At 37.5% G+C, this 57,671-nt stretch carries 44 protein-coding genes and 3 tRNA genes (1 of these 47 running past the window's edge); 43 read left to right on the top strand and 4 right to left on the bottom strand.

Annotated features, from left to right (window positions below; genetic code table 11):
* The 32 genes from gyrA to B5D25_RS07015 all read left to right on the top strand — a co-directional run.
* On the top strand, positions 1 to 325 hold the end of the coding sequence (gene gyrA, locus B5D25_RS07170) for a DNA gyrase subunit A (RefSeq protein WP_078787278.1). It extends 2,270 nt beyond the left edge of the window; only the last 325 of its 2,595 coding nucleotides appear in the window; its start codon lies off the left edge, out of view; it ends in the stop codon at positions 323 to 325.
* 20 nt (positions 326 to 345) lie between these two features.
* Entirely contained in the window at positions 346 to 543 is a 198-nt protein-coding gene (locus tag B5D25_RS07165; RefSeq protein ID WP_078787277.1) for a hypothetical protein, read from the top strand.
* 4 nt (positions 544 to 547) lie between these two features.
* Positions 548 to 1,387 (top strand): fumarate hydratase, encoded by an 840-nt coding sequence (locus B5D25_RS07160; RefSeq protein WP_078787276.1) that lies wholly within the window; start codon positions 548 to 550, stop codon positions 1,385 to 1,387.
* 96 nt (positions 1,388 to 1,483) lie between these two features.
* Positions 1,484 to 2,041: a Fe-S-containing hydro-lyase gene (locus B5D25_RS07155; RefSeq protein WP_078787275.1), complete on the top strand. Its 558-nt coding sequence runs from the start codon at positions 1,484 to 1,486 to the stop codon at positions 2,039 to 2,041.
* A 282-nt stretch (positions 2,042 to 2,323) separates the two neighbouring features.
* Entirely contained in the window at positions 2,324 to 4,441 is a 2,118-nt protein-coding gene (locus tag B5D25_RS07150; RefSeq protein WP_078787274.1) for a putative bifunctional diguanylate cyclase/phosphodiesterase, read from the top strand.
* Between the two features lie 32 nt (positions 4,442 to 4,473).
* Positions 4,474 to 5,166, top strand: coding sequence for a hypothetical protein (locus B5D25_RS07145; protein WP_078787273.1), 693 nt, complete (start codon positions 4,474 to 4,476; stop codon positions 5,164 to 5,166).
* 281 nt (positions 5,167 to 5,447) lie between these two features.
* Entirely contained in the window at positions 5,448 to 14,900 is a 9,453-nt protein-coding gene (locus tag B5D25_RS07140; RefSeq protein ID WP_078787272.1) for a Spy0128 family protein, read from the top strand.
* A 287-nt stretch (positions 14,901 to 15,187) separates the two neighbouring features.
* The gene (locus B5D25_RS07135; protein ID WP_078787271.1) at positions 15,188 to 16,057 is read left to right on the top strand and encodes a TrmH family RNA methyltransferase; all 870 of its coding nucleotides are present in this window, start codon (positions 15,188 to 15,190) and stop codon (positions 16,055 to 16,057) included.
* Positions 16,058 to 16,181: 124 nt separating this feature from the next.
* Positions 16,182 to 16,269: transfer RNA gene (locus B5D25_RS07130), tRNA-Ser, on the top strand.
* A gap of 13 nt (positions 16,270 to 16,282) precedes the next feature.
* Positions 16,283 to 16,354: transfer RNA gene (locus tag B5D25_RS07125), tRNA-Asn, on the top strand.
* Between the two features lie 139 nt (positions 16,355 to 16,493).
* Positions 16,494 to 16,564 (top strand) — tRNA-Cys (locus B5D25_RS07120).
* Positions 16,565 to 16,616: 52 nt separating this feature from the next.
* Positions 16,617 to 17,546 carry a cysteine synthase A gene (cysK, locus tag B5D25_RS07115; protein ID WP_078787270.1) on the top strand — a complete coding sequence of 310 codons (930 nt, stop codon included), beginning with the start codon at positions 16,617 to 16,619 and terminating at the stop codon, positions 17,544 to 17,546.
* Positions 17,547 to 17,573: 27 nt separating this feature from the next.
* Positions 17,574 to 18,992, top strand: a complete 1,419-nt coding sequence (locus B5D25_RS07110) for an MATE family efflux transporter (RefSeq protein WP_242870205.1) — start codon at positions 17,574 to 17,576, stop codon at positions 18,990 to 18,992.
* A gap of 295 nt (positions 18,993 to 19,287) precedes the next feature.
* The gene (locus B5D25_RS07105; RefSeq protein WP_078787269.1) at positions 19,288 to 20,121 is read left to right on the top strand and encodes a transglutaminase domain-containing protein; all 834 of its coding nucleotides are present in this window, start codon (positions 19,288 to 19,290) and stop codon (positions 20,119 to 20,121) included.
* A 219-nt stretch (positions 20,122 to 20,340) separates the two neighbouring features.
* Positions 20,341 to 22,146, top strand: a complete 1,806-nt coding sequence (locus B5D25_RS07100) for an alpha-galactosidase (protein ID WP_078787268.1) — start codon at positions 20,341 to 20,343, stop codon at positions 22,144 to 22,146.
* Positions 22,147 to 22,242: 96 nt separating this feature from the next.
* The gene (locus B5D25_RS07095) at positions 22,243 to 22,632 is read left to right on the top strand and encodes a hypothetical protein (RefSeq protein ID WP_078787267.1); all 390 of its coding nucleotides are present in this window, start codon (positions 22,243 to 22,245) and stop codon (positions 22,630 to 22,632) included.
* A gap of 126 nt (positions 22,633 to 22,758) precedes the next feature.
* Positions 22,759 to 25,080 (top strand): HAD-IC family P-type ATPase, encoded by a 2,322-nt coding sequence (locus B5D25_RS07090; RefSeq protein ID WP_078787266.1) that lies wholly within the window; start codon positions 22,759 to 22,761, stop codon positions 25,078 to 25,080.
* Between the two features lie 48 nt (positions 25,081 to 25,128).
* Positions 25,129 to 25,632 carry a COG2426 family protein gene (locus B5D25_RS07085; protein WP_078787265.1) on the top strand — a complete coding sequence of 168 codons (504 nt, stop codon included), beginning with the start codon at positions 25,129 to 25,131 and terminating at the stop codon, positions 25,630 to 25,632.
* Positions 25,633 to 25,781: 149 nt separating this feature from the next.
* Positions 25,782 to 27,224, top strand: a complete 1,443-nt coding sequence (locus B5D25_RS07080; protein ID WP_078787264.1) for a C39 family peptidase — start codon at positions 25,782 to 25,784, stop codon at positions 27,222 to 27,224.
* 104 nt (positions 27,225 to 27,328) lie between these two features.
* The gene (locus B5D25_RS07075; RefSeq protein ID WP_078787263.1) at positions 27,329 to 28,015 is read left to right on the top strand and encodes a hypothetical protein; all 687 of its coding nucleotides are present in this window, start codon (positions 27,329 to 27,331) and stop codon (positions 28,013 to 28,015) included.
* Positions 28,005 to 28,985, top strand: coding sequence for an asparaginase (locus B5D25_RS07070; RefSeq protein ID WP_078787262.1), 981 nt, complete (start codon positions 28,005 to 28,007; stop codon positions 28,983 to 28,985). Before B5D25_RS07075 ends, B5D25_RS07070 begins: the two co-directional genes overlap by 11 nt.
* Before the next feature lie 21 nt (positions 28,986 to 29,006).
* Positions 29,007 to 31,145: a glycoside hydrolase family 9 protein gene (locus B5D25_RS07065; protein WP_078787261.1), complete on the top strand. Its 2,139-nt coding sequence runs from the start codon at positions 29,007 to 29,009 to the stop codon at positions 31,143 to 31,145.
* 29 nt (positions 31,146 to 31,174) lie between these two features.
* On the top strand, positions 31,175 to 31,867 hold the full coding sequence (locus B5D25_RS07060; RefSeq protein ID WP_078787260.1) for a LytR/AlgR family response regulator transcription factor: 693 nt from the start codon (positions 31,175 to 31,177) through the stop codon (positions 31,865 to 31,867).
* On the top strand, positions 31,864 to 32,589 hold the full coding sequence (locus B5D25_RS07055) for a sensor histidine kinase (protein WP_078787259.1): 726 nt from the start codon (positions 31,864 to 31,866) through the stop codon (positions 32,587 to 32,589). Before B5D25_RS07060 ends, B5D25_RS07055 begins: the two co-directional genes overlap by 4 nt.
* Positions 32,590 to 32,661: 72 nt before the next feature.
* Entirely contained in the window at positions 32,662 to 33,564 is a 903-nt protein-coding gene (locus B5D25_RS07050) for an ATP-binding cassette domain-containing protein (RefSeq protein ID WP_078787258.1), read from the top strand.
* Position 33,565: 1 nt separating this feature from the next.
* Positions 33,566 to 34,552 carry an ABC transporter ATP-binding protein gene (locus B5D25_RS07045; protein WP_078787257.1) on the top strand — a complete coding sequence of 329 codons (987 nt, stop codon included), beginning with the start codon at positions 33,566 to 33,568 and terminating at the stop codon, positions 34,550 to 34,552.
* Entirely contained in the window at positions 34,552 to 35,346 is a 795-nt protein-coding gene (locus B5D25_RS07040) for an ABC transporter permease (RefSeq protein ID WP_078787256.1), read from the top strand. Before B5D25_RS07045 ends, B5D25_RS07040 begins: the two co-directional genes overlap by 1 nt.
* 13 nt (positions 35,347 to 35,359) lie before the next feature.
* On the top strand, positions 35,360 to 36,157 hold the full coding sequence (locus tag B5D25_RS07035) for an ABC transporter permease (protein ID WP_242870210.1): 798 nt from the start codon (positions 35,360 to 35,362) through the stop codon (positions 36,155 to 36,157).
* Positions 36,158 to 36,446: 289 nt separating this feature from the next.
* Complete coding sequence (locus B5D25_RS07030) at positions 36,447 to 37,145, top strand: YoaK family protein (protein WP_242870204.1); 699 nt, start codon at positions 36,447 to 36,449, stop codon at positions 37,143 to 37,145.
* Positions 37,146 to 37,291: 146 nt separating this feature from the next.
* Complete coding sequence (locus B5D25_RS07025) at positions 37,292 to 38,257, top strand: hypothetical protein (RefSeq protein WP_078787254.1); 966 nt, start codon at positions 37,292 to 37,294, stop codon at positions 38,255 to 38,257.
* Positions 38,258 to 38,522: 265 nt separating this feature from the next.
* Entirely contained in the window at positions 38,523 to 39,290 is a 768-nt protein-coding gene (locus B5D25_RS07020) for an ABC transporter ATP-binding protein (RefSeq protein WP_078787253.1), read from the top strand.
* The gene (locus B5D25_RS07015) at positions 39,280 to 41,499 is read left to right on the top strand and encodes an FtsX-like permease family protein (protein ID WP_078787252.1); all 2,220 of its coding nucleotides are present in this window, start codon (positions 39,280 to 39,282) and stop codon (positions 41,497 to 41,499) included. Before B5D25_RS07020 ends, B5D25_RS07015 begins: the two co-directional genes overlap by 11 nt.
* Before the next feature lie 23 nt (positions 41,500 to 41,522).
* Here B5D25_RS07015 and B5D25_RS07010 read toward each other — a convergent pair whose 3' ends face one another.
* A complete protein-coding gene (locus B5D25_RS07010; protein ID WP_078787251.1) occupies positions 41,523 to 42,194 on the bottom strand; it encodes a DUF4230 domain-containing protein in 672 nt (223 codons plus the stop codon).
* A gap of 317 nt (positions 42,195 to 42,511) precedes the next feature.
* Here B5D25_RS07010 and B5D25_RS07005 point away from each other — a divergent pair, with 317 nt between their 5' ends.
* The 4 genes from B5D25_RS07005 to B5D25_RS06990 all read left to right on the top strand — a co-directional run bounded on the left by B5D25_RS07005 (position 42,512) and on the right by B5D25_RS06990 (position 47,663).
* Positions 42,512 to 43,096 carry a zinc ribbon domain-containing protein gene (locus tag B5D25_RS07005; RefSeq protein ID WP_078787250.1) on the top strand — a complete coding sequence of 195 codons (585 nt, stop codon included), beginning with the start codon at positions 42,512 to 42,514 and terminating at the stop codon, positions 43,094 to 43,096.
* Between the two features lie 161 nt (positions 43,097 to 43,257).
* The gene (gene mnmE / locus B5D25_RS07000) at positions 43,258 to 44,652 is read left to right on the top strand and encodes a tRNA uridine-5-carboxymethylaminomethyl(34) synthesis GTPase MnmE (RefSeq protein ID WP_078787249.1); all 1,395 of its coding nucleotides are present in this window, start codon (positions 43,258 to 43,260) and stop codon (positions 44,650 to 44,652) included.
* A gap of 6 nt (positions 44,653 to 44,658) precedes the next feature.
* Positions 44,659 to 46,593, top strand: a complete 1,935-nt coding sequence (gene mnmG / locus B5D25_RS06995; RefSeq protein WP_078787248.1) for a tRNA uridine-5-carboxymethylaminomethyl(34) synthesis enzyme MnmG — start codon at positions 44,659 to 44,661, stop codon at positions 46,591 to 46,593.
* A gap of 110 nt (positions 46,594 to 46,703) precedes the next feature.
* On the top strand, positions 46,704 to 47,663 hold the full coding sequence (locus B5D25_RS06990; RefSeq protein WP_078787247.1) for a 3'-5' exonuclease: 960 nt from the start codon (positions 46,704 to 46,706) through the stop codon (positions 47,661 to 47,663).
* 31 nt (positions 47,664 to 47,694) lie between these two features.
* Here the strand turns inward: B5D25_RS06990 and rsmG are convergent, their stop codons facing one another.
* Complete coding sequence (gene rsmG, locus B5D25_RS06985; RefSeq protein ID WP_341465077.1) at positions 47,695 to 48,414, bottom strand: 16S rRNA (guanine(527)-N(7))-methyltransferase RsmG; 720 nt, start codon at positions 48,412 to 48,414, stop codon at positions 47,695 to 47,697.
* A 148-nt stretch (positions 48,415 to 48,562) separates the two neighbouring features.
* Here rsmG and B5D25_RS06980 point away from each other — a divergent pair, with 148 nt between their 5' ends.
* Positions 48,563 to 50,053, top strand: coding sequence for an LCP family protein (locus B5D25_RS06980; RefSeq protein WP_078787245.1), 1,491 nt, complete (start codon positions 48,563 to 48,565; stop codon positions 50,051 to 50,053).
* Positions 50,053 to 50,976 (top strand): nucleotidyltransferase family protein, encoded by a 924-nt coding sequence (locus tag B5D25_RS06975; RefSeq protein ID WP_078787244.1) that lies wholly within the window; start codon positions 50,053 to 50,055, stop codon positions 50,974 to 50,976. The genes B5D25_RS06980 and B5D25_RS06975 overlap by 1 nt, the downstream gene beginning before the upstream one ends.
* A 38-nt stretch (positions 50,977 to 51,014) precedes the next feature.
* Here the strand turns inward: B5D25_RS06975 and aroA are convergent, their stop codons facing one another.
* Together aroA and B5D25_RS06965 are read right to left on the bottom strand one after the other, a co-directional pair.
* Positions 51,015 to 52,349, bottom strand: coding sequence for a 3-phosphoshikimate 1-carboxyvinyltransferase (aroA, locus tag B5D25_RS06970; RefSeq protein ID WP_159444108.1), 1,335 nt, complete (start codon positions 52,347 to 52,349; stop codon positions 51,015 to 51,017).
* On the bottom strand, positions 52,339 to 53,283 hold the full coding sequence (locus B5D25_RS06965) for a prephenate dehydrogenase (protein WP_078787242.1): 945 nt from the start codon (positions 53,281 to 53,283) through the stop codon (positions 52,339 to 52,341). Before B5D25_RS06965 ends, aroA begins: the two co-directional genes overlap by 11 nt.
* Positions 53,284 to 53,529: 246 nt before the next feature.
* Here B5D25_RS06965 and B5D25_RS06960 point away from each other — a divergent pair, with 246 nt between their 5' ends.
* From B5D25_RS06960 to buk, 5 genes are all read left to right on the top strand, one after another.
* A complete protein-coding gene (locus B5D25_RS06960; protein ID WP_090168510.1) occupies positions 53,530 to 54,486 on the top strand; it encodes a calcium/sodium antiporter in 957 nt (318 codons plus the stop codon).
* A gap of 14 nt (positions 54,487 to 54,500) precedes the next feature.
* A complete protein-coding gene (locus tag B5D25_RS06955) occupies positions 54,501 to 54,902 on the top strand; it encodes a hypothetical protein (RefSeq protein ID WP_078787241.1) in 402 nt (133 codons plus the stop codon).
* A gap of 30 nt (positions 54,903 to 54,932) precedes the next feature.
* Positions 54,933 to 55,226, top strand: coding sequence for a hypothetical protein (locus B5D25_RS06950; protein WP_078787240.1), 294 nt, complete (start codon positions 54,933 to 54,935; stop codon positions 55,224 to 55,226).
* Positions 55,227 to 55,400: 174 nt separating this feature from the next.
* The gene (gene ptb, locus B5D25_RS06945; RefSeq protein ID WP_278286100.1) at positions 55,401 to 56,348 is read left to right on the top strand and encodes a phosphate butyryltransferase; all 948 of its coding nucleotides are present in this window, start codon (positions 55,401 to 55,403) and stop codon (positions 56,346 to 56,348) included.
* Between the two features lie 27 nt (positions 56,349 to 56,375).
* Positions 56,376 to 57,443 carry a butyrate kinase gene (buk, locus tag B5D25_RS06940; protein ID WP_078787238.1) on the top strand — a complete coding sequence of 356 codons (1,068 nt, stop codon included), beginning with the start codon at positions 56,376 to 56,378 and terminating at the stop codon, positions 57,441 to 57,443.
* The last annotated feature ends 228 nt before the right edge of the window (positions 57,444 to 57,671 follow it).

Genomic DNA, 57,671 nt, shown 5'->3' with positions numbered 1-57,671 from the left:
TGTTAAGGCTGTAAATCCTGATCATGAAGTTATGCTTATCACAAATGAAGGAATCATTATCCAGATTAAGTGTGATGAGGTTTCAATGACAGGAAGAAATACTTCAGGTGTTAAACTTATGAAGATCGATGCAGACAGCAATGTTTCGGTTGCAGGTATTGCAAAGGTTAGAGAAGAGATTAGAATACCGGGAGTAAATGGTGAAGAACCGGATGAAACAATAAATGAATCTAATAATGAAAATGATTCAGAGATTACAGAAGAAGTTGTTGATACAGAGGTTACGGAAGAGGAAAAATCCGACGAAACCGATGATAAAGAATAAGAATTATAAGAGAGGTAAATATGAACGGTTTTAAAGATAATCTTGAAAATCTTTCAAATACACATAACATAGAAGAATTCTTAAAAGCAGCTGCTTACTGGATCGGTATATTACTTGTAATCTTATTTATTGCTTATGTTTCACTGAAGCTGAATAACTATATTCAGAACAGAAAAAGAAGAAAAACCGGTGCAGAAAAGGACGATTTTATAGGTTAGTGATATGAGAGAATTAGATACATCCATAATTGTAGAAGAAGTCAGTAAATTATGTATTAAAGCTAATCTTTATCTTGCAGAAGATCTTAAAAAACATATAGAGGATTCTGCAAGAGAAGAGAAAAGTAAGCTCGGACAACAGGTTTTGGAACAGCTTATTGATAATATGAAGATAGCCGATGAGAACCGTATTCCTATTTGTCAGGATACAGGTATGGCCGTATTTTTCGTAAATGTCGGTCAGGATCTTCATATTAACGGTAATCTTACAGATGCCATAAATGAAGGTGTTCGTAAGGGATATACAGAAGGATATCTTAGAAAATCTGTAGTTAAGGATCCTATTTTAAGAGAAAATACCAAGGATAATACACCTGCTATCATTCATTATGATATAGTTCCGGGAGATAAGTTGGAAATTACTATAGCTCCAAAGGGATTCGGAAGCGAAAATATGAGCCGACTTTTTATGCTTAAGCCTGCAGATGGTGTTGAAGGCATTAAGAAAGCGGTTATAACAACAGTAAGTGAGGCAGGACCAAATGCTTGTCCTCCATTCGTTGTTGGTGTAGGACTCGGTGGTGATTTTGAGCTTTCAGCAAAACTTGCAAAGAAGGCTCTTACAAGAAATATTTCTGAAAGATCTAATTTACAGCACATTAAAGAGCTTGAAGAAGAATTACTTTCAGAGATCAATCAGCTTGGTATAGGTCCGGCTGGACTTGGCGGAAGTACTACAGCACTTGCTATTAATATAGAGACTTATCCTACACATATTGCGGGAATGCCAGTTGCTATCAATATGTGTTGTCATGTTGACAGACATGCAAGTGTAACACTTTAATTTTTTTAAAGACAGTAGAAACTTTTAGTCAGATGTTTTATGAAGAGCATTAAACATATGCTCGGATTCAGAGCTTTACTATAGTGAGGAAATGAAATGAATAGAAATCTTACAGTTCCGGCAAAAGCTGAGGAATTAAAAGAACTGAGATCCGGTGATTATGTATATATAACAGGAACTATCTATACAGCCAGAGATGCAGCACATAAGAGACTTTATGAAGCACTTAATAATGGCGAAGATATTCCTATTGATCTTAAAGATAATTTTATATATTATCTTGGACCAACTCCTGCAAGACCGGGAGAGGTTATAGGATCTGCAGGACCTACAACTTCAAGCAGAATGGACAAATACACTCCGCTTCTTCTTGAAAAAGGCCTTAAAGGAATGATAGGAAAAGGAAAGAGAAGCAAAGAAGTTATAGATTCCATCGTTAAAAATGATGCAGTTTATTTTGCAGCAATAGGTGGAGCCGGAGCTCTTCTTTCAAAATGTATCAAGAGTGCGGAAGTAATAGCCTATGATGATCTTGGAACAGAAGCAATCAGAAAGCTTTATGTTGAAGATCTTCCTGTCATAGTAATCGTAGACAGTGAAGGTAATAACCAGTATGAAACTGCCGTAGAAGACTTCAAAAAAATGAATAAATAACTTTATTTCCGGGTATAAATAATATTTTTATCAGATGATGCTGTCAGAATTTATTATTTATACCCGGATTATTTGAATGAAAAATAATATGCTAGAAAACATTTATATATGGTAAAATGTATCTATGTATTAAATATATCAAATAGATAAAAATATTGATCAAAATATGATTTATCAACTTCTGTATATTAAAGATTTTGGGATAAGGATAGGAAATTTAGGAAATCCACTAACAGTGGATAAAGTGTTATATTATGGTGTAAGAATGGGGGGAACAGCATAATGGCAGATTCCAAAAAAATCACAAGAAAAGAAATCTATAAAGATATAAAGAAAAAAAGGATAATCGGACCCATTATTTTTCTTACTGTTTCATTGGTTGCTTTGGCATTAATTCTTTATTATTCAGTAACGGGTCTTATAGCATATATTCTTGACAATAAGCTTAATTCCGAATATCAGTATGTTGAATCCATGTATAAAGTTTATGATAAGTCTGCTTCAATTGATGAAAATGAAGTTTACAAATTCCTGGATGAATATAATAGGGATTATTATATTAAAGATAAAGAGGGAAAAGTCATTCATCAAAAGGGTGATATAACTTCAAGTAATAAAAATGAGGAGTTATATATATCCGGTCATGATGAGAACGTTACTGCCTGTATGGATAATGAGGTAGATGTTTTCTATACGAAGGATAAAAACCTTCGAATCAAGCTAGGGGAAATATTAGATATTATCAATGATGAAGATTCATATTCCGGTGTTGTAGTAGCCAGAAGAAAAAAGAAGGTTGATAATCAATCAGTCAAAGATTCGGCGGAGGATAAACCGGCGGGTGAGGATATGGATGATCTGAATGACGATGAAGTCTATGAGATAAATCTTCCGATATGGATGATATACAGATCGGAAAATAATGATAATGTGATGTATGTAAAAGCCATTATCAGCGTCAGGGAGAGAGATTTTATTATATTTATTGTCGTAATCATTCTCATTTCCCTTGCTATGGTTACTTTCTTCATAGCCATGTTTATTAGGATGATCGGTAATATCCATAGGCAGAGAAAGATAACAAATTATTTCTTCAAAGATGTTGTGACAGGCGGAAAAAATTGGACCTGGTTCCTCATTAAAGGTGAGCAGCTTTTAATGAAAAAGAATGCTTTGAAGCAGAAATATGCTGTAGTAAATATAATTCTCCAGAAGTATAGAAATTACTGTTTATGCCATTCCGTAGAAGAAGGTGAGAAACTTCTCCAGAACGTAAATAGGATAATTTCCACGGATATAAAGAAGGATGAAATATGTTCACATAGTACTTCATCGAATTTCGCTCTTATCCTCAAATATGATGATGTTGAGGAATTAAAGAAAAGGATCAGGGAATGGATAGATAGGATTTATGATGAAAATACCGGTCACAGATTCGGTTTCCAGACAGGAATCAGTCTTATAGGAAAGAGTGTTGATGAGTCAGGAAAACCTGTGAAACGTAGGAACTTCAATCTGGAAGATGAGTATAATAATGCATGCACGGCAAGAAATACCCTTCCTGAAGCTGAAGAAAATGGAATAGCATTTTTCGATAATAGCCTTCTTGAGGAAGAAAAGTGGATCGATCTTGTTCAGGAAAATCAGGAAAGAGCCATCAGAAATGAAGAATTCATAGTTTATTATCAGCCAAAATATAATCCTAGAACAAATGAACTTCAGGGAGCAGAAGCTCTGATCAGATGGAATTCACATGAACTGGGATTTGTAAGTCCGGGAAAATTCATTCCTATATTTGAGAAGAATGGATTTATAACAAATATCGATCATTATATGATTTCGCATGTGGCAAAAGATCAGAAGAGATGGCTTGATGAGGGATTAAAATGTGTTCCTGTTTCGGTAAATGTTTCAAGAGCACATTTCGTGGAAAGTGATCTGGCTGAACAGATAAGAGATATTGTTGATAAAGCCGGAACACCTCATGAATATATAGAAATTGAACTTACAGAGAGTGCATTCTTTGATGATAAGGATGCGATGATCCGAACCATAAATAAACTTAAGGAGTACGGATTTTCGGTATCCATGGATGACTTTGGATCGGGATATTCATCACTCAATTCATTAAAAGATATGCCACTGGACGTACTTAAGCTGGATGCGGAATTTTTCAGAGGAGATGAGAAAAACGGACGAGGAAAGATAGTAGTTTCCGAGGCCATAAAACTCGCAAGAAATCTCAAAATGAAGACTGTTGCTGAAGGTGTTGAAGTTAAAGAACAGGTTGATTTCCTGGCCGGCGAAGGCTGTGACATGATACAGGGATTTTATTATGCGAAACCTATGCCGGGTGAAGAATACAGAGAAAAAATGAGTACGGATCCTTCAAAGAATTAAAAAAGAATCATATTTAAATCGAGGATAAGAAAATGAGAAGAAAAAAGATATTATTTGCAGGTATTTGTATAACAGTTTTATTGTCACTTTGCTCATGCGGCAAAGGAAAGAGCAGCAATGAACCGGCAGCAAATGAAATTACAGCAGAGGCAGATAATAGTAATGATACAGCTGATATCGGAGCGATAGATGGCCAAAAATATATAATTGAAAAAGCTAATCTTGAGTTAAATATTCCGGAAAATTGGACAACATATTCCAAAAAAGAATTAGCTGTTAATTATAATGTGAGCGAAGAAGAATTTACCAACGAAAAGCTTACCGAAAGATTTGTAAATAGTGACGGTAGTGATACAAAAGGCGATCCTCTTATTTATTTCGCGCATAATGATGATGTGTCAAAGCCGGAAATGATCAATATCTATCTTACATATGATCTTGATACAAATTCAAAGATTACAGATGAGAACTATGAAAAGAAGATTAAAATAATGGAGGAAGTTTATAAAGAAACCGAAGGCATAAATGATGTTAATGTCATAAAGACTAATTTCCTTGGAACAGAATGTCTGGCCATAGAATATTCTACGGATTATGATGGAAAGACAATGTATGACAGGTTCATTTTCTGGGGCGAAGGACGTTTTAAATATTCTATAAGCATCAGTTCTTATGATAAGGCTAAGATCGATCAGGATATGGGATATTTCAAAAATTTTAAGTAATTTAATTACGATAAACAATAATAAACAACAACAAGTACGATTAACAACAAGTACAATAATAAAATATAATAATCATATACAACAACAAGTAACATAAAGCTCCTTAATAATCTTAAATAATAAATCGGCAAATATTCATAATGTTTGGATAAAATACACAAAAATTCGGTTTGATATCTATCTAAAATTGAGATATAGTATGTAAGTGTGTGTAGAGAATTATAGGTGAGGGATAATTCTCTGCGATGATTTAATTAATTTGAAGGTTAAAAGGAGTAAAGATGGGACTGATTCAGAAGAAACTAGCAGCTACGCTGCTAGCGTTTTTAATGACCTTTTCAAGTCTTGGAAACGTTTATCCCGGAGGCGCCAACGCTAAAGAAAGAGGAGGAACTCCGAAAAGAAATGAATTTGTTGCAACAGCAACAGACGCCGACAGTGCGACGTCCGGTGACGCACTGCAAGAAGGAGAACAGCTTACTATTGATAAGAAAGCTATTGAGAAAGAAGAAGGCACCGGAGCAGAAGCAGACGGAAGATATTTCCTTGAAGACGAAGAACGTATCAGGAATATAAATAATGCTTCTGAAGATGATTTCTATGATATCAATGAATATCTTAATACACATAGGATAAACGTTGATGGTCGTGAATATGATCATGTGCAAAAACTTAATCCAAGCAAAAGTTTTTCACTCTATCTGGATTTTGCATTAAGCAGAATCAATCTTAAAGATCATGGTCTTAATTACAAGTACAAATTACCGGAGCATATCACTATCGGTGATATCGGAAGCGAAGATGATCAGGAAGATCTTCGTAATACCAACGGTAAGATAATAGGTAGTTACTATGTTAAGGATGATATTATCTATATCACTTTCCCGGGCTACTATGACAATGTAGTTGCATTTTTCACATTGAAAGCAGATTGGGATGATGTGGAGAATCTTGCATCGGTACCTATTAAATGGAAAGACGGAGATGAGACCATTTTATTTGATCTCTCACAGTTACATATTTCAAAAAGCCTCACATCTTTTGTTGAACAGGCAAACGGAGATAGTCTTGCCGAGTTCACTGTTATCATGCGTGCTGATAAGGAAAATTATGAAATCAATAATATTACTTTTTCAGACAAATATACTTCAACATATATAAAATTATATAAAGGCGGATACAAAGATTCGCAGAATGCTTCGAAGGATATAAAGGTAAGCGCTTATTCTCAGGACGGTTCAAGAGTAAGCGAAAAATATTATAATTATTCCGATGTCGGAGCTAATGCAGGAGCTAATTCTGCAGAGATGACTATCGATAATATCAGCATTCCAAAGGATGGATATGTTGAGATTAAATATGAAGTTGTTGTTGATAAAAAAACAGCTTTAACTTCTGATGCTACCGGATTATTACCTGGATATGTAAATACTGCCAAGGGTAAATATGTTATCTATGACAAGAACGGATCGCCTCTTACTGATGCTGAATCGGAGGTTGAAGTTGAAGGTATGTTCAGTCCAAGAACAGACTGGATTTATAAGACCAAAGAAGATGCATTTAAGTCAGACGATGAAGAAAATGTTCTTGTTCCTTACACTATCGGTATTAACCGCAGCAGACTCTACAGTCTGGGAGGATCTATAGTTCGTGACGAGATCACAAACTATGAAGAAGGCGGAACTGTAAAATATGATATGACACAGGCTCCGTATGTATCTTCCGATGATGGTACAAATGAAACAGAGAAAACTCTCGAGTGGGTTGTACTCGATGAGGATGTATTTAATAAACTCAGAAGTAATCTTTACAGGGGTTCTGAAAAGACTGCAATGGAGAATATCCTTAACGGAACATCAGCAGATCTTACAGACCTCAGAAATAAGTTAAAGACAAAGCTTGGTGTTGCAAATCTTACAAATGAAAATGTCAGCAGCAAGTTATTTACAAGTGAAAATGCAAATGATTTCTTATGGATCTCGCCTCTCGATGAGAAGCCTACATTCCATCTCTTGCATTATTATACAACAGCAAGTATTACGGATATGGGTAGCAAGAACTCTGCGAGAATGTGGTATACGGAAATAGAAGGTTATCCACGTGGTCCGGGAATAGGATGGATGAATCCATATAAAAAGGTTCTTGAAGTTGATAAGGAAAATTACGGTATCTATGAGGATGGTGAAGGTAATTACTATGTTGATTGGCATATCAGCGTAACAGTTCCGAAGAATTCTCATTTCGACCATATAATTTTATCTGATGACCTTCCTGAGAAGTGGGTATCAGATAGAGAAGTTTCAGACGTTAAACACACAGGTTATTATGGGGATTGGTTCCCGGATGTACCATTTGTCTCATATGACAGAATACAAAACTCAGATCAAAGTGTTGAGGAAACTGCTGAATATGAGTGGGAGATTTCAGATCAGTTATTTACCATATCTTCTGAATCGGCAGATGAAGATGTACAGAAAGTTGTTGAGAACCTTAAGGGTGTATTTGGTGATTCATTAGATACAAGTGATAAAAGAAAGTATGCGATCACAAATAATAACCCTACATGGGAGACAGCATATTTCTCACATTTTTCAAGTTACCAGGGAAAAACATATGTAGCTCCCAATACATTTATGCAGGGATCTTATTTTTCTTTCCTTTATACAACGGATAGAAGTTACAGAGGACAGTATCTTGGAGATCATAATTACAGAGGCTATAACGACACGTTTTTTGCCGATCATTATACATGGACTCCAAAGAATTTAAGATTTTATATCGAAGAACTCCCAAAAAAGAGTGAAGATTATACTATCGATATCAATTACAGGACTCAGATCAATCCTGAACTTATAAAGGCATTGCCTGATTACTGTGCAACAAGCGGCAAGGAATTTTTTGAAAATATCAACTACGTGAAGGCTTATCAGGGAGTTTATGATAAAGCAAAGGGCGGATATTACTATGACCAAAATAAGGAAATTGCCCGTGCTTCAGCAAGCTACTACATCGGTAAGCATGATGTTGAAGCAAATATCCTTAAAAAGATAACTAATTACGATAAGGATAATAAAACAGCAGATTACCTTGTAGAAATCAATCCAAACGGTTCAATGAATTCAGAAAGTGCAGAATATGAATTAAAGGATAAGATTGCCTACTCAGGTGTTAAATTCAATCCGACCAGCATAATACTTATGGATGACAGCGGAAGTAAACCGGGTGTTGACGGCAAAGTCATCTGGAGTAATAACGGAAGCCCTGATTCGGAGTATTCCGGAAGTGATTCATTTATAAGTATTGATGTTGATAATCAGGACAATGGAAGCAGTACTGTTCTGATGAATTTTGATAACAGAACCGGATTTTTCGGTGAATCGGGACAGAAGTTTAAACATATGTACCTGGTATACAGAATCGATGTATCCGGCTGGAATCCACAGGATATCTTAAGTAATGCGGTATATCTCTATAATGAGAAGAATGTTCCGGGAACGGAAACAATAAGCAAGGATTTCCTTGGAAGTGATACAGTAGAATTTGTTGAATCGGATGCTATCACAAAGAAGATAGTTAATGATGCAAAAGAAGAAAATAATTTTACACCTACATTTGAAATTATAGTGGACACCTTGTCACCGGATGCGGGAAATATTTTCAATATCAATGCAGGAGATAAATTCACTATAAATGATGTGATGAGTGATAATCTCACTTTAGAGGCTGATACGGTTAAGGTTCAGTCATTCAATACGACCCAGAAAAGCTGGGAAGATATGGATAAAGGGGATTACAAGATCACATATGATGAAGATAACAGAGAACTTAATATTAAAGTTACTGTTAAAAATACGGCTACAAAGTATAAGGTAAATTATGATGCTATTGTTAAGCCGAATAAAAATGTTCAGGTAATCAGAAATACAGCTAAGATTCTTGAAGACGAGAATGTTAAAGTAAATTTTGAGTCAAGAGTATTTACTAATTCATATCAGTCAGGTGCTAACGCGGAAGCATTCAAGATAAAGCTCAAGAAATATGATGCGGATGAACCGACTAAGTTCCTTAGCGCTTCATTTAAATTATATTATTATGATTCTAAGGGTATGGAATGGAAAGAAAGAACCAACGCATCTTCAAGTGATGGACTTTTCACAACCGATCCTGATGACGGAACACTGACTATGAGCAATGCTATGTGCGGAGAGGATCCTATTCCGGTTATCGCTGACAAAACATGGTATAAGCTTGAAGAAGTAAAGGCTCCTGATGGATATACACTGAAGACAACACCGATTTATTACTATACATCGGTTCAGGGTATCAATCCTACTGTATCAGGCAGCCCTAATGATATAAATATCAACAAAGATAAATACAGCATAATAAAAATAGGCGGAACAGCAACACCGACACTTAGTATTTCCAACTCAAAACTTCAATTTGATATAAAGAAGGTTGATGCGAGCAGTGACGATGTTACTGTACAGGGAGCGGCATTCGCTTTATACAGCGATGAAGCATGCAAGGAAAAGATCGCGGATTCCGAAGAAGTCGAGCCGGGTGTAAACAGATTTTCAGATATTGAGATTTCTGAAAAAATGACTCTTTACATGAAAGAGACAAAAGCACCTGTTGATTATCAGATAGATACAACAGTTTATAAGGTAAATATTGAAGGAAGTCTTATCTCTTCAATAACAAGCCTTGACGGACAGAAGACTCTTGTATTTGATAACAGCGACAATACATATATGTTTAAAAATGCATCTTCAAACGGAAACCTTGTTATTGCTAAATTAATTGAATTTGATGTCGGAAGCATTAGTGATTATGCAGATAATGAATTCAGATTCACAGCAATGATCACTGATGAAAACGGTAATATTTTCCATGATGGCAATGATGAAAAAGCTTTTGATGCCATTTTAACTGATGCGAAGGGTACTAAGACTAAGTCAAAATATTACAGCGGAGATGTTATCTATCTTAAGGCAGATGAAACCTATGCTATTACGGGAATTCCTGATAAAGCAAACTATAAGGTTACTGAGATCGGTGATGACGGATTTAAGACTGAACGTCGTATTACTGACAGTGATGACGTAGATAGTGATATACGTAAAAGAGGCAATGTTGCTTCAGGTACTATAACAGCTTCTGAAACAGATACTGTTACATATATTAATACACCTTACGGATCGATCGAGATTACAAAGAACATGGTTCTTTCGGAAAATCCTGAAGAAACTATGGATATTCCTGACGGACTTACACTTAAAGTAACAGATGGCTTTGCTGAAGATGATTCGAGGGTCGATGTATATGCTATTGCAGTTTGGGATGCAGCTTTAGGAAAGTTCGTAGCAAGTGAAACAAGAAATGGCATAACATTTGATAACAGTATTAAAAACGGATTTAAGATTGGTAATGTTCCTACAGGAAAATACAGAATTTACGAGACAAATGAAGATATAGAAGGATTTAAGTGCAAGATCAGTACCAACAAAAGTGCTGATAGTATTAACGGCAATATGATCCGCGTGTCTGATTCTGTTCGAAGCGGTGGAACAAGAACAACAAAGGTTATCAATACATATTCAGCAGCAATGGATGTAGATATCTCTGCAGGAAAGAGAGTCAGCGGACATAATATCAAAGCAGGTGATTATACATTCCTCCTGTATGATGCAAGTAATGATACGGTTGTTCAGAGTGTAAAGAACGGAAACTTCGGTTCTATCAAGTTTAATACTCTCAAGTTTGAGCAGTTAGGTTCGTATGATTACTACATCAAGGAGCAGATTCCGGAAGAGGCAACTAAGTTAGATGATGGCTCGGGAAGATATATTTACAATGGTACGATTTATGATAACTCAGTAATTGATGTACATATTGATCTCAAAATCGGAGCAGATAACAAACTTGAAAAAGAAGTTACATACAAGAAGAACGGAACGGTTCTTACAGATCAGAATGATGTAAGTTTTTCAAATATTTATGTAGCCGAAGGCAGACTTTCTCTTGAGGGAACAAAAGAGCTCGTGGGAAGAAGTATGAGTGATGGTGATTATACATTCCTTGCCGACATTAAAAAGGTTGATAGTGAAGGAGTGGAATCCACTGTTGCAACAGGAGTAAAAGTAGGTACTTCAAAAGCTGACGGAACTATTGATTTTGACGGAACATATACATCAGGTACAGAAACCGGTGATTATTTCTCATACAGTGAAAAGGATGCGGGATCAAAATATATTTATGATATTTATGAAAAGATACCTGCTGCAACTGATGCAGATTATAAGGCCGGCGTAACATACAGTGATCAGCATTTTGTTGTTGAAGCAACAATCAGCGACAACAGAGACGGTTCGTTAAGTATTGGAAAGAGCATTGAGGATGGAAACGGCAAAACCGCATATGAAATTGCATTTGTTAATAAATTTAATGCCGAAGGAAATCTTAAGCTTACAGCAGATAAGATACTTACAGGAAAAAATCTTACAGCGGATGAATATACATTTGAGGTATATGAAGGCAGTGACGTCGTTGCAACAGGTAAAAATGATGCCAACGGAAATATAGAATTTTCAGATATAAGATTCTATGTGGATAACACAGGTAATACTCCTGTCAGCAATCTCGGAAATCATACATATACTGTTAAAGAAATAATTCCTGATGGTGCTGAATTAAAGAATAATAAATATACATATCAAGGTGTAGTTTATGACAGTACATCTTATACTGTAAGAGTAAATGCTTCTGCAAATGATGACGGAACTATTTCCTTTGATGTTACAGGAGCAGATAAGGTAGAAAATGCTAAAGATACTTATAAAGTAACTAAGAATAGCGGTAGACTGGCAGCATTTGTGAACACTTACCAGGCATATGGAACAGTTAGCCTTTCAGGTAAAAAGACAATGCTTGGAAGAAGCTTTATAGATGAAAATGATTGTATTGTTATCGCTTCATACTACGAGCTTAACAGTGATAGTACCTTAACACCTTTAGCTCTGAATCAGCAGGTCGGTGTACTGAATAGAGACGGAACGATCACATTCCAGTCTGTTACATTAAATGAATCGAGTGTTGGCCATAATTATCTGGTTACTATCAAAGAGTATAAGCCTAGTGATTTCGGAGCTGTTGACAGAGCCGGAGTTACATACAGTAATGAGATTTATTATTTATATTTGAGTCCGGAAGATAACGGCGACGGAACCTTAAATCTCAATGAAAGAATGGTTAACAGTAGTAATGAAGAAGTAAGCAGCGTTGATTTCACCAATAAATATAATGCAGAAGGAAGCCTTACATATACAGCTACAAAGCTTCTTAAGGGAAGAGATATTGATAACGAGCAGTTCACTTTTGATATTTACGAAGGTGAAAAAATCATTTCATCAGGCAAAAATGATGAGAATGGAAATATAACTTTCGACGAAATAAAATTCTATATAGATGGTGAAGAAAGTTATAAGGGTGAACACAATTACGTTATCAAGGAACGTATTCCTGACCCTGTTCCGAAGGGTTATGTATATGATAACAGCACATACAGCATCAGCGTAAATGCAACAGACAACGGTTTCGGAATACTTGAAATAGTTGCAAGCGGTGCGGCTATCGACGATTCAGGACTTACATATAAAGTAACTTTACCTGAAGGAAGAGATGCAAACTTCATAAATGAGTATAGTGCTTACGGAGAGGTTTCACTTGAAGGCAGCAAGGTACTTAACGGTAGAGAGCTTTATGATGATGAATTTTCATTTAAGGCTGTTGAATATAAGGTTGTTGACGGCAAAAATACTGCAACAGGAAGAGTATTTACAGGAACAAATAATGCTAGCGGTAATATCGCATTTGAAAATATAACATTCAGTAAAGATGCTGAATCGGGCGATATGACAGGCGTTTATCACTATGAGATAAGTGAGGTTAAACCGGAAGACAGATCCCTTGGAGGAGTGACATACGATGAGGCGGTTTATACACTCGATGCGATAGTTTCGGATTCCGGAGACGGCACATTGTCTGTCCTTAAAACAATTCGCGACAAGGATGGAATTATAACGGATGATATAGTATTTACAAATAAATACACATCCGAAGCAAATTTCAAACTTGAAGTCGGTAAGGAACTTAAGGGAAGAGACATAGAGGAAGGACAGTTTGAATTTGTTATCCTTGAAGGAGACAACATAGTTTCAACAGGAACAAATGATGATGACGGAAATGTTGTATTTGATGATATAAGATTCTTTGTGGATGACAATGATTCATATATCGGAACTCATAATTATACAGTTAAGGAAGTTATCCCTGATCCTGTTCCTGAAGGATATAAATACGATGATGCGACATATAACATCACAGTTGAAGCAGTGGATAATGAAGACGGAACCATAACTCTTGATGTTACAGGTGCCGAGAAGAATGATACTTCTTACAGATTAACCAAGGATGAAGAAGGAGCTGATTTTGTAAATAAATACTCTGCTGAAGGAGAAATAAATCTCGAAGCATCAAAGATCCTTGAAGGTGCAGATCTTAAGGCAGATGAGTTCAGTTTCAGATTGGAATCTGTTAATGAAGGAAATGATTATATTGATGAATCAACTTGTGATGCATCAGGAAATGTTAAGTTCAATACAATTCATTTTGAAAAGAATGAAGAGAAGGACGAAACAGGAACATATAAATATAAGCTCAGCGAAGTTATTCCTGAAGAAGCCGGACTTGTTCCGGGAGTAGAATATGACAAAGCTGTTTATTATGTAACACTTCAGGTAGAAGATGCCGGAAATGGAAAGCTTAATGTTACAGCTGCTATAACAGATGAAAATGAAAAGGGTGTGGAAAATGTTGTATTTAAGAATATTTACAGCGCATCCGCAGAGGTTTCATTTGAAGGAGTCAAGTCTGTTAAGTTCATAGATCTTGATCTTAAGAAGAGACAGATCTTAGAGAATGAATATACATTCACTCTTGAAGAATATGTTGACGGAGAGTATAAGTCATTATCGGAAACAGGAACAGATAAAGAAGGCAGATTCGAATTCCCTGCTGTAAATTATGACCTTGAGTCAGCAGGAACACATTATTACAGAATCAGCGAAGTTAAAGGCGATGTGGCATACGTTCAGTATACTGCAGAACCTGTTTATGTAATCGTTGATGTATATGATAATGGCGATTCAACAATGTCGACCACAGTGGAATATGTTAAGGCAGATTCTATTGAAGATGTTATAAAGGGTAAGGGCGAAAATATTGATCAGGCCTTATTCGAAAATGTGATCAACGAGACAACCGTTAAGAAGGTTGATGACGACAATAACTTATTGGAAGGTGCATATTTATATATCGTTGATGATAATGGAGAAGTAGTTTATAGCTATACTTCAGGTAAATCAGAGGTAAGAATTTACGGTCTTGAAAGATCGAGAATTTATACACTCAAGGAAGATAAGGCACCGGACGGATATGAGAAGGCTGAGGATATCAAATTCGCAGTCGGAGAATACGGTAAGGTTCTTGTCTATAATGGTGATAAGGTAGTCGAAGCCGATGAACTTGTTATGGTGGATCATAAGGTTAAAACAGCTGTGGACAGCGTTAAGACAGGAGATAGTACAAACCTCCTTCTGATGTTCATGCTTATGATCACCTCCTTCGGAGGTATAGTCCTTATCAGCAGAAGAAAAAAGAATGACCGAAAATAGCATTATTTAAGGTCGTAATGTCAAATGATCAAGTGACCCGGTATGAGATGATCATCATGCCGGGTTATTTTCATGTATAGATTTTGTTGAGTTTATGTTGAGAAAATAATTTTTTTTCTATAAAATGAAGAAAATATCCATGACGTATATTGATATAATATTCATGATAAAAATAAAAATATCCATGACAGAAATGGATAAATCCGTGATGATAATCGGAAAAAATCATGATGAGAATATATACGATGTAAATCGATAAAATATCCATAATGGGTAAGGTGTAATATATGAATATAATTAATATAAGAGATTTAAATGATGAGAGACTCAGTCTTTATGCCAAACTGTCCGAGAATCAGCTTAGAAGATATTTTGAACCTGAGCCGGGAGTTTTTGTTGCAGAAAGCCCAAATGTCATCGAGAGAGCTTTAAATGCAGGATATGAGCCATTATCATTTCTGGTTGAAACAGAAGCTATAGATAAAGAAGCCGGAGTAATACTTGAAAAAGTAAGTAAGATATATGGCAAAGAAAAGGCGGAAGAAATACCTGTATTTGCAGCGGATTTCGAAGTATTAAAGTCACTTACGGGTTTCCCTATGGTGAGAGGGCTTCTGGCTGTGATGAGAAGAAAAGTCCTGTCTGATATAAATATTTTTTGCGAAGGAAAGAAGAATATAGCAGTTCTTTATGATATTGAAAATCCTTCAAATGTCGGAACCATATTTAGGAGTGCGGCGGCGCTTGGAATTGATGGGATCATTTTAACAAAGGGCTCGTCGGATCCTCTTTACAGAAGAGCGGCGAGAGTAAGTATGGGTACTGTTTTTCAGATTCCCTGGACTATCCATGAGCCGGATAAAAAAAGCGTGAACACGGACGACAGAGACGGACTTATGTTGAAATTAGCCGATCGCGGGTTTGTCACAGCTGCTATGGCTTTAAGTGATAATTCGGTTAATATCACTGATGAAAATTTTAAAAATTCAGAGAAGAAAGCGATAATCCTCGGAAATGAAGGAAAAGGTCTTCCTGAGAATGTGATAAGATCCTGCAACAATACTTTGAAGATTCCGATGTTCCATGAAGTTGATTCGCTAAATGTTGGAATTGCAGCGGCTATAGTATTTTGGGAAATAAATGAAAATAAAAAATAAAACGTGATAATACCCCTTGACATTCATGGGAATATTTGATAAAGTATGTAAGCGTGTTATTGAAGAGATACGCACGTGTTAACCTAAAAGTCATCAATTAACTTGGTGAGGGAATTTAGGCACTGGAGATGTACTCAAGTGGCTGAAGAGGCGCCCCTGCTAAGGGTGTAGGTCGGGTGACCGGCGCGAGGGTTCAAATCCCTCCATCTCCGCTATAACATATATTCCTCGATAGCTCAATGGTAGAGCACTCGGCTGTTAACCGAGGGGTTGTTGGTTCGAGCCCAACTCGGGGAGCTTAAAACTTACAATGTAAGTTTAAATATAGGCACGAATCCCGCTACGCGGTATTCATTCTGCATCGCAGAATTGTCGTGCTGCGCACGAGTATCCTCGTGATATTCGGATTCCAACTTGCTCCGCAAGTTTGAACTATGGCGCCATAGCCAAGTGGTAAGGCATCGGTCTGCAACACCGCTATCACCAGTTCAAATCTGGTTGGCGCCTCTCAAACCTCAGGAATGTTCCTGAGGTTTTATTTATAATTTGGAGAATGCTAATGGTATATAATGATATTCTTGAAGCAGTTGGTCATACACCAATGATACGTTTGCAAAGAATGGCTGAACCGGAAAGTGCTGAGATCCTTGTTAAGATGGAAGCATTGAATGCCGGAGGTTCTATTAAGACCAGAACTGCTCTCAATATGATAAAAAAAGCTGAAAAACAGGGGCTCATAGATAAAGATACTATAATTGTTGAGCCAACAAGCGGTAATCAGGGAATAGGACTTGCTCTTGTAGGTGCTGTAAGAGGATATAAGACAGTTATCGTTATGCCGGACTCCGTCAGTGAGGAAAGGCGTAAACTTGTAAAGCATTATGGTGCGGAAGTTGTCCTTGTTCATGATGAAGGCGATATCGGTGAATGTATAGAAGGATGCTTGAAAACTGCCATGGATATGAAGAAGGCCAATCCAAAGGTATTTGTCCCTCAGCAGTTTGAAAATCCAAACAATACATTGGCACACAAGAATCATACTGCTTTAGAGATAATGGAACAGGTCGAAGGCCCTATTCATGGATTCTGTTCGGGAATTGGTACAGGAGGTACAATAACCGGAATCGGCGAAGTTCTGAAACGTCAGTATCCTGATGTTGAGATTTGGGCTGTTGAGCCGGAAAATGCAGCCATACTTGCAGGTGGAACCATCGGAACACATTTGCAGATGGGTATAGGTGACGGAATCATTCCGGATATTCTGAATCAAACTATTTACGATCAGATATATATTGTTACCGACGAAGAAGCTATAGAAACTTCCAAAAGGCTGGCCAGAGAGGAAGGACTTATGGTTGGTATATCAAGCGGTACGAATGTTGCGGCGGCCATAAAGCTTGCCAAGAAGCTCGGACCCGGAAAGACGGTAGTTACAGTTCTTCCGGACACAGCTGAGAGATATTTCTCAACACCGCTTTTTGATGAGTGATTTATTTAAGTTATATGGAGTTTTATTATGTCTACAAACAAGGAAAAAATAGTTTTAAACGGAAAAGCGTTGAAAGATAATGGAGCCGTTGAAGAGAACAAGATGGGTGTAAAACCTGTTAAGAGTCTCATTATATCCATGTCACTTCCAATGATGATATCCATGCTGGTGCAGGCTTTGTATAATGTTACAGATACCATTTTCGTTTCACAGATAAATGAAAATGCTCTTGCAGCTTTAACTTATGCCTTCCCATTACAGATGCTTATGATTTCTGTGGGTTCCGGAACCGGTGTTGGTATAAATGCACTGCTTTCCAAAGCGCTTGGTGAGAAAAGATATGATAGAGCAAATAAAGCAGCCAATATTGGTCTCTTGCTTACTTTTATAAGCGCGGTTGTATTCATATTCGTAGGATTATTCTTTGCAGGTCCTTTCATCAAAGGCCAGATTCCTAAGAAGGTTTATGATCCACAGATTTATCAGTACGGAAAGACATATCTTACAATATGCTGTACACTTTCGATTGGTGTATTCTTCCAGATGACATTTGAAAGACTTCTTCAGTCAACCGGACGAACATTATATAGCATGGTTTCACAGGCAACAGGTGCCATAATAAATATCATATTTGATCCGATACTTATCTTCGGATATTTCGGTTTTCCAAAGCTTGGAGTTGCAGGTGCGGCTTATGCAACAGTTCTCGGACAGACAGTTGCAGCGGTCCTTGGACTGATATTAAATATAAAGAAGAATAGTGATATAAAACTTTCAATTGCAGCGGTATTAAAACCTGAAGCGGAAATCATCAAGAGAATTTATATAGTAGGTGTGCCATCAATCCTTATGATGTCAATCGGTTCAGTCATGAGTACACTTATGAATATGATCCTTGGAACTTTCTCAACGACAGCCACAGCTGTTTTCGGAATTTACTTTAAGCTTCAGAGCTTTTTCTTCATGCCGGTATTTGGTTTGAATAATGGATTGATTCCGGTACTTGCATATAATTACGGAGCGAGAAAGAAGGAAAGGATTAAAGAAGCGCTGAGCTTTGCTATGAAGCTTGCTATATCAATAATGCTGGTTGGTGTTATTTGCTTTGAACTATTTCCAAAACAGCTTGCGATATTATTTAAAGCCAAGGAAGAAATGCTTAAGATAGCAGTTCCGGCTCTTAGGATCATCTGCCTGTCATTCCCTATAGCGGGAGCATGTATAGCGATGGGAAGTGTGTTCCAGGCATTTTCAAAGAGTACATATTCTTTGATAATCTCAATCGGAAGACAGCTTGTGGTATTAATCCCGGCAGCATGGTTACTTTCACTTACAGGTAATGTAAATAATGTATGGTGGGCATTCCCGATAGCAGAAGGAGCATCACTTGTTTTATCTTATCTGTTCTATAAAATTATACATAAGAGCATAATTGATAAATTGTAATACCGGAAATGAAATAGATCCGGATATTACGATCGGAAATATAATTATTTAAAAGATCTCAAAGGGTGTGTGATATGTACCCAATGGGATCTTTTTATTATTTAAATCCCGAAAATCCCTATATTTTTATAATTTATTAAGCTTTTTTAATAAATGTGCAATTTATTTAATCATTTTATTACATAGTTTAATGAGCACTTTATTGTATTTAGAGCATACTTCTCTATAATATGCTCATGAGAATGGAAAATAGCTTGAGTCGCATCAAGAGGTTTTTGTTCGAAAAGGAGTCTATATGGAACAGTTAGAAGAAGAAATCAAGAAAGCAACAGCCGAGACATGGAAAAATGTTATCGAGACAGCTGAGAAGAATACTGCTATGGATGTTAAAGGTCTTGGATCCGGTGAAGGAAAACAGGGCGGAATTCCTGCTTTCTTTTATGCAACCCTTGCTCTTGTTATCATGGCAGCGGTCATGGGTTTCATCATAAAAAGATTATCGGGTATAGATAAAAATGAACCTGAAAGAAGTAGCGTTGTAGAAGCTGGAACTCTGAGCGAAAAGAATGTTGAGAGTAAAACCGAAACTGTCTCAGGAAAGAAATATTTCAGAAACAGTGAGAACACAGCTGCTTTAGGCGATGATAATAATATCAAAATGACGGATAAAGTAACTGAGGCATATAAGAGCGATGATGTTACTATTCTCAGTGATAAAGAAAAAGAAGTTTACAATATGGCTACTAAGGTGATAAACAGTATCATCAAAGAAGATATGACCGATCTTGAAAAAGAAAAAGCGGTCATTGAGTGGTTACATAAGAATGTTGCTTATAATCATTTAGAAGATGATAAGGAAATTTCTTTTTCGGATAATTTCAGCAGTCCTTACGTTGTTCTCAAGAACAAAAAAGCTTATCGAACAGGATATGCAACTACATTCAGGCTTTTTATGAAAATGCTTGGGATAGATTGTAAAATTCTTTTTAATGAGGATAAGATGCTTGTATGGAATGGCATAAGGATAGATAACAGATGGTATTATGTTGATGTATATGAGGAGTCTGAGAATCAGACACAGAAGTACTTTAACATGACTGACGAAGAAGCAAGAGTAGTAGGATATTAATCCTGTAATACCTTGATTTTTCTACATATCATCATATTAAAATCCCTGTTTTGGCAGGATTATAAACCGGAAAGTTATGTTATAATTTGATATAACAGTCTGCCCCTCCTTTGGGCCTTAAGGCTTGGGAGGGGTTTTTTACACTTTAAAATTATTATAAATAAAACGGTGGACAGAAGATAATAGCACTGATAGTTATACTAAGGAGGAAGCTTGGAAATGGAAAATACTAAACCGGGCAGAATTAAAAAGGAATTATTATTTGATTCATTTAAAAATGGAGAAGCTGTGGCAAATAAGAAAAAAGGTCACCTTCCACCTATGGGCTGGAACAGCTGGAACGCATTCGGAAGCGGCAATACAGAAGCCCTTACAAAGGCTATGGTTGATAAGATCGTTGAGCTCGGACTTTATGAATATGGATATAAATATATAGTGCTTGATGACGGATGTTATAAAGCAAACAGAGTAGATGGCCATTTAAGAAGCGATGAAGTTAAATTCCCAAGTGGATTCAAGGCTCTTTCTGATTATGTTCATGAAAATGGACTGAAGTTCGGAATGTATAATGATATCGGAACAAAGCTTTGTTCAGGACTTGAAGTGGGAACTGCCGGTTTTGAAGAGGTTGATACTAAGGATTATATCGACTGGAATATTGATTTTATTAAGGTTGATAACTGCTATTATCAGTGGGATAATGCAACATTTTCAGATCAGAAAAATGCCAGATTTACATTTGCACCTATGATCAGATCGGTTGAGATCAGCTCATCTGATAAGAGTTATACAAAAAAATATGAAGCTGTAAAAGACGGAATCATTACAGGTACAAGAGCATATGTGGAAAGAGAGTATGTAACAGGAATCGGTACATATGATGGTACAGGTCCGGATGCTTCTCCTGTAGGTGATATGAGCAGCGAACTTCATTTTGAAGTTGAAGCACCAAGTGACGGCGAATATGATCTCAAGGTTTGTTACAGAGCAGGATGTTCGGAAGGAAAGGGTGAATGGCTCCAGGTTGCAGTGGGTAACGGAAATGAGTTATTCTATGACGACCTTGTAAATGTAAAAGAAGAGCCTGCACTTTCAGGAATTCCTGATGTTTCGGAAGATTCAATTATTATTAAGGTTGTTCTTGCCAAGGGTAAAAATCTTCTTAGATTAATGAATCATAGAAGACAGGAGAATACTCTTATGTCTTATGCAACTATTCAGGAAGGATTTATGAAGGCAGCTCCTGATAATGACATAATCTTCTCTATCTGTGAATGGGGAAAGACTCAACCACAGAATTGGGGTTATAAGGTTGGAGATACATGGAGAATCCTTAATGATATAACATTCCAGGTTGGATCGGACGGAGATAAGGGACAGGCTTCCTGGGAAGGCGCATATACTACAAGCGTTACAGCACAGTACAATAAGGCTGTAATAATGGACGAGTTTGCCGGACTTGATAAAGGATGGAACGATCCTGATATGCTTATGATCGGCATGAACGGATTAAATGAAACAATGTGCAAGACACATATGACTATGTGGTGTATGTTAAATGCTCCTCTTTTCCTTGGAATGGACCTTAGAAATGTAAATAAGGGTGACGAAGTATTTAATATCATTACCAATAAAAATCTTATCGCACTTAACCAGGACAGCCTCGGAGTTCAGGCAAAGCGCATTTATACAACAAAGGCTTATACTCCTGATACAGCATATATAAGAGACAATGACAGAATCGATGTACTTGCAAAACCGTTAGGTGACGGAAGCATTGCTTTATCATTTGTAAATGTTGGAATGGGTGATAGAGGTGACGTGATCGAGATCGACAAAGAAACAATTAAAGAATATATCGGAAGAAAAATGGTTAATGCCGATAAATTCTTTGGAGCAGCTTCTTATGAAGTTACAGATCTTTGGTCAGGTGAGAAGTCAGTAGTTACAGATGGCATCTTTAAAGCAGGTGGATTTAAGGCTTGCGACAACGTAACTGTGAAGATAACACCTTGTGAGAACTAATATATTGATATAAAAGGATCATTTTAGGATCAAATGATATGTCAAAAGACCGGTTAAATTCGGTCATTATATTGGAACAATATATAGAGGTTTCATGTGAAAGTAGGAGAATTTATTCAAAACATTACAGGCGGCAAAGACTTTACGGTGCTTCGTGAAGAGGGTTATATCGAAGAACAGGACATACTGGGTAAAGATGAAATCCTCGACAGACGAACAGCGGCAAGACTTATGCATATATATATGAAAAAATATTTAGGTTTAAAAGATCCGACAGACATCTCGCAGGCATATTGCCTGCGGGATTTGTTTGATTGTAGAATCTGCGCGCAGCATATAGCTGTAATGTATGTGCTTGGAATCATGAAGGCGGTTAAGATAAATGACTTTATGATATTTGACAGCTTCGCAAAGGTTGAGGAGCAGGAAGCCGATAATTATATAAAAATGATGCTTCACAGATCAAATATGATGAAAATTTTGTGAATTTGCTTGCTTGAAGAGAGCATTGTGATATATAAGGGTAGTAAGGTTAATTTGTATTACTTAATATGGTATGAATGGTTAGTGTTTGGGATAGAATAAAAGTATAGGAGATTAGAAGTATTTAACATGGAAAATTCGGATAAATTATTGCAGGGCTTGACATCAAAAGAAGTTGAAGCTCTGGTTAGAGATGGTAAAACAAATTCTATTTCAAAACATTCGTCCCAGAGTGTTGCATCTATTATTCTTTCTAATGTAGTCACATACTTTAATGCAATATTTTTTGGACTTGCCTTTTTGGTCATCATGGTAGGAGCATATCGTAATCTTTTGTTCCTTCCTGTAGTTTTGGCAAATATCATTATAGGTATAATTCAGCAGCTTCGTGCTAAAAAGGTACTCGATAAACTTTCACTTCTTGATATAACAGAATATACAGTAATCAGAGACGGTAGAGAGACATCTGTCGGCTCTGAAAAGCTTGTGCTCGGAGATATAGTCATTCTACGTTCAGGGCAGCAGATACCTGCTGATGCGGAACTTATTGAAGGTAAGATTTCTGCCAATGAATCGCTTCTTACAGGTGAAGCCGATGAGATAGAGAAGGAAGAAGGCAGTGTTCTTATGTCCGGAAGTTTTGTTGTATCCGGAGAATGTAAGGCCCGTCTTACTCATGTCGGAGTTGATTCTTATGCAGCTCGTCTTACGGAAAAAGCCAAAGAAGTAAAGAATAAAAAGTCTGAAATGATCAAGGACATTGAGACGATCATAAAGGTTGCGGGTATTCTTATTATTCCTGTAGGTATCCTTATGATCATTGATTCTGTTGTTATAAACGGAAGAAATCTTCAAGATGGTGTCGTTGCTGTTGTTAGTGCAATCGTCGGAATGATACCTGAAGGACTTTATCTTCTTCTTACCGTTGCGCTTACCATGAGTGCAGCTCGTCTTGCCCTAAAAAAGGTACTTCTTCATGACATGAGAAGTATTGAAACTCTTGCGAGAGTTGATGTTCTTTGTGTGGATAAAACAGGAACCATCACAAGTGATGTTATGTCGGTAACGGATGTATTTGCTCCTAAAGGAAAAGATTTGGGAAAAGAAGCAAAGGATATTTTTACAAAATACATTCACACAGTTCCTGATACAAATATAACCATGGTTGCTCTCAGAAATTATTTTAAAGAAAATATCACTCTTGATACAACCGAGGTAAAACCTTTCAGCTCAAAAGAGAAATTCTCGGAGATAATCACAAAAGAAGCAACATACAGACTTGGTGCTCCGGAATTCATTCTGACAGAAGAAATTCTGAATGAAAATAAAACTAATATAGAGAAATATACAGGAAAAGGTGAGCGTGTTCTTGCCTTTATAAAGATAGATCAAATAGGAACAACTCCTATACTTTTTGTAAGTATCGCAAATGAGATCAGAGAGAACGCTCCTGATACATTTAAATATTTTGCAGAGCAGGGAGTTATCATCAAAGTTATTTCCGGAGATAATCCACTTACTGTTTCCAGGGTTGCAATGGCTGCAAATATAGAAAATGCAGATAAATTTGTGGATGCTTCCACTCTTGAGACAGAGGAAGATTATCTTGAAGCAGTTAGAGAATATACAGTTTTCGGACGAGTTAAACCTGAGCAGAAGAAGAGTCTTATAAAGGCTATTAAGAAGAACGGTCAGAAGGTTGCCATGACAGGTGATGGTGTAAATGATATCCTTGCCATGAAGTCTGCAGACTGCTCTATCGCTATGGGTGGCGGAAGTGATGCGGCAAGACAGGCTGCACAGGTAGTGCTCCTTGATTCTGATTTTTCACATATGAAGCAGATAGTTTCGGAAGGACGAAGGATCATCAATAACATGACAAGATCCGGTATTCTTTTCCTTTACAAGAATATTTTCTCATTACTTCTTGCTTTATTTACGATAGTATTATCAATTCACTATCCTTTAAAACCGACACAGATATCACTTATTTCGATGTTTAATATAGGACTTCCGGGATTCCTTCTCGCTATGGAGAATAATACGAGAAGACAGAGAGGACGACTTTTGACAAGAACATTAAGAGGAGCTATACCTTCCTCTGTCATTTCATTCCTCGCAATAGCAGTCTTTATGTATATAGGACCGAAATTCTTCAATCTTACGGACGATGAGATGGGAGTTGCAGGAACTTATTTCCTTTCTGCAGTGGGATTTGTCCTTTTATGGAAGCTTATACATCCATTAAATAAATACAGAATATTTGTATTTGTTCTCTGCGTAACAGGAATGGTTGGCAGCATAATCGGATTCTGGAATATCTTTATAATGGCCGAAGTTACTGTAAGAGGTACATGGATATCGGTAGGTTATGCTCTTGCGGGAGCACTCCTTATGAGATTGATTCTGAAGATCATGGCCAAAATGCAGTTGGAAAAAGTGGTAGTATGATATATAATCGTGGTATTGCGATAACGAGTGTTTCTTAGGAGATAAGGAATGCTTCGCGAAAAAATAAAGGAAGTTGAAATAATGAAAAAATATTTAATAGTCTTTTTAATTTCAATGGTTCCGCTTATTGAACTAAGAGGAGCAATACCATATGCAGTTTTATATAAGCTTAATATGCCTACTTCATATATAGTGGCAATTATAGGAAATATGCTGCCGGTACCGATAATCTTTTTCTTCGCAAGAAAGGTACTTTTATGGGGAAAGGATAAACCGGTTATAGGAAAATTCTTCACATTTTGTCTTACAAAGGGTGAGCATGGCGGTGAAAAACTCAAAGCAAAAGCAGGAAAAGGTCTTTATATAGCATTATTTTTATTCGTTGGTATTCCTGTTCCCGGAACAGGTGCATGGACAGGAACTCTTGCAGCAAGTATTTTGAATCTTGATTTCAAGAAGAGTGTTACAGCGGCTATGGCGGGAGTTGTTTTTGCCGGAATTATCATGGGACTTTTCAGTAAGGTAATATTCTCGGTAACAGGCATTATCTAATAATCAATTAAATCAGCATTATATTTTAATTAGTATTATCAATAGTTTAATAAAATAACAATAGGATGCTAATTCTATAAAGCTAAAAAGAATGTATAATTATAGCTATGACGTCATTAAAATAAATTTAAAAGGGCATATAATAAATAATGAATAAATTTGAAAATAATAATGGGCAGAATTCCAATCCTCTATATTATGAGAGTAATTATGGTGTAGACGAAAAAAGACAGGATATTGAAATGGGGCAGATGGTGATGGGAGTTACCGGAACAACAGGAGGTCGTGGTAGTAATCCTCAAACACCGTCGGGAGACAGTAGAGCACCGGAAATAAAAGTTGAACCAAGAAGAAATCCTAAGAATCCGGAACAAAGAAGACCGGTTAGAGCAAACGGTAAAGGTGTTCCTCAGAAAGCTCCGCAAAATGGTCGACCAAGAACAGAAATGAAAACTGCCGGACGTGTTCCTGTTGCGGGTAATGCTGCCGGAGAAAGACCTGTCAGAAAACAGGCACCAAGACCAAATGAAGGTCAGCCAAGAAGAAGTAATCAGGCTAATCCTTCGATAAATAGAAAACCTCAGGATGTGAGACGCGAAGCAGCAGCCTCACGTTACGGAAAAAATACAAAAGATAATAAAAAAAGTTCAAGTAATAATAGCAAGATGCTTTTAACGATTGCTATAGGACTGATGGTAGTAAATGCAGTTTTTCTTGCTGTCAACATTACGGCATATAAGAATAATGCCACAGAAAAGAAAATTATTCAGAGACAGTATTCCGAAAAAGAGGCAGATCTCGTTGTGAGAGAAACAGATGTTTCGGAAAGAGACAAAGAACTCTCAAGTCTTAGCGAAGAACTTGAACAATATAATACAGAAGATGAACTTAGATCATCTATTAAAAGTGAATTCTCTGATCTTTCGGAAGAAGATCTGAAAAAGGTTTTTGAGATTTACGGAAATCTTTCAAAGTATCCTGAAGATCTTATAAGACTTTTACATAAGAATCATGAAACACTTAATTATGTATATGATTACCCGGCCAACGGACAGAAGCCTGTAAATAATGATATTTCAGCTGAAATGAAGGATGTTGAAGCCGGTAAAGTTCCTTTATTCCTCCAGTGGGATGAAAGATGGGGATATATGAAATACGGTGATGGATATATGTCCAATAACGGATGTGGTCCGACATCACTGTCCATGGTTGTTGTTTATCTTACAGGAGACAGCGATTATACGCCTGCAAAGATTGCTGAATTTGCTGAAGAATCAAATCTCTATGTTGATGGTGCGGGAACAGCCTGGTCTTTATTAAGTGAAAAATGTACTGTCTTCGGAGTATATGCCGAAGAAGTCGGACTTGATGAAGATGCTATGGCCGAGGCAGTTACAAATGGTCATCCTATCGTTGCCTGTGTAGGAGAGGGTGATTTTACAACAGGCGGACATTTTATAGTAATTACAGGTTATAAAGATGGTAAATTTACTGTTAACGATCCAAACTCTGTGATAAGAACCAATAAAACATGGGATTTTGATACTCTTAGTAAGCAGATAGATGGAATATGGGCTTATTATAAGTATTAATTTATAGAAGTGGAAATCATATAACCCCCATTGATGGGAAAGATTATATTTCTGTAGAAAAACATTTAATCATTTAGTGAAGGAAAGGATTAAAGGGTGGATTTATGGGGTTAAAGTTAAAGGACGAAGAAAACTATCTCGAAAGTCAAAAAGAAAAGGATGAAGAGACGCTTGAAAAAGGTCTGAATGAAATGGCGGAGATACCGCTTATCAAGACAACGGACGTAGGTCAGTACACCAAAGGACATGAAATGACCGATATAATCATCAAGGTTATTGGCATTGTTCTGGTTGCGGCGCTTTTGGTGGGAGCATATTTCCTCTTTTTCGGAAAGAAGGATACGGATCTTAAAGAGTATGTAAATTATGATACGGATGCTATTGAGAAGAAGTTGAATATAAAACTTACTCGAAATGATGAGACTTACAGAAGAGTAAGACAGTATTCAAATGGTAAGGTCACTACAGACGGAAATGGCGATTTAGCAGTTCTCTACCTTGATGGTAAGCAGTTCGGAATACATGTAGACAGCGACAAATATTCATTATACGGAATGAAAATAGGGGATCCGCTTAATAAGAAAGTCAAAGGTTATGATTATGAGACTTCTTATAGTGTATTGAATGATATATTTAATGGTCAGTCGACATCATATTTTTATATAAACGAAACAAATAATGACTGCCTTGAACTGACTTATAATGATACATCAGGAAGAATTGTTGCCATGACATATTTTAATGATTACAGAAGAATGAGTGAAAGACTCTCATTTAGTGATGATGAATAAGAAAATAAAAATTATAACTACCGGAGGAACCATTGCATGCCACGAAGGCGGCAATGGTTTCAGGCCGGATGTTGAAGGAGATAATTTAATAAACAGATTATTATCCAAGGATTTTCCGGAGGCGGAAGACATCAGAAAGGCTGCAGATAAAGGCGAGATTCGTTTTGATTTCTGCAGCCTTATGTGCATTGACAGCTCGGATATGAGAATAAGGGATCAGGTGAAGATTGCTGAGGAAGTCAGCCGGTCATTGGATGATTATGACGGTATTATCATAACTCACGGAACGGATACAATGGCTTATACTGCAGCGGCTTTATCAGTGATGCTAAGAAATGTTCCGGTGCCGGTGATACTCACGGGCTCACAGCTTTCCGTGGATGAAGAAGGAACGGATGCGTCAGTAAATTTCTGTGATTCCGTAAGGGCGGTAATGAAGGAAATAAGAGGCATATACATTTGTTTCGGCGGATATCTTATTGACGGACGATATGCAACAAAGGTTGACTCGGATGATCCGAATGCATTTGTATCAACAGATAGGGCATATATTTACAACATAAATGACCTTGAACTGTTAATAACTAGGCATGAATTGTTGATGGAGAACGAGACAAAAGAGGAATTCTCATTTAAACCTCTGGCGGAAAAAGAAATACTGTTGATAAAGATGCATCCGGCTTTCTCGGGAAAGGTCCTGAGAAATATGTTGGGATCCGGATGCGAGGCGGCAGTTATAGAATTGTACGGAAAGGGCGGTCTGCCTGCGGGAGATGAAGAATTTCTCAGCGTGATAGAGGACTACATCAAAAAGGGAATGAGAGTCTTTGTTATATCACAATGTATTTACAGAGATACGGATCTAACCAGGTATGAAGTCGGAAGAAAGCTTTTGGCAAAAGGTGTGGAAGTAATTAAGAATTATTCAACGGAATATGCTATTATGTATGCTGTAAGTTCAGTTGAATAATGCAGATTGGAGATTAGAGGTATGAACAAAAAGCAGGTTATCATTTCGGGGGCAGTACTTCTGGTACTGGCGGTGGTTGTATTTATCGTAGGTTTTTCTCTCGGACGAAGCGGTGGAGAGAATGATAGCAAAGATAAGGCCGGGGATGATAAGAAGGTAGTAACGGAAAAGGTTGAGGAAGATAAAGACCTTACCGAAGACAGTGAAGATGATAAGAATTCTTCGGAAGAGACAGAAAATCCAACAGAAGAAGTAAAAGTTAAGAAGAAAAAAACCGGTGCGGTAAGCAAGCTTGATACAGGAAATCTTTCCGAAACCGGAGATGGATATGAAGGAACCAAGGGAACAGGTAAGTTTAATTACGGTGAAGCGCTTCAGAAGAGTCTCATTTTTTATGAACTTCAGCGTTCAGGTGATCTTCCTGAAAAGGTAAGATGCAACTGGAGAGGTGACAGCGCTCTTGATGACGGAAGCGATGCAGGACTTGATCTTACAGGCGGATGGTATGATGCTGGTGATCATGTTAAATTTAATCTTCCTCTTGCATATACAGTTTCTGTTCTTTCATGGTCATTATATGAAGATAGAGATGCTTATACAGAATCAAAGCAGCTTCCTTATATCGAAGGCAACATCAAATGGGGTGCTGACTATCTTATGAAATGTCATCCTGAGAAAAATGTATTTTACTATCAGGTAGGTGACGGTGGTTCAGATCATTCATGGTGGGGACCGGCGGAAGTTCTTCCGGTAGACAGACCTTCATTTAAGGTTACAAAGGATAATCCGGGATCAACAGTGACAGCTGAGTCGGCAGCGGCTCTTGCGGCTACTTCAGTTGTATTTAAGGATTCGGATAAAGACTATAGTAAGAAATGTCTTGAGCATGCAGAAGGACTTTTCAATTTTGCATATGAGACCAAGAGTGATTCGGGATATACAGCTGCTAATGGGTTTTATGATTCCCACAGCGGATTTTATGATGAACTTGCATGGGCAGGAGTATGGCTTTATATGGCAACAGGCAACAAGGATTACCTTAAAAAAGCCGAGGAGTGCTATGATAAGGGCTGCCAGGATTATAACTGGGCTATGTGCTGGGATGATGTGCATATAGGTGCAGCGGTACTGCTTGCAAGAGAGACAGATGATAAGAAATATAAAAGTGCGGTTGAGGAACATCTTGATTATTGGACGACAGGAACCGATTCAGGTGAGAAGATAACATATACACCTGACGGACTTGCGTGGCTTGATCAGTGGGGTTCTCTCAGATATGCGACAACTACAGGTTTTGTTGCATCGGTTTACAGCGAATCAAAGATGTGCCCTGCAAAGAAAAAAGATGCTTATTTTAAATTTGCTGTTTCACAGGCGGATTATGCACTGGGAAGTACAGGATTTTCTTATATGATCGGATTTGGTGATGAGTATCCGAAGAGTCCTCATCATAGAACAGCCAATGGTTCTGCCGTAAATAATCTCAATGATCCGAAGGAAGCAAGACATACTTTATACGGTGCCCTTGTAGGCGGTCCTGATTCGAATGACGGATATACGGACGAGACTTCAAATTATACAACAAATGAAGTTGCCTGTGATTATAATGCAGGTTTCACAGGACTTTTGGCAAAGCTTTACAGTAAATATAAAGGTCAGACCATTAAGAATTTCGGTGCTGTTGAAGAGATAGATGAAGAAGAAATGTATGTTGAAGCAGGCGTAAATGTCGAAGGACAGGATTTCGTTGAGCTTAAGGCATATATTTATAATCAGTCGGCATGGCCTGCAAGAAGTGCAGATAATCTTGAATTAAGATATTTTGTAGATCTTTCGGAAGTTTATGCAGAGGGCAAGAAGGTTGATGATATTGAGATTACAACCAATTATATGCAGTCAGGAGAGGTTGTAGGATTTGTTCCGTTTGATGAAGAGAAGCATATTTATTATCTTTCCGTAAAATTCAGCGACGGAAATCTCTATCCGGGAGGACAGGAGCATTATCGTCAGGAGATACAGGTAAGAATGCGTAATCCTGAGGGAGCCTGGGACAATGAAAATGATCCTTCTCATAAAGGTTTAAGTCTTGGAAGCACAACTGTTTCAGAAGATATTGCTCTTTATGAAGACGGAAAACTTGTATTCGGTACAGAACCGTAAACTCGGAATATACAATCGAACGAAAGATTATGATTAATATAGCAATATGTGATGATGAAAATAAAATACTCGCGGATATATCTAAGAAGGCTCAGAGTATCTTAAGTGATGCTTCGATATCAACATATAGTGAAGGAAAAAGTCTGTTAAATGATATGATGGATAAGTCCTTTGATATAATACTGCTGGATATAGATATGCCTGAGACAGATGGTCTCATGGTAGCAGAATTAATTCAAAAAATGGAGTCAAAGCCACTTATTATATTTGTTACCAGTCATGATGAGCTGGTTTATGACAGTCTGATGCTTCATCCTTTTGGGTTTGTCAGAAAAGCATTTGTAGACAAAGAGCTAAAAAAGGTATTAGAGGATGCGGCTGATGAAATATCATCCAGAGATAAACATTTTTTATTTCATACATCAGCTGGAGATATACGTTTGAAGCTGGGTGATATCTTGTATTTTGAAGCTTCCGGGAACTATATAAATGTGTATACTGCCCTGCAGGAGTATAAGTTTAGAGAGACTCTTCAGGCGTTGGAGAATTCACTTGGCAGTGATGGTTTTGTAAGAGTTCATAAAGGATTTCTTGTAAATTCAGAAAATGTAAAGATAATCAGATCGGACAGTGTAGTTTTGGTAAATGACATATGTATTCCCTTTGGTCGCAGTTTCTGTGATTCTGCAAGGAAAAGGCTTATGAGGAGTATGATACATTGATAGGAAAAAAACGTGAAAAGCTAAAAACAGAGGAACTGGAAAGAAGGTATGATGAGCTTTATTCAAAGTACTCAGAGCTTCAGTTTGCATTTAATGAGATAAAGGTAAATGCAGATAATATCGAGAAGCAGGACGAAGAAATCAGAAAACTTCATGAGCGTATGAGAAGCCTGAAGCATGATATGAAGAATCATCTGATGGTTATACTGTCTTATCTGAATGATGGTGATGATGCGTCAGCCAGAAAATATGTCTCGCAGATAATAGATAAACTGAATTCTATACATAGTTATATTGAGACAGGAAATTCCCTTTTGAATCATATCTTAAATGAGAAGCTTAATGAAGCGCGCAGTAAGAATATCAGGGTTAAGGCTGAAGTGGAAAATCTTGCCTTTGAAAGAATGCAGAGTATGGACTTTTCGGCGCTGCTCACGAATATGCTTGATAATGCCATTAGGGCATGTCTTATGGAAAAGGATGAAAAAGAGCTGATTATTAAAATATCAAAAAATAAAGGCTATGAAACAATAGTAATAAAAAATGCTATAACATGTTCTGTTCTACAGGATAATCCGGAACTGAAAACTACAAAGCAGGAAAAAGAAGAGCATGGAAAGGGAGTGCCGCAGATAAAGCATATTGTAGAGAAGTATGAAGGCATATGTGACTTCTATGAAGAGAACGGTTACTTCATTTCCTGTGCGTTTATCCCTATATAGATACTGTTTATCCCACAACCCTTGTAAAGAATAAATACAAGGGTTATTCTTTTTTTATCGATCGAGGTTACTATGATTAATTTTGAAAATGTATCCAAATTCATAATATCAGATCTATCGCTGAATGTCCCTAAAGGACAGGTGGTTGGCGTTATAGGCGACACAGGCTCCGGAAAGACAACATTTGTGAAGCTTGCAAGCGGACTTCTTCTCCCTGAGTCAGGAAGAGTAAGCGTAATGCATAGAGATCCTCTCGTAATACGCGGAAAGAAGAATTCAGATCTTGGGGTATTTATAACAGGAGTTCCATTTCTTAATAATGAGGACAGCGCACTCACGGGTATGGATATGCTTAGAACTATGTATGCTATATCCGGGAATGAGTATATGAATACTTACAAAGAACTGGCTGAAAGGTTTGGATTTAAGAGTTATGAGAAAGAAAAACTTAAAGATCTGTCAGCAGGTCAGAGACGAAGAGTTGAACTTGCAGCCGTAATGTCCATAGAGCCTAAGTTGGTGATCCTAGATGAACCGGATGTAGGACTTGATGCTGAGGGAAGGCAGATACTGGATGAATATGTGACAATGAAAAAGAAACAGGGAGTTACATTTCTTATTACATCTCATAATCTGACAGGACTGTCTCGCATATGTGACAGGATAATGATTTTGTCAGAAGGAAAATGTATATTTTACGGAAGTGAAAGGACTCTTAGATCTGAGCAGCTGCCGGTAAATAAAATGACAGTTTCTTATGATGGACCTTTCCCAAGTATAGATGATCTTCCGATTGTGAGGTATATTTTGGACAAAAATCAGCTCATCCTGGAATATAACACAAGGTTCATAACTGCTTCAGAAATATTAAATGTATTAATAAAACAGACAAAGATAATGGATATAAAGATTAGTAAACCTGATCTGGAACAAATAATTATAGACCTGCATAACAAGGAAAGAAGAAGAGGATAGAATGAGTTTTATAAAAGTAGATAACATTTGCAAGAAATACAGAGTCAGTAAGAGAGGCAGCGGTATTCCCGGAATGGTTGCAAATCTTTTTATGCCGAAGTATGAGAATAAGGAAGCGGTTAAGAATATCAGCTTTACGATTGAGAAGGGCGAAATGGTTGGATTTGTCGGACCAAATGGAGCCGGGAAGTCAACTACTATAAAAATGCTTTCGGGGATTCTATATCCTGACAGTGGAAGTATCAGTGTAGATGGAGTTATTCCCTATAAACAGAGAAAAGAATATGTCGGGAGAATCGGAGTTGTATTTGGACAGAAGTCTCAGCTTCAGTGGGATCTTCCGGTGATAGACAGTTTTGAGCTGCTTAAGGCAATCTATAGTGTTCCGGATGATGTCTATAAGAAAAATCTGGACAGGTATACTGAACTTCTTGATATGAGTAAGTTTCTTAAGCAGCCGGTAAGACAGCTTTCTCTTGGACAGAGAATGAGAGCAGATATAGCCGCAGCTCTTCTTCATTCTCCGGAGATTGTTTTCTTCGATGAGCCTACCATTGGAGTTGATGTTGTGGGAAAGGAAAATATCCGAAGCTTTATCAGACAGTTAAATGCTGAAGATAAGGTCACTATGATTTTTACTACCCATGATATGCAGGATATAGAGAAGACATGCCGGAGGCTGATTATTATCAATAAGGGCACTAAAATATACGATGGATCGCTGGATAGAGTAAGGAAGCTCCATGGTTCATCAAGACAGTTAGATGTGATTTTTGCAAATGATGAAAATATTTGTCCTATTCCGGACGTGGAAATCCTGGAAGTTGATAAGAGACATTGTCAGCTGATATTTGATAGAAATAAAGTTCATATAAATGATCTGATGTCATATCTTCTTTCAACATACAGTGTTAAGGATATGAGTATTGCGGAACCGGATATAGACAGTATCATCAGAAAGATATATAGCAGGGATAAGGTGGCATAATGAGATTTGGAGCATACCTCGCATACGCGAAGAAAACATTTCTTGGAAAAAGTGCATACAGATTCGATCATCTGATGGGAATCCTGTCAACAATTTTGCAGTTCTTTATCTTTTATGAGATATATAGGACTCTTTACGGGACGGGAGGAAGTGTGGATGGAATTACCATGTCTATGGTAACTACCAATTTCGTTCTTTCTCTGGGACTTAGTACCATATTTTCGCCAAATGATTACTTCCTACCCGGGAGGATCTGGGATGGCAGTATCTCTACAGAACTGCTTCGTCCTATGAGCTTTAAAGGAAGAATGATAGCTGAAAATGTAGGGGAATCATTTTTCAATCTGGTATTCAAATTTATTCCGGTATTACTTATTGCTGTATTTACGACAGGTATGGAGAAGCCTGCAGGAATAATAAATATGGTTCTTTTTGTTTTAAGCGCCATTCTTGGTTATGGAGTTCTTTGGACCATCAGTTTTCTGGTGCAGATGACAGCCTTCTGGCTGATAAATATATGGAGCCTTATCACCATTAAGGATGTTTTTGTAAATGTATTATCAGGGAAAATGATACCCCTCTGGTTTATGCCCATATGGATGACGGGGATTCTGAAGTTTACTCCCTTTGCATCCATATATTTTACTCCGGTAGAAATCTATCTTGGGCAGCTAACCGGAAGGGAAACTATAGTTAAATGTTTAATTCAGATAGTCTGGATAATAATTATATATATAATCGGAAACATACTATGGAACAAGGGACAGAAGAAACTCGTTGTTCAGGGAGGATAAGTAATTGGGCGATATGATTCATTTAATAGCTGTATATAGTAAGACAACTGCAAAAGCCTGGTTCCAATACAGAGTTGATGCTTTTCTCAAATCGCTTGCAGTTTTCCTGAGAGAAGCAACAGGTATAATAGTGATATATTTTACACTGCTTAAGTTTGACAGCTTAAATGGCTGGAATATCTACGAAATGTTATTTCTCTTCAGCTTGCTCTTTCTGACATATGGAATAATGATAATCTTTTTTACAGGACTTAGGGATTTCGGAAAAACAGTAAGGGATGGAAGTTTTGACAGATTTATGCTCAGACCACGTGGGCTTCTTTTTCAGATAATCTTCGTAAATGCAGACTGGTTTGCGGCTATAGGACATGGAGGTCTTGGAATTACACTTTTTATTTTCTCGGCAGGAAAGGTTGGGATAAGCTGGAGTGGGGCAAATATCATTTATTATATCATTACTGTAGCAGGTGGTGTTCTGATTCAGGGAGCAGTATTTCTGTTCATCGCAACACTGAATATATTCCTTCTTCAGACTGACAGCCTGAAGGAGATGCTCTATTGGGATATGCGAAAGTTCGCAGGTTATCCGATAAGTATATTCAATAAGCTGATTCAGACACTTATGATATATATAATGCCATTTGCATTTGTGAATTACTTTCCTGCGCAGTATTTCCTCAGAAAAGAGGATATGGCAGCATATCCGGAAATATACATTTATCTCACTCCGGTTGTAGGTGTTGTAATGTATATAATCGCATATCTTTTTTGGAGATACTCCATAAAGTTTTATAAAAGCTCAGGTAATTAATCTGTTATGTCATATTATCTTTTTCCTGTAAGCTATTTGGTATTAGTAGTAAATCGGAAGAATCCATAGATTACCGGGGAGAATAATTAAATAATTAACAGCGTTACGACGTCTACGAGTAGAAATACTTGTAGGCGTTTTTTTCCTTATATTTTCCCTTATGACTTTCGTGACTTGATATTAGATGATATAATCTGAAATAACATCGATTGAAAAGTAAGTAAAGAATTCATTCGATAAATTGAGAATGATCATAGTTTACATATTATAAAAACTCAGAGGTACAAAAATGTCAGGGAACAAGAAACAGAAAAATATAGGTGTGATGCAAACTTCAGAAAGTTTCCTGCTCAGCGCATTATTATCTTTTTCGGGCGGACTTCAGGACGCTTATACTTTTAATCTTCGCGATAATGTATTCGCAAATGCCCAGACCGGAAATGTTGTACTTATGAGCCAGAATTTTATGACCGGCAAATATATGACGGGACTTAGATATATATGTCCGCTGATCGCCTTTGTTTTAGGGATTTTTATTGCGGATGTTGTCGAAAATAAATATAAGCATTCCAAGAAACTCCATTGGCGTCAGATGATTCTTGTGATGGAAATGATATCTTTATCTATCGTAGGGATGATTCCATTTAGCATGAATATGGTTGCAAATATGATAGTCTCATTTTCGTGTGCTATGCAGGTACAGACTTTCAGAACGGTGCGCGGCTATGGATATGCAAGTACCATGTGTATAGGAAATTTAAGAAGCGGTACGGTGAGTTTATCGGAATATCTTAGGAATAAGAATAAGGCATCACTTCGTAAGGCCGGATATTTCTTTGGGATAATATTTATATTTGCACTTGGCGCAGGATTTGGTGGTGTTGTTTCGATACGAATGGGAAATGGAACAATCTGGTTTTCGGTAGCAATACTTCTTGCGGTTATGATGATGATGAATAAAAAGCAAAGAGAATATGTAGAATATTAAAAAGTTGAAATTTATGATGTTTTTTGTCATAATAACAATGTTGTTTATATTGAATGATCTGATCAAAATGAAATGTATCAGTATTCTGATATTCAGAATATATTTGATCATGCGATACTAAAATAATACCTATAGGAGGTTAAAGTATGAAATGTAACAATTGTGGTGGGGAGATTCCGGAAGGCAGCTTTGTTTGTCCTTCTTGTGGCATACTTGTAGGCCCTAATGTAAATACAGGAAATGCAGATGTACAGAATCCGGTAACACAGGCACCTGAGGTACAGGCAGTGCAGAATCCTGGAGTACAGGCACCTGGGGCGCAGGCAGTGCAGAATCCTGGAGTGCAGACACCTGGGGCGCAGGCAGCATATACACAGACCACTGGAGCACAGGCACCTGGGGCACAGGCAGCATATACACAGAACCCTGGAGCACAGGCACCTGGGGCGCAGGCAGCATATACGCAGAATCCTGGAGCACAGGCACCTGAGGCGCAGGCAGCATATACACAGAACCCTGGAGCACAGGCACCTGGGGCGCAGGCAGCATATACACAGAATCCTGGAGCACAGATTCCGGGAGCACAGAATTTTGGCGGTCCTCAGGGACAGGCACCTATAAATTCTCCAAAACCAAAGATTTTCTTCTATAAGGGAGGACAGTTCGGTGAGAGAGTTAAAAAAGATCGTACAATCTTATGTTCAGTTATAGCGGCAAGTGCGTTATTATTCTTCTGTATTCTTCCGGCATGGGTATCAATGGTCTTAGTATCATGCGGATTATTTGGAGACGGCGTTGGCGGATTTGGAAAGTTTGTAGGATTCTTACTTTTCATTACAGCAGCAGCTTTACTCTTCAGCTACCTTGTAATATTCAATGTTATCGGTGGAGTTAATCTTAAGAAATTTACGGATCTTCCATATTCTGAATGGTATGGCCCGGCAGGAGCATTATTATTCTTTATCATGTTCTCTCTTGACGGAAGAGTTAGAACTGTAGTTGGATCACCTCTCGGACATTACGGATTTTCATGGTGGATGTCACTTTTCGCAATTGGCGCACTTTTCGTAAGACCGGTAATGTTTAAGGTTAATGGCAAAGAATTCTATTAAAATATAATTTTGAGACGGCTTTTCATGGCCGTCTCTTTTTATGTTCCGGAATTTTCTCGGCTGTTATTTTATTAAATTTCGGGCTTTTCTTGTTGTCACTTTTTCAAATTCCGGGCTTTTTCTTGATCGTTGCTTTATTTAGTTCCGGGATTGGGCAGTGATTTGACATTAATATTACAATATTGTAATGTTTGGTAATGTTTAAAAAAGGACTTATTTAATAAAAAGCATTAAAGTAAAGACATCAAATGAAGGAGGTCCTGAAATGGAACCAATATTAAGAATCAAAAATATAGAAAAATATTATGGAAATAAATCGTGTCTCACAAAAGCCATCGACGATATTTCTTTTACGGTTGATGAGGGAGAGTTTGTAGCAATCATGGGTGCTTCGGGAAGTGGTAAGACAACACTTCTTAACTGCATTTCAACTATTGATAAAGTAACAGCCGGAAACATTTATCTTGAAGATACTGATGTAACAGCACTTAAGGGCAAAGAACTCAACAAATTCCGTCGTGACAAGCTGGGATTTATCTTCCAGGATTTCAATCTTCTTGATACACTTTCAGGATATGAAAATATAGCTCTCGCACTTTCAATCAAAGGCATGAAAGCATCGGATATTGATGAAAAGGTTAAGGAAGTAGCTGAAGAGCTTGGCGTAACAGAAGTTTTAAATAAATTTCCTTATCAGATGTCAGGTGGACAGAAGCAGAGAATCGCTTCTGCAAGAGCTATAGTAACAAGACCAAGTCTTATTCTTGCAGATGAACCTACAGGTGCTCTTGATTCTAAGTCATCAAAGCTTCTCCTTGAGAGAATCTTGTTTTTGAATGATGCGCTTAATGCAACAATTATGATGGTTACACATGATTCATTCACAGCCAGCTATGCAAAAAGAGTACTTTTCATCAAGGACGGAAAGCTTTTCCATGAGATAATTCGTGGAGATGATTCAAGAAAACAGTTCTTCGACAAGATCATAGATGTTGTAACTCTTTTAGGAGGTGACATCAGCGATGCTCTTTAAGATGGCTTTAAAAAATATAAGAAAAAGTATAAAGGATTACGCAATTTATTTCTTTACACTTATTATAGGTGTTGCTGTCTTCTATATTTTTAACGCGATAGAAGATCAGACAGCTTATATGGTGGTTACCAAAGATACAAGACAAATGGCGAAAATCCTTGGAGATGTTCTTTCAGGACTCAGTGTTTTTGTAGCAATCGTCCTTGGGCTTTTAATAGTTTTCGCAAGCAGATTCCTTATGAAAAGAAGAAATAAAGAATTTGCAACTTATATTCTTCTTGGCATGAGTAAGAAAGAAATATCACTCATTATTTTCTATGAAACAATCATTATAGGACTTGTTTCTCTTGGTGTAGGACTTGTTATCGGTTTAGGTTTATCTCAGGTAATGAGTGTACTTGTTTCAAATCTTTTTGAAGCAGATATGAGATCATTTAGATTCGTCATATCAAACGGTGCCATAATAAAAACTATTATCAATTTCGCCGTAATCTATGCTATTGTGATCATTTTTGATACAGTTATGGTTGGAAAGACAAAGCTTATCAACCTTATTCAGGCAAGTAAAAAGAGTGAAAAGATCAGACTCAAGAATCCAATCGTATGTGTGATCATATTTATTCTTTCAGGCGTAGCCCTTGCTTATGCATATCATACGGTTATTTCGTTGGGTATTGAAGCACTTGGCAAAGAAGGTATGATTAAATTCGGAATGGCCATATGTATAGGTGCTGTTTCAACATTTTTCGTCTTCTGGTCTGTTTCGGGACTTCTTTTAAAAGTCTTGATGACTTTCAAGAGGGGATATTACAAGAAACTCAATAGTTTTACACTTCGACAGTTAAGTAGCTCAGTAAATACGATGGTTTTTGCCATGACAATAATTTGTCTTCTTTTATTCTTTACAATATGCGGATTATCGGCAGCATTTACACTTAGAAATTCCATGAATAAGACAATAAAAGAAGTTGCAAATGCTGACTGGGAACAGAGAGTAGGGATAAATTATTCGGTTATTGAGGCTTTAAACGGAGATACAGATAGAATTTATGACAAAGATGGAGAAAAGTATATAGATTTAAGTGTCATTGAGGCTAAATCTCCGATTGAGGTATGGCAGATGGCAGGAGATTCTTCTGATGAAGCTCTTAACAGAGCTGCTGAGATGATGAAAGAAGCGCATAATGTTGATGTATTTGGTAAGTATGGAGAGGAATATAAGAAATGCTTTAAAAAATATGTTGAAACAACAATATATGTATCACCTGGATTCTATACAGCAAAGGCATTAGGTAAAGCATATGATGAACTTATAAATAATTATGGTGAGGTTACAGAATATGATAAAAACCTTGATTATATAGTAAGATTATCGGATTATAATGATCTTGCCAATCTGAGAGGATGGGATAAGATAGAACTTGCTGAAGATGAGTATGCGGTAGGTGCTAATTTTAGGGTAATGGTTGAATACAGAAATAAAGCTTTGAAGAATGGAGAAGTAATTGATATTTACGGAAGAAAGCTTAAACCTGCCAGAAATAAAGTTATAGAAGCGGGATTAGACATTTCTTCATCCCGTGAAGATGAAGGATTCTTCATAGTTCCGGATAGTGTTATTGATAATATGGGTGATAAATCCATTATTTGTCAAAAGTTATTCATGGGAAATTATGATTTATCAAATAATGTTACTGCACAACAGATGGATGAGAAGCTTACTGAAATGGTATCTTCATGTAAAACGGAAGATACAGAATTTATAACTTACGGACATATGACAGTGTCAAAATACTCTATAGTTAAAAATTCGATTGGATTTACTGCAATAGCAACATTCCTTTTCCTTTACTTGGGAATAGTATTTCTTATCACAAGTGCGGTTATCTTAGCACTTAAAGCACTTTCAGACAGTGCGGATAGTATGGAAAGATATGATATGCTTAGAAAAATCGGTGTTGAAGAAAAGGATATAAACGGATCGCTTTTCCGTCAGCAAGGTATTTTCTTCATCCTTCCAATGATCCTTGCATTGATCCATTCTATATTTGGAATTAAATTCATCAATAAAGCACTTATAATCTTTACAGATACACATATCCTTTCTGCAATTATTGCAACTTCACTTATAATAATAGCGATTTACGGAGGATACTTCATTATCACATATCTGTACAGTAAACAGATCATAAAAGGAAAAACAAAATAATAAAAAGGCGCTAGTCCGAGTGGCTAGCGCTTATTTTCTGTAGATGCTTCTTCCGAATTTTCATCATCAGTAATATCTTCAGAGTAACGTATGATAAGTTCTCTGTCGCCTGCGGTATTAATGAGAAGACCTCTTATCAGTTCCTCGGTCTGCTCCTTTGACTTAGCAAGGAGTCCGTCGATATCGGCATGATTCATTACATCCTCTTCTGCATAATGGATTGCTGTTGTTACATCTTCCTGCTGAACCGGATTAAAAAGAGAAGAACTCTTATCATAAAATTCAAGAGTACTGTTATCTACATATAAATCCTGAATCTCAACACTAGGAAGTGTTACGATGACTTTGTTGTTGGTAACAGCCACATCGACTTTGGAAATGTCGATACCGGCTTTAACCTTTGCTGAGTACATCATGAGGAAACTTTTTTCATTTATGAATGGGATTCCTCCGTCATCGAATCTGACAACACCGTTGTAGATGATCTCAGCAGTTGTCAGGTCGCTGCATGCTACAAGCTGCTCCGTAAGCTTTTCGGCCGAAAGAGACGGTTGTTTTTTGGCCTTTATATATTCATCCATCTTTTTTATAAAGAAAATCAGAATGAATAAAATAATAAATGCAATTATGCCTGTTCTTATAAGTTTTATTTTATTGACTGTAACGTCTTTATCGTTTGCTGCTCTTTTTGACATTTTTTTCCTCCTGTTTGAATCACATAATTCCAGTCAATTATAATATATTAGTTGAAAAAAAACTATAAATTTGTTTGAGGGTGAATTTGTAACTCAAGATAGTGCAGATTTTTAGTATAAAATGAAATATATATTATATAAATTATTGAAATTGTGAAAAAAGTGTGTTAGAATGCAAATGATTGAATGCATTGGGACGGCTTTGGACTGATGCAAAAGAGGAGGTTTTCTTTTTCAATCGTTTTTTTGTGACAGAGATGCTGTCATATTTAAGGCGTAGTTACAATGCCGAGTCAGTATAAAGGAGGAAATAAAGTATGAAATGTAACAATTGTGGCGCTGAAATTTTAGATGGAGCACCAAATTGTCCAAACTGTGGAGCTCCGGTACTTCCGTCAGCTCAGGGGTTCTCTGGTAGTTCATTTGGAGCAGCTTCGGATGAACCAAGCTATCTTAAGATTTTAACATTTGTAGGTGCAGGTCTTGTGTTCCTTGGATCATGGTTCCCAAGAATAGTATACTATAACATGGCTGGAGAGAAAGAAGCAGCTGGTCTTTTTGCTTCTGATGGTGGAATTCTTAAATTCTACGCACTTCTTTTCATCATTATAGCAGCTGGATCTGTATGCCTTGAGGTTCTTCCAAATCTTGACGCAGTTAAGAAGCTTCCATTTTACCAGTTCTATCTTCCAGCATTAGGATTTATTGTATTCATCCTTGTTTGTACTAATAAGACAATTAGCGCAATCAGAGACGTAATCAAGCTTGCTAAGAGCTTTGGAAGTGTGCTTGGTGGTAAAGTTTCAGGTGGTTGGGGTATCGCATGGTACTTCCTTCTCTTCGGTCTCATTATTCTTACAGTAAGAGCCGTACTTGGATTCCTTAACAGCAAGAATAACTAATTAAATGATTATTCAAGGTGTGTTTCGATTAAATCGAAACACACCTTTTTTTCTTTGCAGGAAACTGCAATAGAGCTGTTCTATGCTTGCAAGATATAGTAAATAAGATTATAATTAAACAGATAGTGTGCTCTTTTGCAGGATTAAGGAGATAAGAAGGAATGACTGTTAAAGATACTATATGTGCAATCGCAACAGGTATGGGTGGTTCTGGAATAGGAATCATCAGAGTCAGCGGAAATGAAGCTATATCGATCTGTGATCGGATATTTTCAGGGAAGAAGAAAATAGCCGATATGGAGACATATACTGCTGCATTTGGCAATATCGTTGATAAATCAGATAAAGAAAAGATTCTTGATGAAGTTGTTGTTCTCCTTATGAGGGCGCCAAGGTCATATACTACCGAGGATACGGTAGAGCTTGATTGCCACGGGAATTCATTTCTCCTTAGAAAGGTGCTGGAGCTTCTTATAAGAGAGGGAGCCAGGATAGCGGAACCGGGCGAGTTTACCAAGAGAGCATACATGGGCGGAAGAATAGACATGACAGAAGCAGAAGCTGTTATGGATATGATAAATGCTGAAGGAAATGCAGCGCTTAGTGCTTCCGTAAATCAGCTTAAAGGAAGTCTTAGGAATAAGATCACTGAGCTGAGAGAAGGAATTATTTATGATACAGCCTATATCGAATCAGCCTTGGATGACCCGGAAAATTACAGTCTTGATGGTTTTTCGGAGAGGCTTGAGAAAAAGGTTGATGATTCGATAAATGAGATAGACAGGCTTCTTAAGACATATGATGATGGAAGGATACTTAAAGAAGGTATCAGAACAGTTATAGTAGGAAAGCCGAATGTTGGAAAGTCTTCAATACTCAATATGATACTTGAAGAAGACAGAGCCATTGTAACGAATATTGAAGGAACAACCAGAGACACTTTGGAGGAATATATCCATTTAAACGGTGTCCATTTGAAATTGATAGATACAGCAGGTATAAGAGATACATCCGATGTTGTTGAGAAGATTGGTGTAGAGAAAGCCTGCGAGAATATAGATAAAGCGGATCTTGTATTATTTATCGTTGACGGTGCGAGGGAGCTTGATGAGAATGACGAGAGGATCATTAAGCATTTTTCGGATAAAACAGTTATCACGATAATCAATAAAGATGATCTTGAAAGAGTAGCCGATACGAGCAAACTTCAGGAACTTCTAAAGGAAGCGGGCTGCGTGCCGAGGATACTTACGGTATCTGCCAAAGAAAAAGCAGGACGAGAAGAACTCAGCAGTCTTATCAGCGAGCTTTTTATAAAGGGTGAAGCTCATTATAATGATCAGATCATTATATCGAGAGAAAGACATAAAGAAGCTCTCAGTGATGCATTTGCGGCACTGAAAAGGGTAAAGGACAGTATACAGGATGGAGCACCGGAAGATTTTTATACCATAGATCTGATGGCTGCATATGAGAGTCTGGGACTGGTTATTGGTGAAACTTTGGAAGATGATCTTGCAGACAAGATCTTCAGCGAATTTTGTATGGGAAAGTAGGACATTATGTCAGTAGTAGAAGAGAATTACGACGTCGTTGTTGTAGGTGCCGGTCATGCGGGATGTGAGGCAGCTTTGGCAGCAGCGCGACTTGGTTTTGAAACAATACTTTTTACAGTAAGCATGGACAGCGTAGCGCTTATGCCATGTAATCCGAATATCGGAGGAAGCTCCAAGGGACATCTCGTAAGAGAGATAGATGCACTTGGCGGCGAAATGGGTAAAAATATCGATAAAACATATATTCAGTCTAAAATGCTGAATGTATCTAAGGGTCCTGCGGTTCATTCGCTTCGTGCCCAGGCTGATAAAGTAGAATACACAAAGGAAATGCGTCTTACACTTCAGGCGACGGAGCATCTTACTTTAAGACAGCAGGAAGTTGCCGAACTTATTGTATGTGACGATGGTTCGGTTAAGAAAGTTGCCGGTATCAAAACTGTATCAGGCGCTATTTACCATGCTAAAGCTGTTATCCTTTGTACAGGTGTTTATCTTAAAGCCAGATGCATTTACGGTGATACGATTCAGTATACGGGACCTAATGGACTCATGGCAGCAAATCATTTGTCTACTTCAATGGCTGATGCGGGTATAGGTATCAGAAGGTTTAAGACCGGTACACCACCGAGAATAGACAGAAATTCTGTTGATTTTTCAAAGATGTCTGAGCAGAAGGGCGACGAGAGGATAGTTCCTTTCTCATTTATGAACTGCGAAGAAGAGATCAGCAGAGAGCAGATTTCATGCTGGCTTACTTATACAAATGAAGAAACTCACGAGATAATAAAAGAAAATATAGACAGATCGCCTCTCTATTCGGGAGTGATCAAAGGTACAGGTCCAAGATATTGTCCTTCAATAGAGGATAAGATTATGAAATTCCCTGACAAGGACAGACACCAGCTTTTCCTGGAACCTGAAGGAGAATTTACAAATGAAATGTACCTTGACGGAATGCCGTCATCAATGCCTGAGGATGTACAGTACAGAATGGTACATACGGTTCCGGGACTTGAAAATGCAAAGATAGTAAGAAATGCATATGCCATCGAGTATGATTGCATAAATGCTGTTACATTAAAGCCTTCACTTGAATTCAAAGAAGTTGAAGGACTTTTCTCAGCGGGACAGATCAACGGAAGTTCAGGTTACGAAGAAGCTGCTGCCCAGGGACTTATGGCCGGTATAAATGCGGCTAGAAAGCTTCAGGGTAAGGATGCGATTGTCCTTAAGAGATCCGATGGATATATCGGAGTTCTTATAGATGATCTTGTAACCAAGGAGACAGCTGAGCCATACAGAATGATGACCAGCCGTGCAGAGTACAGACTCCTTCTTCGCCAGGACAATGCAGATCTCAGATTAACTGATATAGGTCATGAAGTCGGACTTATAGATGAAGACAGATACAGATTATTTGATAAGAAGCGTCTTGTTATAGAGAGCGAGATTGCCAGATTAAATGAGACAGTTGTCGGAGCAGGAAAGAGGATACAGGAATTCCTGGTTAAGAACGAAAGTTCTGAACTGAAGACAGGAACTACTTTAGCTGAACTTATCAGAAGACCTGAGCTTTCTTATGAAAGTGTCGTATCTATAGATGATGGCAGAGAAGAAGCTATTTCTGCTTTATTTAGTGATATGACCGAAGATGAGAAGATCTATTGTGAGAAGCATAAGAGAGAGATTGAAGAGCAGATAGATATTTCTATCAAATATGAAGGATATATAAGAAGACAGCAGGATCAGGTTGCTCATTTCCTTAAAATGGAAGGAAAGAAGATCCCGGCTGATATCAATTATGAAGAAGTTAAAAATCTTCGTAAAGAAGCCAGACAGAAGCTTGAATTGGTACGTCCTGAGACTTTGGGACAGGCTTCAAGAATTTCAGGTGTTTCACCTGCAGATGTATCCATGCTGATGATTCATTTAAAATAATATATGCACCGTATAAAGAGTTGTAAAGGGTGCGATTTTACTGCATTTTTAAAATGCAGACATAGAGGTAAGACACCTCGCATATTAATGTCATTTGGAAGGAAGATATTATGAATTATATAGTATTTGACCTTGAATGGAACCAGAGTCCTTATGGACAGAGCGGCGAGCATCCGAGGATGCCGTTTGAGATCATAGAGATCGGAGCTGTTAAGCTTAATGATCAATTTGAGATAATAGATGAGTATACAAGCCTCATTAAACCGAAGCTTTACAAGAAGCTTCACAGATCGATAAGAGCGATGCTCAATTATTCGGAAGAGGAACTTAAAACAGGTAAGTCATTTAAAGATGCCTGCTCAGAATTTCTTAAGTGGTGCGGAGATGATTATAGTTTCTGTACCTGGGGAGCATCGGATTTATATTACCTTCAGAGTAATATGGATTTTTATTATATGGAAAAACTGGCTTTCCCGCTTAAGTTTTATAATATTCAGCAGATATATGCCGATATGTATGATGATGAGGGAAAGATCAGCAAGCTTGAAAAGGCATGTTCGGAACTTAAGATTCCGGAGGATGAGCCATTTCATGCTGCTATAAATGATGCAAAATATACTGCCCGAGTCCTTGCGAAGATCAAACCTGATAATCTTGAAGAGAGATATACATTTGATATTTACAGACATCCTAAGAAGAAGGAAGATGAGATAATTGCCAGACATGCAGGTGTTCTGGAGAGAATCTCAAGAGAATATTCTTCAAAGCAGGAGGCAATGAGTGATAAGGATCTTCTTATCATAAGATGTGCCAAATGTGGACGAAAGTGCTTCAGGAAGGTAAAATGGTTTCAAAACGGATCGAGCACATCGATGGCTATCGGAAGATGTGTTTATCATGGTTACATGAGTTCAAGGATTAAGTTCAAATCTGCCGGAAGTACAGAAGATGGCGTGTTTATTGTAAAGAAGACCGAAAGAACCAATCGTAAAGGTTATGAAGAGGTCAAAGCAAGACAGATTGAACTTAGAGAAAAAAGAAAAATGAAAAGACATAAGGAAAAAGAGTAAGAAGAGCAAGAAAAAACCTCTGATCAGGTGATCAGAGGGGATCTTTCTTAGCTGTACCGGCTTTACGAGGATATGCTTTAGGCGTTGGCTTCTCTTTGGATATTACGATGAAACTTCTTGTGATATCCGAATCGGGAAGTGTATATGGATATATAGAAGCATTACCTCCGCCGAGAAGTTTGATTGCTCGTTTAGCATTTGATAATTCTTCTTCGGCTCCCGGCGTTTTATATGATATAAGTACGCCGCCCTTCTTAACAAAAGGAAGTGTATATTCCGAAAGAACAGGAAGTGCAGCAACGGCTCTTGAAACTACGACATCAAAGTTGTCGCGGTATTCAGGTTTTCTGGCTGCTTCTTCAGCACGACCATGAACTGCAGTTATATCAGTAAGGCCGAGGGTAGAGATTACTTCATTTAGAAAAAGAACTCTTTTGTTAAGCGAATCAAGAAGTGTAATCTTAAGATCAGGAAATGCAATCTTAAGCGGTATACCCGGGAAACCTGCACCGGTACCTACATCGAGAAGACTTATTTGGCCTTTCTCAGAAAGCAGCTGTCCGAATAAAGGAACGGCAGCCATGACGGAGATACTGTCGATGAAATGTTTCATTATTACTTCATCGCGATCGGTGATCGCAGTAAGATTCATGACTTTGTTCTTTTCTATGAGCATATTGTAGTAAGTCTCAAAAGATTTTAGCTGTTCATTAGTTAAATTAATATTCATTTTTTTTGAAAGATTATTCATTTTTTCCATATGGATATAATAGTGAATAATTAAGAATTATTCAAGACAATAATTAAAGCTATATTTTGTCTAAAAAGCGGGATTGCAAAAAAGCAAAATAAGTGCTATATTGTCAATCATCTTTGATAAATAGTAGAAGGAATTTGTGATGAAAGCATTGAAAATAATTGGCTGTATTTTGGCCGGAGTACAGTTTATATTAGCGGCGGTTCTTGTATATTTACTTATTAGAACACAACTCATACCACAGAGGTATATTATAATGGGAGCCCTCATAATGGGACTTCTTCCAATTTGCTTTATAGCGATGCAGCTTAAGAAGGTTACAGGCGCTATAGCAAGCGTTTTATCAATGATTATTTGTGGTGTTCTTGTATTTGGTATCATTAAAGTTAATCAGACTGATAGGATGCTTGATGAAGTTACCGGAAATAAGACAGAAGTAGAAGTCGTAAATGTATATATATCTAAAGATGATCCGGTGGATACTATCAATAAAGCCACAGATAAAGGATATGTTTTCGGTGTTATCAAATCAGATCGTAAGAATGTAGATAAAACTATAGAGGAACTCAATGGACAGAATTCTTCACCTATAAAGACCGAAGAATATGATTCTATCACTAAGATTGCTGAAGCCTTTGACAAGGGTAAAGTTAATGGTTTCATCATCAACAGCGGTTCACTCGGTATTCTTGAGGGTGAGGCAAAATATAAAGATTATTCAAAGAATCTGAAGATTATTCATGAGCAGAAGATCGAGTCAGAGCTGAATAATCAGAAAAACGGAAATGATAACGCGGACAAGTTCTGCATTTATATAAGTGGTATCGATACATACGGAGATGTTACATTAAAGAGTAGAAGTGATGTAAATATCATCGCAGTTGTTAATACTAAGACACATACAATACTTCTTCTTTCTACTCCGAGAGATTACTATGTAAAATTCGCAGATGACAGTGTTGAAGAGCCGTATGATAAATTAACTCATGCAGGTGTCTTCGGTATTGATATGTCTATGGCAACACTTGGCAATCTTTACGGTATTGATATTGATTACTATGTAAGAGTTAATTTCACAGGTTTTGAAAAGATCATCGATACACTTGGTGGTGTTGATGTTGATTCGGATTATGAATTTACATCACAACTTAACAGCATCTACTCATATGAGAAGGGTAGAAATCATCTTACAGGTGAGGCGGCTCTTTTCTTCGCAAGAGAAAGATACAGCTTCCTTGAAGGTGACAGACAGAGAGGTAAGAATCAAATGGCCGTTATTAAGGCCGTTATGAATAAACTGCTTTCATCAGAGCTTCTGAAGAATTATTCAGATCTTATGGCTGAGATGAAAGACAGCTTCCAGACCAACATGACAAAGGCTGAGATTGGAAAAATCGTGCAGGATCAGTTGGATGGTGGTGAATCATGGACAATTGTACAGTATAGTGCAAATGGAGGAGATTCAAAGGGTTACTGTTATTCACTGGGTGCTGAAGGTTATGTAATGGAACCTTACTATGACACAGTTGAATATGCGAGTGAGTTGATCAAGAGGGTTCTTAATGATGAAGTCCTTACTCAGAATATGATCAACAGAGAAGCGCCAAAATATGGCGAAGAGGAGGAAGAGTAATGTCAGTAGACAAGAAGTCACCGGTTTTGGTTGTTATGGCAGCCGGAATGGGTAGTCGATTTGGGGGGCTTAAGCAGATTGAGGACGTTGACGGAAGAGGTCATGCGCTTATCGATTATGCTATCTATGATGCTGCACTTGCAGGATTTGATGAAGTAGTTTTTATCATTAGAGAAGAAATTGCCAAGGACTTTAAGGAGTCTGTAGGTAAGAGAATTGAAGCGAAGATTCCGGTTACATATGTATATCAGGCGCTTGATATGATACCGGAGGGATGTGAAATTCCTGAAGGAAGAAATAAGCCTTGGGGAACAACACATGCTATATGGTGTTGTAGAGAAGTACTTAAGGGAAGAGATTTCCTTACAGTTAATGCTGATGATTTCTATGGACGTCAGGCATTTATTGATGCAATTAATTTCTTCAATAATGGCGGTCCGGACAATGAATATGGAATCATTGGATATAATGTTGTTAGTACATTAAATGAGAACTTCTCTGTTTCAAGAGGTATCTGTTCAGTTGATGAAGAGAATAACCTTAAGAGAATCGATGAAAGAAAAGAGATTAAGCTTGAGGCCGGAAGAGGATATTTCACTCTTGATGGTGGAGTAACTTATACTCTTATCCCATCAGATGCTATCGCTTCAATGAATCTTTGGGCTTTCAGATCTGATTTCACAGAAGACCTTGTAAATAATTATGAGGTAAGACTTAAAGAAGGAATAAAGAGTAATCCGCTCAAATTCGAGGAGACTCTTTCTGATGCTGTTCAGAATATACTTGAAAGAGGAGAATGCAGTGTTAAGGTAATCAATACTGATTCAAAGTGGTTCGGAATGACATATAGAGAAGATATCCCACAGGTTAAAGAAGAACTTGAGAGATTAGTCAAAGAAGGAATTTATCCTGAAAACTTTTAATAAATTTAACCCCCGGTAGCTACCGGGGGTTTTATAATTTACTTAATGAGGCTTGCAAGATCGTTGAAAAATCCCGGATAGGATTTTCTGACAGCCTTTTCATTTATGATCGTAACATCGTTACTGCACATGATAGATGCAATACCTGCAGTCATGGCTATGCGGTGATCATTAAATGAATCAATCGTACCGCCGATAAGGAAAGCTTTTCCGTTAATGACCAGGCAGCGGTTTTCTTCACGTATATCAGCACCGAGTTTTGTGAGAAGGTCGATGACTGTTGCAACACGGTCACTTTCCTTAATTCTGAGTCGTTCGATATTTCTTATTGTAGTTGTTCCTTCTGAAAGAGAGGCAACAAGGGAAAGGATAGGTACGAGATCCGGAATATTCTCCGCATCGATATCTATACCTTTAAGTGTATCGCGTGTGACTGTAATATCACATCCGTTTGAAACTGTGATCTTTGCACCGAATTCCTTAAGAAGATCAAGTATCTTCATGTCACCCTGCTTAGATGATAAGTTGAGATTCTTGACTGTAACGGAATTTTTAATTGCACCGGCTGCAAGGAAGAATGCTGAATTGGACCAGTCACCTTCAACGATATTTTTATCAGGAAGATTATAATGCTGATTTCCGGATATTTTAAATATCATAGTTACATTTGGATCGATGCCATCATCAGTAGTATTTTCCACTATATCTACTTTAATTCCCGCAGTTTCAAGAACTGACAGAGTGATATCTACATAAGGTCTTGATGCAAGTTCGCCTGTAACTCTGATCTCTGAATCTTCATTTGCCAGAGGAAGTGCAAGCAGTAAGCCGGTAATATACTGAGATGAAATATTTCCTGCTATGGTGAATATTCCGCCGGACATCTTGCCGGATACCTTAAGTGGGTTGCTGCCGACAGGGCTAATAGTTACACCATGACCGATCATTTCCTCGTAGAGAGGAGAGAGTGGTCTTTCGGTAAGTCGGCCGTGAGTAGTGATGGCTGCATTTATTCCCAGCATTCCGATAACAGGAAGTATAAAGCGGAGAGTAGAACCGCTTTCTCCGGAATCAAGTGACTTACATATGTTTTCGTCATTTTTATCATTATTACAAGCAGCTTCAAGAATATAGCTGTTTCCGATTCTTTCTGATTTAACTCCCATTGAGTTAAGGCAGGAAGAAGTAGCTTCTATATCAAGAGAAGTCTCATTGCAGATTATTTCGATTTTTCTTTCTGTATCGGGAAGGGACTGAAGGATCGTCAATGCACCGGCAAGAAGAAGCCTGTGCGCATGTGATTTGGAAGCGATAGCATTTATGTTGCCACCGAATTCTTTACCGTGATTTTTAAGTGTGATGCTAGATTCCATCAACTTCCTCCTTTGCAACTTTTCCTTCATGAAGGAGTTTCCAGAGTTCCTTGTCATCATTATTGGCAAGAGCGTTTTTATATTCAGATAAATATTTGATCATATAGTCAAGCTCGGTAATGATATTGTCTCTATTTTCAAGGAAGATTTCAGTCCACATGGTTTCATTTAACCATGCTACTCTGGTCAGATCCTTATAGCTTCCTGCTGAAAATCCCGTATGCTCTTTTGCAGTAGGACTTTTTATAAATGAATTTGAAATGATATGAGGCATTTCTGAAGTGAATGCGATCATTTTGTCATGCTTTTCCGGTGTTGTAACAGTAAGCATGGAAATACCGCATGGAAGGAAGACTTTAGCGAGAAGAGTCATAAGCCCTGAGTCATTTATATCTTCAGGAACAACTATCATAGATGAACCGATGAATAAATCTTCTGTACTGTAGTCATATCCGGAATATCTTTTGCCTGCCATAGGATGGCCGCCCACAAATGTAACTCCGTTGGCTTTTGCTATAGGATAAAGCTCGCGGCATATCTTTCTCTTAAGTCCGCCTGCATCAATGATGATGGCACCCTTCTTGAAATTAGATGCATTTTCTTTGACATAATCGATTATCGCATCCGGATAGAGAGATGGGATGATAAGGTCACATTCTGACAGATTGCTTTCGTCAAGTGGTGCATCAACAACTCCATCTGATATTGCCTTTTCAGTTGTGGCAAATGTACGGTTATAAGCTAAAATACGGCATTTGGTATATTTTTTAAATGCCTTCGCATAAGAGGCTCCGATGAGACCGAGGCCGATGACGCCGATAGTCTTAATGCCTGTTTCTTCAAATATTTTCAGTCTTTCATTATTGGAAATGTCCGAATTTATGATAAGATTTGAAATGTCTTTATGATCTGTGACAGAAAAGAAATTCTCCATTTATAGTAATCCTCATATATTAAAAATTTAAAAACATAGAATGGATTTTCCGCAAATATAATAATGATTTTTATACATATTTATACAGAAATATCCGTAAAGTTATACTATCACGTCAGAGAATTAAGGTCAAACGCTTTGAAGCCACAGAGAAATGTTAATTGATTTGACATGTATCGAAAAAAAAGTTACATTTAAATTTGGCATTATGTATCTATACAGAGTATATAGGAGGAAAAAAAGTATATGGACATATTGATGGTACTTAAAAATGTAGCCTTTATAGTGGCAGGATTCATACTTCTGATCAAAGGGGCTGATTTTTTTGTAGAAGGGGCTTCATCGGTTGCGGGGAAATTGGGTATACCACAGATAGTTATCGGACTTACGATAGTAGCATTTGGAACAAGTGCACCTGAGGCGGCTATAAGTATTAGTTCGGCAGCGAAAGGAAGTAGTGGAATTTCTATAGGAAATGTTCTTGGAAGTAATATAATGAATATCTTACTTATTCTTGGTCTTACTTCTGTTATCAGAACACTTAATATTAAGAAGTCCACAGCTCTTATAGATATGCCGTTTATGATAGTTGTAAGTGTATTCCTTGTTGTATGGGGAGCTGTTTTTGGAAATCTTGATAGAATTGCCGGAGTTATCTTCTGGGTACTTCTTATCGGATTTATCGTTTATCTTATTGTTTATTCGAAGAAATCAAATACTGAGGATGCCAAAGTTGAGATAAAAGATCTTAAAGGATGGCAGATATTATTATTTATAATTGGCGGTCTTGCAGCTATAGTTTTCGGAAGTAATCTTACAGTTGACGGTGCAAGTTACGTAGCGAAAAATGTATTCCATGTATCTGACAGAATCATCGGACTTACAATAGTTGCATTTGGAACATCCCTTCCTGAACTTATGACATCAGTTACTGCAGCGAGAAAGGGCAAGGCTGATATTGCGGTAGGAAATATCGTAGGAAGTAACATATTTAATATTTTATTTGTACTCGGAACATCATGCTTTATCATTAAACTTCCATATGAAGGATTCCTTGTAGACAGTCTTGTGGCAATTGGCGCTGCATTACTTCTTTGGTTTCCGGCTCTTGTTAAGAGAAAGCTCGGAAGAGGCATAGGAATTATAATGCTTCTTGCTTATTCAGGATACTTTGTATATTTATTATTAAATGCAAAGGCATAAATTAAGAGGTAAAAATGATCAAGAATTTAGCTATACTTATAGTTGTTATGATATTTGGTTTTGAACTGTATATCTCAACTAAAGGAAGTCAGCACAGGAAGAAAAAGAGAATCAAGGGATGGAATATTGTTAAAGGAAATATTTTATCTACTGAGAAGAAAAGGGATGCAAGAACCGGTAAATCCTATGTCGAACTGATAATTGAGACAACTACAGGGCGAACTGTTACTGAAAAGGACGGAATCTTTTCTATATATGAAGTTGGAGAGGAAGTTCTTCTTCAGGAAAAAGATGGATATCATAGATTTATTGGAAATGACAGAGTTGATAAGATCGGACGAAAAGAACTTTTGCTCGGACTTATTCCTATGGTGGCAATAATCGGTATTGCAGCCATATTATCATTTGTTATTTAAATTCCGACAGATCAGTGAGGAGGAAATGTAATGTCTAAAAAGATAAAGAAAGCAAAAGCTCCGAAGGAAATAAAGAAAGCTGTTTCAGCAACTAGTGTCAAGGAATTAAAGAGAGAGATCAAGAAGGCTAAAAAGGCTGCAAAGAAGGAAGAGAAAAAGGGTAAAAAGATTGAGATAAAGACTTATAAGAAGGCGCTTAAGAAAGCCAATTCGGAAAAGATGTTAACGACAATAGCCCTTGTCTTCTCAATTACCACAACTGTTCTTACATATCTTATGAATAAAAAAGAACAGGAAGAAAAAGGCGAAGAGAATAAGAAATGATATAAGTATTCAAGTGTTTATCGGAATACTTGTCATTTATATGACATGATGATATTATAGCTTTTATAACGGATTTTATTGGATTATTTCCTATTTGCAAACAAATTTAAGGGAATGGTTTGATAATTATATAATAATTATTTACTTTGAGGATAAGACAGGACCTCAGAGAATATTGTAAATGAAAGGTGTTTAGAGATGAGTAAGAGTTTTGACGAACTGATCAGTAAGGTTTCACAGATTGAGAAAAAGAAGGTTTCTGTTGCAGTAGCACAGGATAATGAAGTTCTTCTTGCAGTTAAGGCTGCTAAGGAGCAGAACATAGCAGATGCTATCCTTGTTGGTGACGAGGATGAGATCAGAAAGATCGCAGCAGAGATCGGTATGGATCTTACAGGTTTTGAGATTATTGATGTTAAAGATAAGATTGAAGCAGCACGTACAGCAGTTAAGCTTGTTCATGACGGCGCTGCAGATATGTATATGAAGGGTCTTATCGATACAAAGGATTTCCTTAAGAGCGTACTTGATAAGGAAGTTGGTCTTAGAACAGGGAAGCCTCTTTCTCATGTTTGTGTATTTGAGATTGAAGGAGCAGAGAAGCTTCTTTTCCTTACAGACGTTGCATTTATGACTTATCCAACACTTGAAGATAAAGCAAGCATCATTAAGAATACAGTTGAAATCTGTAATGCAGTCGGAGTTGAGAATCCTAAGGTTGCTCCTCTTGCAGCAGTTGAAGTTGTAAATCCTAAGATGCCTGAGACAGTAGAAGCTGCAGAGCTTACAAAGATGAATGAAGAAGGACAGATCACAGGATGTATTGTTGACGGACCTCTTTCTTTCGACCTTGCAACATGTCCTGAAGCTGCAAAGCATAAGGGTGCAACAGGACGTAAGATTGTTGGAGATGCAGATGTTCTTCTTTTCCCTGATATTCATGCAGGAAATATCACATATAAGGCACTTGTTCATTTCTCAAAGGGAAAGAACGGAAACCTTATCACAGGTACAGCAGCACCTGTTATCCTTACATCAAGATCAGATTCTTTTGATGTTAAGGTTAATTCACTTGCGCTCGGCGCACTTGTTGCAGATTCTCTTAAGAAGAACGCTCAGTAATTATTATAGAAAAGATTGGAGATAAAAATGGCTAAATTACTTATAATCAATCCGGGTTCAACATCAACAAAGCTTGGTGTTTTTGAGGATGAAACACTCCTTTTCGATGAGACTCTTCGTCATTCAACAGAAGAGATTGCTCAGTTTGACAAGATTGTAGACCAGAAGGATTTTCGTAAGAAGATGATTCTTGATTTCCTTGCTGCAAAGAATGAAGATATTAAGACGTTTGATGCTATCGTTGGTAGAGGTGGACTTCTTAAGCCTATCCCTAGTGGAACATATGCTGTAACAGATTCACTTGTTTATGATCTTGTAACAGCAAGAGGCGGCGAGCATGCATCTAACCTTGGTGGTATTCTTGCAAAGGAAATCGGTGATGAGATCGGAAAGCCTTCTTACATCGTTGACCCTGTAGTTGTTGACGAACTTCAGGATATCGCAAGAATCTCAGGTGTTCCTGAACTTCCTAGAGTAAGTATCTTCCATGCACTCAATCAGAAGGCAGTAGCAAAGAGATATGCTAAGGAAACAGGTAAGAAGTATGAAGATCTTAACCTTATCGTAGTTCATATGGGTGGTGGTGTATCAGTTGGTGCACACACAGACGGAAAGGTTGTAGACGTATTCAATGCACTTTCAGGAGATGGCGCATTTTCACCTGAAAGAGCAGGTGCAGTTCCTCCGGGAGCACTTGTTGATATGTGCTTCTCAGGAAAGTATACTCAGAAAGAAATCATGAAGAAGCTTATCGGAAACGGTGGTTTCAATGCATATCTTGGAACAAATGATGCAAGAGAAGTAGCGAAGATGGCTCTTGAAGAAGGAAATGAAAATGCAAAGACAGTATTTGATGCATTTATCTGCCAGGTATCTAAGGATATTGGAGCTCAGGCTGCAGTTCTTCGTGGTAAGGTTGATCAGATCATCCTTACAGGTGGTATAGCATACGGAAAGTATGTTACAGAAGAGATCATTGACAGAGTTAAGTTTATTGCACCTGTAACAGTTTACGCAGGTGAAGATGAACTTCTTGCTCTTGCACAGGGAGCACTTCGTGTTCTTAATGGTGAAGAGGAAGCAAAAGAATACTAATTTTTTATCAGAGATAATTATAAGGTTATAGGTATAGAAGGGACAGTAAAATGACACCTGATAATATAACAGGAAATGAATTTAATCCTGAAACAAATAATAATATTTCTGACGCATTAGCTGCGGGGATGGCTAATGCGCAGAATATGAATAATTATATTAATCAGAATGCTGCGGGACAGTATAACGGTAACGTGCAGCAGGGTTATGCAGACCAGTATAACGGAA

Origin of the sequence: Eubacterium ruminantium (assembly GCF_900167085.1) — a bacterium.
Taxonomy (GTDB): Bacteria; Bacillota; Clostridia; order Lachnospirales; family Lachnospiraceae; genus Eubacterium_Q; species Eubacterium_Q ruminantium.
This window is presented reverse-complemented; position numbering and strand designations above follow the sequence as displayed.

Coding starts and splice junctions, on each gene's coding strand:
- B5D25_RS07165 (WP_078787277.1), top strand. CDS start 346: ATGAACGGTTTTAAAGATAATCTTGAAAATCTTTCAAATACACATAAC.
- B5D25_RS07160 (WP_078787276.1), top strand. CDS start 548: ATGAGAGAATTAGATACATCCATAATTGTAGAAGAAGTCAGTAAATTA.
- B5D25_RS07155 (WP_078787275.1), top strand. CDS start 1,484: ATGAATAGAAATCTTACAGTTCCGGCAAAAGCTGAGGAATTAAAAGAA.
- B5D25_RS07150 (WP_078787274.1), top strand. CDS start 2,324: ATGGCAGATTCCAAAAAAATCACAAGAAAAGAAATCTATAAAGATATA.
- B5D25_RS07145 (WP_078787273.1), top strand. CDS start 4,474: ATGAGAAGAAAAAAGATATTATTTGCAGGTATTTGTATAACAGTTTTA.
- B5D25_RS07140 (WP_078787272.1), top strand. CDS start 5,448: ATGGGACTGATTCAGAAGAAACTAGCAGCTACGCTGCTAGCGTTTTTA.
- B5D25_RS07135 (WP_078787271.1), top strand. CDS start 15,188: ATGAATATAATTAATATAAGAGATTTAAATGATGAGAGACTCAGTCTT.
- cysK (WP_078787270.1), top strand. CDS start 16,617: ATGGTATATAATGATATTCTTGAAGCAGTTGGTCATACACCAATGATA.
- B5D25_RS07110 (WP_242870205.1), top strand. CDS start 17,574: ATGTCTACAAACAAGGAAAAAATAGTTTTAAACGGAAAAGCGTTGAAA.
- B5D25_RS07105 (WP_078787269.1), top strand. CDS start 19,288: ATGGAACAGTTAGAAGAAGAAATCAAGAAAGCAACAGCCGAGACATGG.
- B5D25_RS07100 (WP_078787268.1), top strand. CDS start 20,341: ATGGAAAATACTAAACCGGGCAGAATTAAAAAGGAATTATTATTTGAT.
- B5D25_RS07090 (WP_078787266.1), top strand. CDS start 22,759: ATGGAAAATTCGGATAAATTATTGCAGGGCTTGACATCAAAAGAAGTT.
- B5D25_RS07085 (WP_078787265.1), top strand. CDS start 25,129: ATGCTTCGCGAAAAAATAAAGGAAGTTGAAATAATGAAAAAATATTTA.
- B5D25_RS07080 (WP_078787264.1), top strand. CDS start 25,782: ATGAATAAATTTGAAAATAATAATGGGCAGAATTCCAATCCTCTATAT.
- B5D25_RS07075 (WP_078787263.1), top strand. CDS start 27,329: ATGGGGTTAAAGTTAAAGGACGAAGAAAACTATCTCGAAAGTCAAAAA.
- B5D25_RS07070 (WP_078787262.1), top strand. CDS start 28,005: ATGATGAATAAGAAAATAAAAATTATAACTACCGGAGGAACCATTGCA.
- B5D25_RS07065 (WP_078787261.1), top strand. CDS start 29,007: ATGAACAAAAAGCAGGTTATCATTTCGGGGGCAGTACTTCTGGTACTG.
- B5D25_RS07060 (WP_078787260.1), top strand. CDS start 31,175: ATGATTAATATAGCAATATGTGATGATGAAAATAAAATACTCGCGGAT.
- B5D25_RS07050 (WP_078787258.1), top strand. CDS start 32,662: ATGATTAATTTTGAAAATGTATCCAAATTCATAATATCAGATCTATCG.
- B5D25_RS07045 (WP_078787257.1), top strand. CDS start 33,566: ATGAGTTTTATAAAAGTAGATAACATTTGCAAGAAATACAGAGTCAGT.
- B5D25_RS07040 (WP_078787256.1), top strand. CDS start 34,552: ATGAGATTTGGAGCATACCTCGCATACGCGAAGAAAACATTTCTTGGA.
- B5D25_RS07035 (WP_242870210.1), top strand. CDS start 35,360: ATGATTCATTTAATAGCTGTATATAGTAAGACAACTGCAAAAGCCTGG.
- B5D25_RS07030 (WP_242870204.1), top strand. CDS start 36,447: ATGTCAGGGAACAAGAAACAGAAAAATATAGGTGTGATGCAAACTTCA.
- B5D25_RS07025 (WP_078787254.1), top strand. CDS start 37,292: ATGAAATGTAACAATTGTGGTGGGGAGATTCCGGAAGGCAGCTTTGTT.
- B5D25_RS07020 (WP_078787253.1), top strand. CDS start 38,523: ATGGAACCAATATTAAGAATCAAAAATATAGAAAAATATTATGGAAAT.
- B5D25_RS07015 (WP_078787252.1), top strand. CDS start 39,280: ATGCTCTTTAAGATGGCTTTAAAAAATATAAGAAAAAGTATAAAGGAT.
- B5D25_RS07010 (WP_078787251.1), bottom strand. CDS start 42,194: ATGTCAAAAAGAGCAGCAAACGATAAAGACGTTACAGTCAATAAAATA.
- B5D25_RS07005 (WP_078787250.1), top strand. CDS start 42,512: ATGAAATGTAACAATTGTGGCGCTGAAATTTTAGATGGAGCACCAAAT.
- mnmE (WP_078787249.1), top strand. CDS start 43,258: ATGACTGTTAAAGATACTATATGTGCAATCGCAACAGGTATGGGTGGT.
- mnmG (WP_078787248.1), top strand. CDS start 44,659: ATGTCAGTAGTAGAAGAGAATTACGACGTCGTTGTTGTAGGTGCCGGT.
- B5D25_RS06990 (WP_078787247.1), top strand. CDS start 46,704: ATGAATTATATAGTATTTGACCTTGAATGGAACCAGAGTCCTTATGGA.
- rsmG (WP_341465077.1), bottom strand. CDS start 48,414: ATGAATAATCTTTCAAAAAAAATGAATATTAATTTAACTAATGAACAG.
- B5D25_RS06980 (WP_078787245.1), top strand. CDS start 48,563: ATGAAAGCATTGAAAATAATTGGCTGTATTTTGGCCGGAGTACAGTTT.
- B5D25_RS06975 (WP_078787244.1), top strand. CDS start 50,053: ATGTCAGTAGACAAGAAGTCACCGGTTTTGGTTGTTATGGCAGCCGGA.
- aroA (WP_159444108.1), bottom strand. CDS start 52,349: ATGGAATCTAGCATCACACTTAAAAATCACGGTAAAGAATTCGGTGGC.
- B5D25_RS06965 (WP_078787242.1), bottom strand. CDS start 53,283: ATGGAGAATTTCTTTTCTGTCACAGATCATAAAGACATTTCAAATCTT.
- B5D25_RS06960 (WP_090168510.1), top strand. CDS start 53,530: ATGGACATATTGATGGTACTTAAAAATGTAGCCTTTATAGTGGCAGGA.
- B5D25_RS06955 (WP_078787241.1), top strand. CDS start 54,501: ATGATCAAGAATTTAGCTATACTTATAGTTGTTATGATATTTGGTTTT.
- B5D25_RS06950 (WP_078787240.1), top strand. CDS start 54,933: ATGTCTAAAAAGATAAAGAAAGCAAAAGCTCCGAAGGAAATAAAGAAA.
- buk (WP_078787238.1), top strand. CDS start 56,376: ATGGCTAAATTACTTATAATCAATCCGGGTTCAACATCAACAAAGCTT.